The organism is Acinetobacter sp. YH12134 (genome assembly GCF_013418555.1).
Lineage (GTDB): Bacteria > Pseudomonadota > Gammaproteobacteria > Pseudomonadales > Moraxellaceae > Acinetobacter > Acinetobacter indicus.
Genome location: NZ_VPBT01000001.1, coordinates 114,526 through 172,196, shown reverse-complemented (window position 1 = coordinate 172,196; position 57,671 = coordinate 114,526). Strand labels below are relative to the sequence as shown.

Genomic DNA, 57,671 nt, shown 5'->3' with positions numbered 1-57,671 from the left:
CTCAGTTTTAGCTTCTAAGATAAATCGTTATATTCTGATACGGCCAGTATAAGAGCTTTATTAACAACAGGTAAACTTAAATAGCTGAATTAAAATACGCTTATATAAACTTTAAATATTAATCGCAACCTTTTGAGCATGAATCGAAATCCCTTTATTGAATAACATCAGGCAATTAACGCCAAAAGCAAATTGCAATATGAGCATTCTTGCCATTTTTACTCGACTTAAGTTATAGAAAAAACCGGCAGCATTCTAGCGCCCCGAATGTGTATCAACAGTATTTTGTTGCAGGTTATAGGTTTGAATCCGGTGACCATCGGCATAGCCTTTATGCTGATAGACCTGCGAAATCTGCCCCAGCTTGCCATAGGCGGCGACCACACCGGCCTGCATGGTGGCTTCGCGGCCCTGCACATCAAAAATATGTGCTTTTTCGCGTAAATCTGGCTGAATTACAATATCGGCATGTTTCAGATCTTCCTGAGCCAGATGCTTCTGCATGATATTAATATTCTGGTTAAACAGCCCCCAGACATGGCTGGTTTCGGTATACATCGGCTGGGCCAGAATATCGACCGCAATCACAATGTCCGCACCCAGTTCGCGGGCGACATCTACCGGCACCGGACTGACCAGTCCACCATCGACATATTCGGCATCGGCAATTCGGGTTGGAATAAACATGCTTGGAATTGACACCGACGCCCGTACCGCCTGTCCGGTATTGCCGGCATTAAACACCACTTTCTTGCCCTGTTTCAATTCGGTGGCCACCACATACATCGGAATTGGCAGCTGCTCTAATGGCAACTGGTTGACCTGCGTATTGACATAGTCCTCGACTTTTTTGCCATCGAAGAAGCCTTTCATATCCAGTTTGATGTCACGGACATCATTGGCTTTCATGTTCAGGGCAATCTGGCGCAGCTCATGCGCACTTTTACCACTGGCATAAATCGACCCGACTATACTGCCGGCACTGGTCCCGACGATAAAATCCGGGCGGATGCCATTTTGTTCCAGCACTTCAATCACGCCAATATGGGCGTAACCGCGCGCGCCGCCGCTGCCCAGCACCAAGGCAATGACCGGGTCCTGTCCGGTATATTGCGGCAATGTTTTAAAGTTCATGCGTGCGTTCTGCTGGCTGGCCTCAGCCATTGCCGGGGTCGCCAGTAATTGAGAGGACACCCCCTGATGCTGTTCTGGCAGATGCTGACAGGCGCCTAAGGTCAGCATGACTGCCCCCATCACACTGATAAAGCCAAGATTTTTATTCAACATGGATTCCTCGATCTGAACTCGACAGACCTGCTGTAGTCTAAGGAGATTTTCTGCAGTACATTGTTTAAATTCGTTAAACTGTCATCTGCTCAGTTTAAACTTAAGTCGGGTTTTTTAAAATTCTAGCCAATGTCTTCTTTATCTTATTCACAGATTTTTCTGATTTTCTTTAAGCTGGGATGCTTATCTTTTGGGGGCCCAGCCGCGCATCTGGTGTTTTTTCACCAGACTTTTGTGCAGCGTTTGCACTGGCTCAAAGATGAAGACTATGCCCAGGTCGTCGCTTTAGCGCAACTGTTACCCGGCCCGACCAGCAGTCAGGTCGGACTGGCCATTGGCTATTTAAAACGTGGCTATTTAGGTTCAGTGGTGGCCTGGCTGGGTTTTACCCTGCCCTCGGCCTTGCTGATGACCCTACTGGCCTTTATCGGTCAGCAGTTATTCCCGTGGATCAGTTCGGCGTATTTTCATGCCATTCAACTGATTGTACTGGCGGTGGTGTTCTGGGCCTTCTGGCAAATGCTGCAAAGCTTTTGCAAAAGCTGGTGGCAATACCTGCTAATGCTCGTGTCCGCACTCATGATCTGGTTCCTGCCACTGTCATATAACCAGATTCTGGTGATTGTGCTGGCTGGTCTGGCCGGCATGTGGATTGCCAAAGCACAACCTCAAACTGGTAGTAATACCGCATCGAGTTTTCAGCTGGAACAGCGCAGTTTCGGCTCAACTACACTCTGGCTAATCTTATTTATCTGTCCATTTCTGCTGCTCGGTGCGCTGAACTGGATCAATCCGCATCTGCTGGCTGAAGGCTTTTTAGGCTTTTATCAGTCTGCTGCACTGGTCTTTGGTGGTGGGCATATTATTTTACCGCTGCTGCATCAGGACTTTGTCAGTACCGGCATGATCTCAGCCCAGCAGTTTGATTTAGGCTATGCCTTTGCCCAGCTCATGCCGGGTCCTTTATTCAGCTTTGCCAGCTATGTCGGCTATTTTCTGGATTTAACTGCCTATCCTGTGCTGAACGCGATCATTGCCACCATCGCCATTTTCCTGCCCTCGTTCTTTCTGATTTTTGCTACCCTGCCGCATTGGTCCTGGCTGATGCATCAGGACAAAATCAAACATGCGGTGATTGGTATTAATGCCGCGGTGGTGGGTTTATTGCTCGCGCTCATTGTTGATATGGGACAGGATTATTTAACATCAGTGCTGGATCTGGCGTTTGTGATGTTTGTGATTGTTTTACTGAAAAGCAAACTGCCGGTGTGGGTCAGCCTGATTGGTAGCTTTGGCGTGTATATGGGTTTGCTGTCTTTGCTGAGCTAACGCATCTAAAAGAATATTCTCTTGATAAAACAACAGCCTCATGATGAGGCTGTTGTTGTTTGCATTACCAGATATCGGAATTAACCCGGTCTTTAAATTTAGGATGATTGTCCAGTTTAAATTCCGGCTCTTTCACGCCACGCTTCAGCTGTGCTTTGAAGTCTTTTAGCAACATCAGCACAAATGGCGTCAGCAGTAAAATGGCAAACAGGTTGATGGTGGCCATCACGCCCATAAACAGATCGGCCATCGACCAGATCAGTGGTACGGTGGCAATCGCGCCGAAATACACCATAAACAGCACCAGCAGACGGAAAATCAGCATGATCTTGCGGTTGTTGTTAATGAACTGCACGTTACCTTCGGCATAGGCGTAGTTCCCAATAATCGACGAATAAGCAAACATAAACAGGATAATGGCCAGGAAGTCATCGCCCCAATGGCCAATCTGGCTTTCCAGCGCCATCTGGGTCAGGGTCACCCCTTCAAAACCGGCATTCTGATATAAACCGGAAGACAAAATGATGATTGCGGTACATGAACAGACAATAAAGGTGTCCACGAATACGCCCAGCATCTGTACCAGCCCCTGATTCACTGGATGTTTTACATCCGACACAGCAGCCGCGTTTGGTGCAGAACCCATCCCCGCTTCATTGGAGAACAGACCACGCTTGATGCCCATCATCATCGCCATCGACACCATCGCCCCAAAGAAACCACCGGCAGCGGCATCAAATTCAAAAGCCTTGCTGAAAATCAGGCGGAAAATATCCGGAATAATCGGCAGATTAATCACGGCGATATACAATGCCACCACCAGATACAGCAGCGCCATAATCGGGACAAATTTCTCTGCCACTTTGGCAATACGTTTAATCCCGCCAAAAATAATCATGGCGGTCATGACGACCAGAACCAGACCCAACCAGGACAGTTCAAAACTGAATGCACCCATTGGAACAGTCAGATTGGCCTGATTCCAGCCCCAGGCATGTGATGTGGCACTGATAATCGAGTTGGCCTGCACCGCGTTAAACACGAAACCGTAAGTTAAAATCAGGGCAACCGCAAATACTACACCCAGCCATTTCTGTTTCAGGCCTTGGGTAATGTAATAGGCCGGACCACCACGGAACTGATGGTTGCTGGTATCACGCACCTTAAATAGCTGCGCCAGTGAAGATTCGACAAAGGCCGAACTCATGCCTAAAAATGCGGTAAACCACATCCAGAACACCGCACCCGGACCACCAATCGCAATCGCAATCGCAACACCGGCAACGTTACCGACCCCGACCCGACTGGCCAAACCGGTCACAAGGGCCTGAAATGGGGTAATCCCATAACTGTCTTCGCCTTTTTTACGGCTCGACCTCATGGCTTTAATACTGTGCCAGAACAGGCGAATTTGTACAGCGCCGGTGATCAGGGTATAAAATACCCCGACAAAGACCAGAAAGATCACCAGAAAATCCCACAGCGGGGTATTTAGAAGCGTCACCCAGGACATTAGGGTTTCATTTAATTGTTCATTCATTTTTTCGCACCCTTTGCTGATTGAGTCATCCTAAAAAGAAAAGCCTTTTAACAAGGCTTTTCCACTCAAATTACTTAAACAAAAAACTTAAGAATGACTTGAATGACAGTCGCATTAATCAAGTCGACAAAGAAAGCACCACACAGCGGTACAATCAGGAAGGCTTTATGAGAAGCACCGTACATATTGGTAATGGCCTGCATGTTGGCAACCGCAGTAGGTGTTGCACCCATACCAAAACCACAGTGACCCGCAGCCAGTACAGCAGCATCATAGTTTTTACCCATAACACGGAAGGTAATGAAGGCCGCATACAAGGCCATGGTGATGGTTTGCGCGCCTAGAATGACCATTAGCGGGCCCGCCAGATCTGCCAGTTGCCATAATTTCAATGACAGCAATGCCATCGCCAAATATAAAGACAATGAAGCGTTACCAAATACGTCAATCGCACGGTCAAAAATAGTGACTTTGAAAATACCTTCTAATACGTTACGCAGAATTACCCCACCAGCCAAAGCCCAGACAAAAGTTGGCAACTCAAACAGCGTACCTTTGGCATAACCAGTCATAAACTCGGCAAAGGCCAGACAGGCTGCAAATAAACCTAAAGTGGTAATGGCATTGTCTGCGGTAATTAAACGCACCTGATGCGGATATTCAAATGGCACAAACTCACCCGGTACCGGTTCAACTGGCGTATTGTCACGCTGTTCAATTTGTGCATCGGTACTTGGTGTAGCCAACTGATAACGGTTGATCAGCAGTTTGGCCAATGGCCCACCAATAATACCACCAATAATCAGACCGAAGGTCGCACTGGCCATCCCCAGGGCCAAAGCCCCCTGAATACCATGTTCAACCTCAAGGATTTCACCCCATGCACCCGCAGTCCCGTGACCACCGGTTAAGGTAATGGAACCAGCAATCATACCAATTAGCGGATCAATGCCCAATACTGTCGCCAGACTAATCCCGACAAAGTTTTGTACAATGATGAATAGTGAAATTGCGATCAGAAAGATCACCAGACCAATACCGCCTTCACGCAGTTTGGCAAAGTTGGCACTTAAACCGATGGAGGCAAAGAAAATCAGCATAAAACTGGTTTGTAGCGCACTACTGGTGGTAATGCTGTAGCCCCAGAAATTGTGCACGATTAAAGACACTACCGCAGCGACCAAACCGCCCGCGACAGGTTCCGGGATGTTGTAACGTCTTAGAAAATCAATATTGTTAACTAAAAAACGTCCTAAAAGGAGAACGATTACAGCCGCAATTAAGGTGTAAAACGCATTAAAAGTAAATTCCATGGCAATATCCATTTAATATGGTCAATGCTTATTGTTTTCCGGTTCTGATTATTTAAACCTGATGATATAAGCACCTTTTATGATAAGGCTGCTCTGTTTAATTTAAATAAACGGGAAAACTCTGCAATATGAATAATGTAAATCAGAAAAAGTTCTGAGTTGGCGAAGAAGCATCTGAGCTGGAGCGCAAGACTCAGCTTCGCTCCTCAAATTCATATCAACCGGCACTGCCTGAAAAAGAGGGAGTGAAAAATAAAATACAGACACTTCAGTGGCAGGGTAATGTCAGGCTGAAATCTCTGAATAGGCTTACTATAGAAAGATAATCTCATATAGGCTCCTAAACATAGAAAATGCATTGCTTCATGTAGCCAACAAATACATCTTAATTCATAGAAAAAGCTGAACAATACAGCTTAAAAAATCGCACATTATGCATCTTTTTCTCTAAAAATCTTTATTTTTTTAACGCTATTCGCTATTAGTCTAACTTATTGCTTTTAACTATAAATTTAAGCAACTGAATTTAAAATTGTTTTTTTTAAAAATCGGTAAATAAAAAAAAGAGGCGGCAAGCCACCTCTTTTTTGGTTCAGCACTTAGAAGTTATAACGTGCCATTACACCAAAACGGTTATCTTTAAACTTGTTACCTGCAAAGGTTTCACGCTCACCGTTGATATATTCAATACCCAAATCAACCGGTTTTACTGGCGAATAAATAAAGTTTAACCATGCTTGGTACACTTCTTCATTAGCACTTCTATTTAAGGCTGCGTAGTCTGTGCCATCATCTGCAAAAATAGCACCATAGCCCAGTGTTGAACGCAAGTTTGGCGCAAACTTATAAGTCGCACCGACCTGGAAAGCAGTAAATTCGTTTTGTTCAATGTCACCATTCTCTGGATTAACATAGAATGCAGAGTTACTACCGTATAAATAATTGCTGTTGCCTTGAACATAAGAAACATCAGCCGATACTTTTAGCGGTTCTGCAACCTGATAATTCACACCTGCTGCTACACCCCAACCTGTTTTGTCATCACCTGATTCAGCCTTATAGTGTTCAACTAATGCACGTGCTGATGCGGCCCCCTTACCTTCGGCAAAACCTTGAGTCAATTTAGCGGTTAATACAGGTAAACGGTAAGTCACATCTGAACCAGCAGTTGCTAATTCATCGTCATCATTTAATTTAAGTGCCTGAGCAGAGCTATTCCCTTCTTCAGCAGAAACCAACAATTGAGTCGCCGGTGCCAGTTTGTGGCTATAACGCACTTGTGGAATACGGGTAATACCGCCGCCGACGTTGGTACCAAAGTCAATCATTTCTGGTGCATGATTTGACAGGAAGTTAGAGGTGGTTTGACCCAATAACCAGTTGTCCAGCGTTAAGTATGCATGACGGATACGTAATGCATCGTTGCTCCCTGCGAAGTCAACTTCAACTTTACCGCCCACTTTACGGTCACCTACTGGTGAAGAGAAATCGAGACCTAAACGTGTAGTTTTTGGGGTTGCACGTAATTTGTCTTTAGCAGCACCTGTGCTGGTATGTACCGAGTTGAAGTCATTGTCTGCACCTTCAACAATATAGTTGGCATCACCACGTACAAAACCGTACAGATTGACTTCAGCACCGCCTTTCGACTTTAAGGAAAATGGTGAAGCCGATTTTGCTGCAGGTGCCGGTTGCGCCTGAACTTGCTGAATCTGGACTTGTTGCTGTTGCTGAACCTGTTGCTGCTGTTGAATTAAAGCTTTGAGTGCTTGTACTTCCTGGCGTAATTCTTGAATTTGTTGTTGTTCAGTGCTTGCCGCCTGTACCGTAGACGCCATTGCTGCTGTAATTGCGACCGCTAATGTTTTTGTGATAAGTGAAGTTTGGATTTTACGATCCATGGGTTTCTCCAGAGTAAAAAATAATACGCATCCGTGCTCTTTTAAGACATTTTAAATACTGACTCAGATGGCAAGCATCCCTAATTTAAATGTCATTTAATCATCACACTTTTGCTATTTATTAAATAATTAAAAGTCTTATCGATAAAGAATTACACAAAACTGTAATCGTTTTATGCTTTCAATCTAACAATTAATTTATTTTATTAAAATCACTTTTAACGTATAAGGATAAAGGACTGATCAATTTTTCTAATTCTCGTTTGTAAAAATATCGAATTATCATAGTTTTATCGAAAAGCAAAAGTTAGCCACCCGGTTAAATATTAGACTATTGTATATAGCAACAGTTGATTAGAACATAAACATTTTAAGGGATTTTTCATGGATAAAGGACTAGTACAACTGGTCGATCAGGCCATTAGCTCGCGTCATTCGGTGCGTGCCTTTTTAGATCGGCCGGTCGATCCACAAATGATTAAAGATATTCTAAGCGTGGCCAGCCACGCACCTTCTGGCACCAATATTCAGCCGTGGAAGGTGTATGTAGTGACCGGTGAAAAGCGTCAGGAACTCATTGATCGGGTCTGTCAGGCACAAACTGAACTGTATTTGCATCCTGAACGTGCGGCCGATTATCAGGCCACCTTTTCCTATTATCCGGAACAATGGTTCTCGCCTTTTATTGAGCGGCGCCGTGAAAATGGCTGGGGGCTGTATGGCCTGCTCAATATTGAAAAAGGCGAAAAACAGAAGATGGCTGCACAGCATCTACGTAATTTTCAGCTGTTTGATGCACCGGTAGGCCTGTTTTTTACCCTGCATCGCGACCTGGAAATTGGTTCAAAAATGGATCTTTCCATGATGATGCAAAACGTGATGATTGCCGCCAAGGCACGCGGACTGGACACCTGCCCACAAGCAGCCTGGAATAGCTTTCATCGCATTGTACTAGAGGTCTTAAATGCCCCGGCCGATGAAGAACTGGTCTGTGGTATGGCCCTGGGTTATGCCGATCCAGAGCATATTGTGAATAGCTTTATTACTCCACGGGTACCGGTCGAAGAATTTGCCGTGTTTGTAGAATAATTTTTTAGCTCTGGCCCTCACGCTGCAACAGCTTAAAGAGCGAAGAAGAAACCACCCGGGTTTCTTCTTTTTATTTGTAAAGATGAATCGGGTTTAGGCGGTTTTTAATTTCCGCTCCCGATGCATAATGTACATCGCACTCACCCCAATCAGAATAAACAGCAGCATCACACTGCCCATATTTAATAAAGCATCCCAGATCAGTACATTCAGCATTAAGCCGCCAATTAAACCGCAGCTAAATTGCATACTGCCCATAATCGCGCTGGCTGTACCAGCGCGTGCGCCCTGCTCAGACATCGCCAACGCCATGGCATTGGGGCCAGTAAAACCAATTCCGGCCACGGCTAAAAACAGCCCGGCAAAAACCACAGCAATCGGCGCATGGCTCATCAGCCCGGCGATGACCAGAATCAGTGCGCCAGTGCCCTGCACCGTACCGCCTATTTTTAAACGAGTCATTAAAGAGCTGCGGGTTGCCAAATGCTTGTTTAAGGTCGAGGCCAGCATAATACCGACCGCATTGGCACCAAAAGCAATCGAAAACTGCTGCTGGTTCAGGCCATAACCATCCATCAGAACAGCGGCAGAACTGCTGATATAACAGAACATCGCCCCGCCGGTAAAACAGCCAGCGATCATCGGTAAATAAAAACTGCGGTCCTTAAAAATGGCCAGATAGAGGGTCAGTACCTGATAGAAATTCAATTTCAGACGGCGCTCTGGCGGCAGGGTTTCCTGAAAGAAAAAATGAACACACAACCAGCAGACTAAACTCATCATGGCCAGACAGACAAAAATCGCCTGCCAGTCAAAAAAGCTCAGCACAATCGCCCCCAGACCCGGCGCAATAATGGGCGCAATGGCGGTCACAATCATCATGCTGGAAAAAGCCTGCGCGGAGGCCTGCATATCCAGCCGGTCACGAATTGCCGCACGGGCAATTACCACCCCAACACAGCCCCCTAAGGCCTGCAATACCCGCGCCGCAATCAGGCTCCATTCATCCTGGGCATAAATACAGAGCAGGCTGGCCAGAAAATACAGTCCCAAACCAAAATATAGTGGGGTTTTACGGCCAATCCGGTCACTCAAAGGGCCATAAATTAACTGTCCAATCGCCAGCCCCAGAAAATAAGCCGGCAGACTGTTGGCCACCATTTGCGTGCTGATGCCAAAATCTTCTGCCATTTGAGGCAAGGCCGGCAGATACATATCAATTGATAGCGGACCAAGCGAGGTCAGCAAAGCCAGCAGTAAAATCCAGGAAGAGGGATACTGCTGCTGCGGGCTTGCACTGGCATGGGAATCGGACATATTCATATTTTTTAAATGACTGATTTAAAGACAAGGTACACAGTCCATAGTATTATTTCAGGGTACTGAAAGTGAAGTTTCACATAATTGCTGCCCGCTGCATAGCATCTGGCTTCGTTTAAGGAACAGTCTTGAAATCCTGGCTCACACGTCTCAAACACATTGCCTACAACACGGCCTTTATCTATAACATCCGGATGATGATCGCCTTTGCCGGCACCGCCTTTGTTCCTTATCTGCTCGGCTATCAGCTGGCCACCATTCCGCTGACCTTGGGCGTGGTCGCAGCCGGTTTAAGTGATATTGATGACCGCTTCTCTTTAAGAATCCTGAACCAGACTTATACCTATATCGGCTTTTTTATTACCGCTGCCTCCATTCAGCTGCTGTTTCCACATCCGGTGCTGTTTGCCATTGGCCTGATTATCTCCTGTATTGGCCTGATTCTGCTCGGTTCTCTGGGCCGGCGTTATGCCACCATTGCCTATGGCTGTCTGGTAATTTCGGTTTATGCCATGCTCGGTGTGGACCTGTTTGAAGACTGGTACACCCAGCCGGCCTTGCTGGTGGCCGGTGCAGTCTGGTACGGCCTGATTTCCACCATCAGTTTTTTACTGTTCCCGGTACGGCAGCTACAAGACAAACTTTCGCAAAGCTATGCCTCGTTAGGCGATTTCCTGTTTGCCAAATCCAATCTGTTTGATGTCGATATGACCCCCGGCAGTTATCAGCAAAGCCTGATTGACCTGTCGATGGAAAACGGCAAGCTGATTGGCCTGTTTAATGAACTGAAAACCGCGCTACTGACCCGCTTAAAAGGTGACCGCGGCCAGAAAGACACCCGCCGCAGCCTGCAATATTATTTTATTGCCCAGGATATTCATGAACGTGCCGACTCTGCGCATATTGACTATCAGAAACTGGCCAAAATTTTTGAGCACAGCGACATCCTGTTCCGTTTCCAGCGCATTCTGGCGATTCAGGGCAAGGCCTGTAAAGATTTAAGCGAAAGTATCCTGAAGCGTGAACCCTATATTCACAGCAAACGTTTTAAACATGCCTTTGAAAACCTGAAACACTCGCTGCAAAAGCTGCGTAGCGAACAGCAGTATGATCAGGTCTGGGTCAATGCCCTGTTTGCCCTGTATCAGAACCTTAAATCCATTGACGCCCAGTTACGCAACCTGGAAACCGAGCGTTATATCAAGCTGGATAAAACCAAACATATTGAAAACCAGCTTAAAGATGATGACCTGAAAGGCTGGGATGATATGGTCATCCGCATCAAGCAGCATCTAACCCCAGAATCGGTGCTGTTCCGGCATGCCATTCGATTATCGGCGGTGCTGCTGATTGGCTATATTTTTGTCCAGGTTACCAATATTGAATACGGCTACTGGATTTTACTGACCGCGCTGTTTGTGACCCAACCCAACTTTAACGCCACCAAACGCCGCTTACGCCTGCGGATTGTCGGTACGCTGGTCGGGATTCTGGTCGGTTATAGCATCTTATATTTTATTCCATCGGTCGAAGGTCAGCTGTTGCTGCTGGTAGTCAGCGGAATTCTGTTCTTTGAATTACGCAGTAAGCAGTATGCCCAAGCCACCGCCTTTATTACCATTCTGGCGCTGATTAACTTTAACCTCGATGGCATGGGCTTTGCCGCCGCCCTGCCGCGTATGATTGATACTTTAATTGGCTGTGCACTGGCCTGGTTTGGCGTCAGCTTTATTTTCCCGGACTGGAAATTCCGCCGTTTACCGCGCACCATTCGCCGTGCCTTAAATGCGCAGTGTGATTATCTGACCGAAGTGATCGAGCAATACAAAACCGGGCGCAATAACGGCCTGACCTATCGCGTGGTACGCCGTGCAGCGCATAATACCGATGCCGAACTGGCCTCGCTCATTTCTACCCTGGCCACTGAACCGGATTTTGATGCCTCGCAAAAAGCCCAGGCTTTTGAACTGCTGTGCCTGAATCATACCTTTATTAGCTATATTGCCGCGCTGGGCGCACACCGGGAAAAAATTGAAGATCCGGAGATCTTAACCCTACTGGACAAAGCGCTGGAAGATATTCGCGGTGCCTTGCTGAACGATGAAGTACCGGATCTGTCTTCGCAAAATATGCTGCATACCATCCGGCAGCGTTTAAGCCAAAATCATCAGGAAGATCAACAGGGACTTATTATTTTACAGCAGTTATCGCTGATGCTGACCATCCTGCATCAACTGAGTCAGCTGAAACAGAGTTTAAGCCATGACCGTGATCAGGATGCCACCGAACTGGCCTCGTTATAATTCGGATGATTTTGCAACAATAGACTCCTGAAATGCTGTAATTAATGCTAAACTTTTCTGAGTTTGAAATTTGTTAGTTCCACTATGACCGCGAAAAATTTATACGCTTATACTTTACAGCCTGTGAACTACGACATTAGCGAAGCCGAGCAGCGTCATGCCCAGCTTTTAATTTGGCGTAGCACCAACAAAATTGGCACCAAAGCCTGGGCGATCATGGGCATTATTACGGCCCTGTCTATTCTGGGGATTATCCTGATCAAGAACTATTCCACTATTTTCTGCTGGGTGGCTTTGGTCTGTGTGGTGCTGTACTTCCTGATCCGTAAATTCGGTCTGGAATGGTATGCCAAACGTAAAATGAATGAATTTCCGGTACAGGAAATTAAAGGCATCCGTCTAGGCGTACAACCGCACGGCATCATCATGCGTCAGCAAATGGGTCTACAAGAAGGCATGGGCGCGATTAGCTGGAAAGACATTTATGAATGGTATTCTACCCCGGATTTCATTCTGGTGAACTTTACCGTCAAAGGTCAGCAAGGCGCTTATATCTTGCCAAAACGTCTGGATTCTAAAAACTTTTCCTTTAAAACCATTCGTAAGCACCTGCTTGAATCTGTAGGTGAGCCAAAACAGCTTTAAGCCTGTACGTTCAAAAAAACCTCCACCCTGCTGGAGGTTTTTTTATCCGGTTTGCACCAACCTAAATGATAATGAGAATAAATATTATATTCAAACTCTATTCCATCTCGCTATTCTTCAGTTATAATTTCGCCCATTGTTCTCTTCACACTGCTGCTGTATTGCTATGCTTAAAAAAATATTTTTCCAGCTGCACTGGTTCCTTGGAATTAGTGCAGGCCTGATTCTCGCACTGATGGGTGTTACCGGTGCGATTTATTCCTATGAACAACATATTCTAAAATGGATGAATCCGGACAGTTATACCGTGCAGGTCGAAAACCGGGCCAAGCTCACCCCGGCGGAAATCTATCAGCATTTTCAGCTGACTCAACCTGAAACCAAAATTAATAGCATTACTATCGCCTCCGATCCGGCAGCATCTTCGAGTGTCAATATTGCCAAAGAAGGCGCACGTCGCGGCCAGAATGTGCTGATTAACCCCTACAGCGCAGAAGTGTTACCCGAGATTAAAGGCCGTGAATTTTTCCAGTTTATCCAGCAGTTACACCGTAACCTGACCGTTGGCCCGGTCGGCAAGCAGATTACCGGCGCCTGTGCCTTGATGCTGATTTTCTTTGTCTTGAGTGGTCTGTATCTACGCTGGCCGAAAAAGCATTCGGTAAAACAGTGGTTCTTTGTGAAGCCGAAACTTAAAGGCCGGAACTTCATCTGGGATTTACACGCCGTTGTCGGCACCTGGGTGGTGATTTTCTACCTGATTCTGGCCTGTACCGGTCTGTACTGGTCCTATGACTGGTGGCGTAATGGCATGTTCAAGGTGCTGGGCGTAGAGCGTCCACAACCGCAAATGCAGGCCAATGCCGCGCCGCAAGGCCGTGAACGTGGCGAAGGTGCTGCGCGTGAAGGTCGTGGTGAGCGTGCAGAAGGACTGGATTCGCTGCAAATGCAGGCGGTATTGAACCAGACCTGGACTGGCGTACAGGCACAACTGGGACGCGACTACTCAACCATGACCCTGAATCTGCCCAAACAGGCCAATGGTGAAGTCAGCCTGAACTTTGTCGATGCAGTACCGCAGCATGAACGTGCCCGTAATAGTGCAACCTATAACTATCAGACGGCCAGCCTCACCGACATCAGCCTGTATGAAGATAAAAAGCTCAATGAAAAAATCATGAGCAGCATGTTACCGGTTCACCGTGGCAGCTTCTTTGATCCGGTGTACCAGTTCTTTGCCATGGTCGCTTCCCTGCTGATGCCGCTGTTCTTTGTGACCGGCTGGATGCTGTATCTGAAACGTCGCAAGCAGAAGAAACTGACCCAGGCAGCACGGAATAGCGCAAGCGCCGTCACGGTTGATCCAAATGCCAAACCGTGGCTGATTGCCTACGCCACCCAAACCGGCGTGGCTGAACAGCTGGCCTGGCGTACTGCGACCAGTTTGCAGGAAGCACATCAGCCGGTGACCGTGAAACCGGTCCGGCAATTGAGTCTGGAAGATCTGCAATCGGTAGAACAGGTGCTGTTTGTAGCCAGTACCTATGGTACCGGTGAAGCACCTGATTTAGCCTCCAGCTTTGACAAGAAAATCCTGAGCAGCTCGGCCAATTTACAGCATCTGCGTTATGCGGTACTGGCGCTGGGCTCCAGGGAATATCTGGACAGCTACTGCAGCTTTGGTCATAAAATTGATCAGTGGTTACAACGCAATCAGGCACAGCCTCTGTTTGCCACCATTGAAGTGGACAATGCCAGCAATGAAGATATCCAGCGCTGGAACGCGGCACTGGCTCAAGCCACCCAGCTTGAATTGCAAGGTATGGACATTCACAAGACCTTTGACAGCTGGATTCTGAAACAGCGTGATCTGCTCAATCCGGACAGTCTGGGTGCACCAGCCTATAATATCGAGCTGGCACCGCAACACGAAGCACACTGGGAAGCCGGTGATATTGCCGAAATCCAGCCAGGGAACAGTCCTGAGCGTCTGGCAGCCTTTATGCAACAGCATCAGATTCAGCCGGGTACCCTGCTAGATTCGACCGGTGAACCGATTGAACAGGCACTCTGGGACAAAGACCTGACCATTGAAGTCGAGCCGTTTGCCAATCTGGAACAGTTACTGGAACAGTTACCGACCCTGCCTGCACGTGAATATTCGATTGCCAGCATTCCATCGCAGCAGATTTTGCGTCTGGTGGTCCGCCAGCAATCCGATGCCCAAGGTCAACTGGGTCTTGGTTCGGGCTGGCTCACCCAACATGCGCCGCTACAGAGCAGTATTGCCCTGCGCATTCGCACCAATGAATCGTTCCACCTGATTGATGACAACCGTCCAATCATCTGTATTGGTAACGGCACCGGTATTGCCGGACTGATGAGTCTGTTACAGGCACGTATCCGTCATGACTATACCCAGAACTGGCTGATTTTCGGTGAACGTCAGCGCGCACATGACTTTTTCTATGAAAATATTGTGTCTGCATGGCAAAGCACCGGCATGTTGCAGCGTCTGGACGTGGCCTTCTCGCGTGATCAGGAACAGAAAGTTTATGTACACCATAAATTGCGTGAACAGGCCGAAGAACTGCAACGCTGGATTGAGCAAGGTGCCGTGATTTATGTCTGCGGCAGTATTGATGGCATGGCCAGCGATGTTGACCAGACCCTGATTGAACTGCTCGGTGAAGCGACGGTGGATCAATTACGCAGCGAAGGCCGTTACCGCCGTGATGTCTACTAAGTTTTGCTAACTTGCTGAAAACTAAAATTGAAAAAACCGGACTTGATGTCCGGTTTTTTCATCTTGATCTTTTATAATCTGCAGATACATCACGCTATTTATGATCATTCCGCCATGCAGAGTCACAGCCACGCCCCACTGAAACGTCTTCTGAGCCTGATGGCTGCAATTCTACTACTGGCCAATGGTCTGTGGTTGCTCAGTCTGAACAGCTTTCATTTTGGTACCCTGCTGCCGATGCTGTTCGGTGCAGCACTGTTCATTTATGCCTTGGCTTATGTTCTGCTACAGCGCTGGATTCGACAGCGCCCGATCTATCAACAAGGCTGGCGTTTAGTATGCGGTGCTTTCTGGGTCTGGCTATTCAGTGTGGCGTTGTTCTTTGGCTACTTACACTGGCAAAGCCTGCATAGCCAACCCAATCCAAATACGCAGGCGATTCTGATTTTAGGCGGGGGAATCCAGCACAACCAGCCGACGCCGACCTTGGCCAAACGCCTGGATGCCGGGGCCGCGTTGGCCAAGCAGCTGCCACAAATTCCCATTATCGTCAGTGGTGGCGCCGCTTTTGGGAATCAGTGGACCGAAGCCAAAGTGATGGCGCACTATTTAACAGAGCAACATCATCTTCCGAAAACACGAATTCTGTTGGAAGCACGCAGCACCAGTACCGCTCTGAATTTCCACAATTCCAAGGCCTTGCTGGCACAGCACGACATTCAGCTCAGTGATCCGATTGCCGTGGTCACCAGTGATTTTCATTTACCGCGTGCGCTGGCCATTGCCCGCAAACAGGGCTATCAGCAGCCCTTGCCCTATAGCGCTCCTACACCACTCTATATTCGCTATAACTCCTGGTTACGCGAATATTTTGCTTATGTAAGTGGTTGGCTACTCAATGAATATTAATACCCAATAAAGATTAATTAAGGCGAATGGAACGTGGCGAAGGCAGTTGCAGGTTTTTATAGACCTCAGGTTTTTGCAGATAAATCTGGTAAAGATAGTTTTTAATATCCAGCAGCAGCTTTTCCGGTGCCACCAGTACATTCTGCCCTTCGGGACTAAGATTCATTGACACCAGTGTGTTTTCCTGTCTTAAAAATGGCAGGACTTTTTCAATAAAATCTTTAAAGCTGACTTCCTGAATATCGTAATTTTCCCAGTTGTCTTTGACCAGCAGTTTGGCCAGACTTTTATTTTGCCAGACCGCAAAAGCACGCTGTCCGGTGGGTGTGGCACATAAGGCCCAGCCATCATGATACAGCGCAAACACTTGTCCCTGGCTGACCATGATTTCAATAAACTGTTTGTAAATATCTTGAACGTTATAGCTTGAAGTTTGAGATTTAGACGCGGCCTTGCGTTGATATGGATTGCGCATAGATCATCCAGTCCATTTTATTGTTTTATAATGCTGGGATTCTATGAAATATTTAAGATTTAGGCAAGAAAGATATGGTGGGCGCTGACGGGATCGAACCGCCGACATTCTGCTTGTAAGGCAGACGCTCTACCAACTGAGCTAAGCGCCCTGAAGAGTAAAAAATAATATATTATTTTTTACGACGTAAGACCAACGAAGTGTGTAGTCTTGGTAATTGATCACATTTTTCACATCAGGGCATGAAAAATGGCGCAGCGGACGGGGCTCGAACCCGCGACCCCCGGCGTGACAGGCCGGTATTCTAACCAACTGAACTACCGCTGCAACGGTAATTGCGTAAGCAATTAAGGTCTTTTAAGCTTTACAGCTTGAATATGGTGGGCGCTGACGGGATCGAACCGCCGACATTCTGCTTGTAAGGCAGACGCTCTACCAACTGAGCTAAGCGCCCTGATTAAGATTGTCAATCTTGATTCCACTATAAGCTCAGGAAACTTATAGGGCTATTCTTTGAGATGGCGCAGCGGACGGGGCTCGAACCCGCGACCCCCGGCGTGACAGGCCGGTATTCTAACCAACTGAACTACCGCTGCATCGCAAAAGAATCATGGTGGGCGCTGACGGGATCGAACCGCCGACATTCTGCTTGTAAGGCAGACGCTCTACCAACTGAGCTAAGCGCCCTCAAAAGCGTTTTATGTAAATGGCGCAGCGGACGGGGCTCGAACCCGCGACCCCCGGCGTGACAGGCCGGTATTCTAACCAACTGAACTACCGCTGCACTTACACAAAGTCACTATTGTGGTTCAAACGAATATTAAAGAAGCTTAAGTGGCGCAGCGGACGGGGCTCGAACCCGCGACCCCCGGCGTGACAGGCCGGTATTCTAACCAACTGAACTACCGCTGCACGTAAGAATCTTTAACGTAAAGGCTTGGTGGGCGCTGACGGGATCGAACCGCCGACATTCTGCTTGTAAGGCAGACGCTCTACCAACTGAGCTAAGCGCCCTTAACGTCTTCATCGTTTGTGAGGTGCATTATAGAGAATCTTTACCGCCTGTCAAACGCTTTTCTGCCAGTTTTCACTTTTTTATGACTGAGTGATTAAAAAATAAGTGATTCACTAGAAAAACAAACAAATTCTGTATGTTATTTGACTTTATTCAAAAAATTTTATTTTTAGCCCACTTGAGAATAGAAGAAATTTCTTGCAATTCCCCCCCTGCTCGCCTGCACATTTTTATTTTTTATCTGTAAAAAATGCCAGTAAAATTCAGGCTTAAGTCTTATGGCTGTGGTTCAATGGCCAAGGGACTAAAATCCAGCCGCTCTTCAGACAGATACACCAATGCCTGTTCTGGAATCAGCTCGAACAGCTCGATAATGTCGCGATTGCGCATCCGGATACAGCCATGTGACTTGGGAATGCCCATCGGTTCGGTATCTGGCGTGCCATGCAAATAAATATAACGTTTAAAGGTGTCACAGCCAGCGCCCTGGTTAAAACCATCCTCCAGCCCTGATAGCCATAAAATACGGGACAAAATCCAGTCACGTTCAGGAAACTGTTCGGCCAGCTCATCATCATAAATTTCACCCGTTGGCTGACGGGCAATAAACACGGTATTTTCCGGCGCATCTGCACCAAACTTGAGGGCCACCTGATGCCAGCCACGTGGGGTTTTGCCACTATTTTCTGCTTCACCAATGCCCTTTTCACCGGTAGACACCACATACAGTTTATTGTGTTTTGGTAGATATAAGGTCTGCTCAGATAAATCAACCAGAATATCCGCAGCTTGTAGAGGGTAGATCATTCTTGCTTTACCTTTGGTGGAGTGACAACAACAGGTTCAGGACGTAGCCATAACCAGATTGCCACCACAAACATGGTCAGGTTGGTAAAAATTTTGACGGCCAGCGGAGCCGTGGTAAATAACATGATGCAGGCACTGATCAGCATCATGATGGTGGCAAACCATTTGGCTTTACGCGGTACGGTGCCATTGACACGCCAGTCTCTTAAGGTCTGGCCATATTTGGGATGGTTCAGCAACCAGGCATCCATTTGCGGCCAGCCTTTGGACGCGGCCCAGGCCGCTAAAATCAGAAAGACTGTTGTTGGCATACCGGGCAACACTGCACCAATGAAGCCGAGGATGACAAAAATCACCACCAAACTTCGCCAAAACAATACTCTCATACCGCAACCCTACCCGTCGAATTGCGCTAGTATAAAGCGTTTTTAAACTTTTCTTCGTTGTAATTCTGCTGTTTAACCATGGATTTACTGATGTCGCCTAACACCTTTACTGATATTTCTGCTGAACCCTGGTTAAATTTCCGCAATCCGCTGGTGCGGCAACTGGCCTTTAGCGTGGCCAGTCCCAACATTTTACAGCAGCTGCCACCAGCACTGGAGCAGCGTTATGGCTTTGATTTTCATCCTACAGATTGCTGGTTGCAGCACTTTGATCATTATCAAAGCCGGCTGAAGCATTTAGACCAGCATCCGGCTGCACTGGAAGATTTTTTAAGCCAGCTCAAAAGTACCCGGCTAGGGCTGCGGTTTGAAATGCTGCTCTGGTTCTGGCTGACCGAGCGTGACTATCATCCTTATGAATTACTCGGACATAGCATTCAGATAATTGATGGACCACGCACCACGGGCGAACTCGATTTTCTGCTGCTAAACCATGACCACCAGCAAGTTGAACATTGGGAAGTGGCGCTCAAATATTATCTGGCTGAACGTGATTTGAGTCTGCCCTACTGGTATGGGCTGAACCGCAGCGACACCTTATTACGCAAGTTAACCCACTTTACCCAAAAGCAGTTTCAGTTTCAGCAGGCCCAAGGTCATACCATTCAACAGCGCTTTGCCGTGTTAAAAGGCCAGCTGTATCTGCCTGAACATGCTACTGCACAGGCTCTTCCTGACTGGGTCAATCCCGAGCGCAGAATTGGCACCTGGGGCCAGCATTTGCCGAAAAATCATCAGGATTTTTACCGACTGCAACGGCATGAATGGATTTGCCCACATGCCAGTCCAAGCAGTTCAGCCAACGCATTCTGGAGCAATGGCTTATATCTGAATCAGGATCAGTCAGCATTTTATATGTATCGTAACCCGGTGCTGATGGATGCCTGTTATCAGCACTATTGGACTAAAAGCCTATCTTTGAACAACATTTAATTACTCAACCACAATCAAAGCACTATATTTTTTTGGCTGTATATTTCTTACTCTAATTTTCACATCAGAATAATTTATGCTTAATGATACGGAGATGATGATGAAAAAAATTCTAGCGACTTCATTACTAATGATGTTTGTTCTGACTGGTTGTAATACAGTAAAAGGTCTAGGTGAAGATGTCTCTTCAGCAGGTAATGCGGTAAGTAATACGGCTGAAAAAACTCAGGATGAAATCCGTCAATAATCAAATTTCAATGCAAATTCCCGGCAAAAACCTTATCTCCTGATAAGGTTTTTTTATATTAAAAACTCCCCTTCTCGGCATGATTCCCCTATTATAGGGGCAAATTTTTTGCATGATTCCAAAGCCATGAACCACTCAGATACGCTCGAGCTCAGCTTACAGTTATTACGTCAACCTTCCGTAACACCTGTTGATCATAACTGCCAAGACATCATGGCGGAACGCTTAAAAAAGATTGGCTTTAATATTGAATCAATGCGTTTTGAAGATGTCGATAATCTTTGGGCGCGTAAAGGCACAGAAGGCCCGGTGTTCTGTTTTGCCGGTCATACCGATGTGGTTCCTACTGGTAGTTTAGATGCCTGGCATTCTGACCCGTTTGCTCCAGAAATTCGTGATGGCAAGCTCTATGGCCGCGGCAGTGCCGATATGAAAACAGCATTGGCAGCCATGGTGGTGGCTTCAGAACGCTTTGTGGCCAAACATCCAGATCATAAAGGCTCAATTGCGTTCTTAATTACCTCAGATGAAGAAGGCCCATCCATTAACGGTACCGTGAAAGTGGTTGAAACCCTGGAAGCACGTAATGAAAAAATGGACTGGTGTCTGGTCGGTGAACCATCAAGCACCCATCGTCTGGGTGATATTGTCAAAAATGGCCGTCGCGGTTCATTAAATGCGGTATTAACCGTGAAAGGCAAACAGGGCCATGTGGCTTATCCACATCTGGCAATTAACCCGATTCATACTGCCTCTAAAGCGCTGGCTGAACTGTGCGAAACTGTTTGGGACAATGGCAACGAATACTTCCCGGCCACCTCTTTCCAGGTGTCGAATATTCAGGCCGGTACCGGTGCAACCAACGTGGTACCGGGCACCATGACCGTGACCTTTAACTTCCGTTACTCGACTGAAGTGACTGCTGAGCAGCTCAAAGCCCGGGTACTGGAAATTCTGGACCGTCATCAACTGAACTATGACATTCAATGGACACTGTCCGGTTTACCATTCCTGACCCCAGTCGGTGAACTGGTCAATGCCGCCAAAAATGCGATTCGCAATGTGACTGGTGTTGAGACTGAACTGTCTACTTCGGGCGGAACATCAGATGGCCGCTTTATCGCGCCAACCGGTGCACAAGTGCTGGAACTCGGTGTGCTGAACGCGACCATTCACCAGATCAATGAACACGTGAATATTGATGATTTAGAACCACTGGCTGAAATTTATGAGCAGATTCTTGAAGGCCTGCTGACTTAATTTTTTGCTGTTGCATAAAAAAGGAACTCCGCGGAGTTCCTTTTTTTGTGTCTGTTGCCAACTGTTAAATTAGCTATTCAAACCCAGACTGGCCTGAATATGTGCCAGATTCGGGACATGGAATACCTGCTCACCCATACGCACATACTGGAATACCGCCGGATGTTGGCCTTCACGCTCATCATCAACCACTTCCGAAATACGCAAACGGATGGTTTTTGGCATGGCATTGCACATCAGGGCAAAGCGCTGGTCAATTTCATCGCCTTCAATCACCAAGGCAACGCCCTGATTTTGCTCTGGATGGGTAACACGATATACCGGCAGTTTTAGATCATGCCACTCGACATGATCGACTGCGGTAGAACTGTCCAGCGCCGACAGGACAATATTCTGCGGAATCAGCATATCTTCCTGATCATGACATTCCACAATATAGGCATCAATAAAACCGGTCGAAACGGTAATCAGATGTTGCAGTTCCTGCTGGCTAATCTGGTCGATTTTGCTGGTGCTGTTGCTTTGACTCATGCTTTAGCCTCACTGCTATGCAAAATGTTTTCAATATTGGCAAGCAATTCTGCTTCCTGGAACGGTTTACCCATATAGTGCGTTACCCCCAAGCTAAAGGCACGTTCGCGGTGTTTTTCACCGGTACGCGAGGTAATCATGATAATTGGCAAGTCACGATGGATGTCATGGTGGCGTACCAGGTTGGTCACCTCAAAGCCATCCATACGCGGCATTTCAATATCCAGCAGCATCAGATCCGGTTTAACATTTTCCAGCTGCTCAATCGCATCGACACCATCTTTGGCTGTGACCACATCAAAGCCCTGACGTTCGAGCAGACGTGACGTGACCTTACGTACGGTCACCGAGTCATCCACAATCATCACCAGACGACGGGTATCACGACGCTGTACTTCACGCGGCTCCATCACATGCTTGATGCGCTGGGTGGCCTGAATCTGACGGGCAATATTCTGACCATCCAGAATCAGACAGACCTGACCATCACCGAGAATGGTCGCGCCGGCAATCGAGCCCACGCTGGAGAACTGCTGCCCAATCGGTTTCATCACAATCTGGCCACGCGAACCAATCAGCTGATCGACCAGTAAGGCAATGGTCTGACCGGTATTGCCTTTAATCAGCAGCACCGGCAATGAATGCGCGATATTGCTTAAACGCGGCAATGGCTGGTTGGCAACAAACTCGGACAGATAGCGCAACTTATAGTTTTGCTGATCAATCTTGAAGTAGTCATCTTTGCTGCTGAAGTAACTTTCCAGCGCAGAAGGTGAAATTCGTACAATACGGTCAATTTGCGCCAATGGAATTGCGAACTGCTGATCGCCAACTTTTACCATCAAGGCATCGGATACCGCCACTGTGGTCGGTACGCGAATACTGAAAGTAGTGCCTTTACCGAGTTCAGAATCGACCTCGACATGGCCACCTAGCGCTTTAATTTCGCTTTGCACCACGTCCAGACCGACGCCACGACCCGAAATTTGGGTCACGGCTTGTGCGGTACTAAAGCCCGGATGGAAAATCAGCTGCAGGATTTCTTTCTTGTCCAGCTGCTGCTCTGGCTGAATCAGGCCAAGGCTCAGGGCTTTGGCGTGAATTTTGGTTTCATCAATCCCCTTACCATCATCGGTAAAGCTAATCAGTACATCAGTGCCCTGACGGCCAATGTTCAGCTCAATCTGGCCCACTTCCGGCTTCGCTGCCTGTTTACGTACAGCGGCATCTTCCAGACCATGGTCCACCGCATTACGCAGCATGTGTTCAAATGGTGAAATCAGGCGTTCCAGAATAGTCCGGTCCAGCTCGCCTTCGGTATTGTTTACCACCAGCTCGGCAGGACGGTTTAAGGTCGATGAAGTCTGACGCACAATCCGCTGTAAACGTGGCAACATGCGCGAGAACGGTACCAGACGGGTGCGCATCAGGCTTTCCTGAATTTCTGCCTGAATCCGCGACTGTTGCAGTAACAGACCTTCAGCATCACGAATCTTGTCCGCCAGCGTGGTCTTAAAGTCCACCAAGTCCGACGCCGATTCCGCCAACGATTTCGACAGCTGGTTCAAGGATGAATACTGGTCCATCTCCAGCGGGTCGAAGTCGGTATAGCGTGAATGTTCATCACCATGTTTGGCAATAATCTGGCTTTCCAGCTCGCCTTCCATTCGGCGTAACTGATCGGCCAGACGTTTAATCGCCAGTTCCATTTCATTCAGGGTACCGCCCAGCTGACCCAGCTCCATCTCGATTCGCGAGCGGTTAATCGCGTTTTCACCCGACAGGTCAATCATCTTCTCAACCAGATCAGCCGAAATACGGATCATCTCATTGCTGTTATCCAGCTGTGCGGTTTCGCTCCATTCGCCCTGCATGGATGGCGGCTCGGCACCATCACCCTGCACAAATTCGAAGGTTTTGCTTGGCGCCAGCAGATCGGTGGTATTAAAGCGTTCTGGCAGCTGTGCCGTCGCATTGACGTATTCAATCGACTCCAGGCTAGCTTTCAGGCTGTCAAAATTGCTGTAATCACGCTGGAAGATGGCTTCTTTTAACCAGACCACAGTGGTGTTGAGCAAGGCATCATAAGCATTGGAATTAAACTGATGCACCGCAAACTGTTCAAAGGTATTTTCCAGCTGATAAGCAATCACGGCCACCGGCTCGATTTCAGCCATACGCGCGCCGCCTTTCAGACTATGCGCAGCACGTTGTAACTGCAGCAAAATACTTCGGTCACTACGATGGTCAAACCACTGCTTTAACAGGCTTTCTGTGGTGTCGAGCAGTTCCTCGGCTTCTTCCAGGAAGGTTTCTTCCACAATCGAATGCAGATTGTCTTCACCGTCATTTTCAGTAGTAGATACCGCATCTGTAGGGATGGTTTGCTCAGCCAGGGTCGGTGCATCTTCCAGTACCGGTTCGCTGCTGGTGTCTGGCTGCTCATCTTCAGGCGCAGTATAGGCTGTTTCTGCAGGTGCTGGCTGTTCCAGTTCAAACTCAAGTGCAGATGCATCAGACTGTTGTACATCTGCGCTAGAGGTTGCTTCAGCCGCCACTGCCAGCGATTCAGCTTCAACCAGTTGACCTTGGGCCAGTTCGCTAATATTTTCCAGAATCGCCAGTGATTCTTGCGCCGGATAATCGACCTGCTGTTCACGGATGGTCTGGATACGGTCCGCAATATTGTCCTGAACCAGACGGATAATCTGAATCAATGCGGTCGATGCGCTCATCTGACGGTTAATGATGCGCTCATAAATGGTTTCTAAATGGTGCGCAATCAGACCGATATGGCTGGCTGCAATCATGTTGGCACCACCTTTTAAGGTGTGCAAATGGCGCATCAGATTGTTCAGCGCAGCAGTATTGCTCGGGTCTTGGCTCCAGCTGTTAACATCCTGGTCAATACCCGTAAGTAACTCTTCGGCCTCTTCCAGGAAAATGTCCAGCAGGTCTGAGTCAAAGTCCTTATTGGCTTCAGCGCTATCCATGTATTGACGGTCAGCTTCCAGACGCTGTGACAATACGGCCAGATTCAGCCCGGCACCGGCTTCAACCGTTTCGGTTACAGCTTCTGTGGTATCAGTTTCTGGGCTTAGTGCTTCAATATCCTGCTGTACAAAGGCACTCAGGTTATTGATGATCTGCTGAGCATCTTCGCTTAAGCTGACGCGTTGCCCGGCAGCCAGGGTATCAAACAGATGGATAAATTCCTGATGCGCCTGTCCAAATAATTCAAAGGCATAATCGCTATGCAGCAGGCTTGGCTTGTCCAGCAAGGCCGCATAGGCCAGTTGTAATTCCTGGGTAAAATCATGAATACCCTGAGAGGCGCGGTTATCGGTACGCTCTACCAGCAGCTTCGCCTGATGGCTCAGGGTCTGGATATATTCCGGATATTCAGCCTGCGCACGCTGGTCAAATTCGAACTCAGCATCGAGCAACTGATCAATATTCAGTTCAATCAGCTTGGATACCAGACCTTGCGGATTCACTGATTCATCAACATCTTCCAGGCTAAAGCCATAGTTCTGCCATGCAGTATTGAAAGTCTGATAAATCCGGTCCATGCCGGCACTGTCATTCTGCGGCAACAGATGCAGATAATCCCGCACAAATTCAGCATATTGCAATAACAGTGCGGTTTCTTTAGAGGTCGATTCAATTTCATCCTGCAACAGGGTCTTGAACAGGTTTTCGACCTTGGAGCTGGCATCAAAAATCTGCTCGATGTGTGCCATGGATGAACTGCCGCGCAAGGTATGCAGGGCACGAATCAGGCCATTGTAATCTTGAGTTTTCAGCTCATCATGTGCCAGGAAGCGATCCACTGTTAACAGGTGTTCTTCCGCTTCTTCAATAAAGATGGCCAGTGTTTCAGCCGCTAACGGATCTTCTTCAATACTATCAGCCACAGCCAGCTCGGTGTCTGCAGCAACCTGCTCATCAGTGCTTGCTGTATCAAACTCCAGACCAGTAATACTGTCGCTGGATGTTAGGCTGCTTGCCAGTTGTAACAGCTCTTCTAAAGCCGGTTCAGGACTTAAATTTTGTTGTAGTTGTTGTCCTAATAGCACCAATGGACGCAGGTCCAGTGCCATCGGCTGGGCATGTTTAAAGCTTGGATAAAGTTTGTATTCAAAGACGTTCGCCACCGCGGTTGCAAACTGCTGCACCTGCGCTGACAGGGTCAGGCTACCGGAAATGACCCGGTTTAAGGTATCTTCAACCGTCCAGGCCAGCTCCCCTGCCGACTTGGCCCCAACCATACGTCCCGAACCTTTTAAGGTATGAAAATGACGGCGAATGGTGGTTAGCGTTTCCTGATCGTTAGGCTGCGTGGCCCATTGAGCCAACAGGTCTTTTAGCTCAACGAAGATTTCTTCAATTTCTTCAACAAAAATTTCTAGAATTTCTGCATCTTGATCAAGATAACTATCTTCAGGAAGCGCAGTCGTTTCAACTAAATTTTTTAATATTTCTTTCATAGCTAAGGCTTCTTATGTTTTCAGCGCCCAGCGGCACTCAAACTTAATTGTAACCATCACGTGTAACCTAACCCTGAAGTTAAGCTGATCTTGTCGATGCTTGGCTTGATCTGTGTAAAACAGAGAGCTTCCCGAAAGAAGCTCTCTGTGGCTTCCTTAGTCCGGAAGTTTAAAGTCGGTTACAGATTCACGTAATGATTCCGCCATGCTGGCCAGTTCAGAAACCGAACGTGCCGTATCGAAGGTTGCTGTCGTGGTTTGCGACGTAATTTCCTGTACAACGTTCATCGTGGTCGCAATATGACCCGCCGAAGCCGACTGCAGTTTCGCAGCGTCAGAAATGTTGGCAATCAGTTTCGCCAGGTTATTCGATACCGTCTGAATTTCATCCAGTGCCACACCGGCATCCTTGGTCAAGTTCGCACCACGAACAACCTCAGAGGTGGTTTGTTCCATCGAAATTACCGCTTCGTTGGTATCGGTCTGAATGGTTTTAACCAGGGTTTCAATCTGCTTGGTTGCAGATGCTGAACGTTCCGCAAGACGTTGTACTTCGTCGGCTACGACCGCGAAACCACGACCTGCTTCACCAGCCATCGATGCCTGAATTGCTGCGTTTAAGGCCAGAATGTTGGTCTGGTCGGCAATATCGTTAATCAGGGCAACGATGTTACCAATTTCCTGCGAAGATTCACCCAGACGTTTAATACGTTTCGAGGTTTCCTGAATCTGCTCACGAATGATATCCATACCCTGAATTGAACGGTTTACAACTTCCGCACCATTCGATGCAATTTGTACTGAACGTTCCGCAACCGCTGCAGATTCTTCGGCGTTGGCAGATACCTGGTCAATCGACATCGCCATTTCGTTAATCGCGGCAGATGCACCGGCAATTTCCTGCGCCTGGTGTTCAGATGCTTCGGCTAGCTGGTTGGTAATTTCCTGAGTATTGGCGGTATAACGCGCTACTTCGTGAGAAGTTTCATGAATACGCGATACCAGGTCACGTAACTGGTCAATTGCGAAGTTAATCGAGTCGGCAATCGCACCGGTAAAGTCTTCCGATACGGTCGCGTATGAACGTAAGTCACCATCCGCCAGGTCGGCAATTTCATCCAGTAAACGTAAAATCGCGTTCTGGTTACGGTCATATTCGTCTTGCAGACGGGTTACACGTTGTTTATCGGATTGACTACGTAAAGTCAGTAATTTGAATACCAGTACCAGGAAGACCAATAAGCTGGCAATTAACAGTACGGCCGGAATAATGACTGCCGGGCCTGCACCGCTGGATAATTTGTTTAACTGGTTTAACAGCTCATCTGACTGACTGAAAATGTCCGATGCAGCCTGACGTACACGTACAATCTGCGCCGAGTTATTTAATACCGTTGCCGATGCAGATTTTAAAACGTCATCATATTCAAACTGGATGCCTTCTAAAGCTTCACGTAGGCCTGGGTCAGCAATACGCTGTACACCGAGCTCTGCACTACCGTTCAGCTGGGCATTTAAGTAAGCACCGAATGTTTCGGTATCGGCACTGAAGTCATCGGCAGATTCACGCGAGTTTTCTGAACCGGTTAATACCGAGCTGATTGAACGCAGGATACGTTCTGCAATGAACACCTGGTTCTTGGCAATAACCACCTGGCTACTTGGCATGTCCTGTCGTGCCATCTGGTCAACCATCAGGTTATATTCAGCCTGAATCCCCGGAATGGTTTCACTGATCGCGATGTTGGTGTCATACAGTTTGCTAATAATGGCCTGTTGCGAGCTGATCGTATCAATATTCTGAGAAACTTTGGCCCAGTCGGCTTCGACTTTTTCCAGCTCGGCCGAGTTACTGCTAATATCTTTTACCGTTTCCAGGTTGTCTTTAAAGCTTTGTTGTGACTGGGTCAGCTTCTGGATCGATTCTTTGGTGCCTGAAGCAGTGGCTTCAGTGGCCTGACGTGAAATGGTCTGCGATAACAAACGCAATTCACCCAGACTCTGGGTTAACTGGTTGGTACGCGGTACGCTATAGAATAAAGACAAAAGACTGATAATCGAGACCAACAGCGCAACTGCGGCAATGAAAATAAGTGGCTTTGATTTATTGGTATCACCGAATACACCCGCAAACTGGTCAATTTGCGTCTGTAATTTTGCGACTGATGCCGAACCGCTTTTGCGGTTGGTTCCATCGCCTGAGTTTTTCTTTTTAAGTTTAAAGCCCATGCAGCTTCTCCCCGATTTTCGCCTTTATATATGCGTACGCGATAGTTAATTTATAAATTTTATAGATGCGTTCATAAATTTTGGGTTTTGCAATAAACGACTAAATAAGAAAATATGCCATTGCTGGTTATGCTGGTGGAAATACCCCTGACAATATTCTTGTAAATTACTATCTAAATCATTGTGTTTAGAAAAGAAACTTTTCTTATTAAAGTGTTGGATCCCCAAAACTTGATCTACAACCAAACCGACATAATGGTCTTGATGACTAATACACATTACTTTTTGAGTCGGTGAATAAGCACTGCTATGTCCAGAAACATAATGTGCCAAGTCTGAAACTGAGAGTAATCGGCCCCGGATATTGGCCAGCCCCATGACCCAGTTCTGGGTGTTGGGTACCGGCGTATATTTTGGTGGATAGATAACCTCAGTGACTTCCCCCAACGGGGCAACGAAATATTGCCCCATCATCTCAAACGCAATGCCAGACCATCGGTTTACTTCATTTTCAGTTGTAACGTAGTTTTTATTTCCCCGTTTAGACAACCGAAGTAATTCGATAAATCCATTTGCGGCCATAAGTTATCCTGCATTCAGGTGTTGATTAATAACATCTATTAATTGTTGTTCATCTACAGGTTTAGTCAGATAATCGCTGGCACCCTGACGTTTCCCCCAAACGCGGTCAGTGGCTTGGTCTTTGGTACTCACGATCACAATTGGAATATGCTTGGTGGTATCCCCACGGGCAATTTGACGGGTCGCCTGGAAACCGTTTACACCCGGCATCACCACATCCATCAGCACCAAGTCAGGAAGCTCGGCCTGTGCCATGGTCACCCCGTCTGCACCATTGGCTGCTTCAAGCACTTCAAAACCATGCTTGGTCAGAATTTCTTTGAAGCGGAATGTTTCTGTTGGAGAATCATCTACAATTAAAATACGTGCCATCTTTATATTCCCCGAGTTATGCGCTTACGTGATTACGAATCGCGTTTAAAAGCTCATCTTTACTAAAAGGTTTGGTTAAATATTCATCTGAACCCACCACGCGGCCTTTGGCCTGATCGAACAGACCATCTTTACTGGACAGCATGATGACTGGAATATTCTGGTAGTTTTGCGAGTTTTTAATTAATGCGCAGGTTTGATAGCCATCTAGACGTGGCATCATGATGTCAACAAAAACGATATCCGGATTTGCATCGGCAATTTTAGACAATGCTTCAAAACCGTCGACGGCAGTGACCACTTCATAGCCTTCACGCTGTAATAAAGTTTCAGCTGTACGACGAATGGTTTTTGAATCATCAATCACCATGACTTTTAGATTTTGGAGTTTATCGTCCATTTAATGACCCTTCCCATTTTGTTTGTACAAGCAATTCGGTGTAGTAGAATTTTATTTACATAATTATGGTTATTTTTAACATATCTTTACTTTAGGTTTCAATGAACAGTTTTTGCCCAAACCTACACTTTATAGAAACTTTGTATAACTGCTTCACACTTTTCCATGACCATTGATTTTTTTTTGTCTATTGTATTTTTTAAATTTCTGATTCTGGTCTAATATAACAGTTTAAAGACTTAAAAATAAGTAAATTAGTCAACTTTATCTCGGGGAAGCTTGTGCGTACTTTTTTTCAAAAAGCTCTCACAAAAAGGGCGCATACATCATTGTTCAGTAAATCGTTGCTGGGCCTGCTGCTGGCTTTACAGATAGGACAGCTGTCTGCCAATACCGACAACAAGCCGGCGTGGTATCGCTACTACGATAAAAACGGCGTGGCCAATATCAGCAGCAATGTTACGCCAAACCATATCCGCTATGGCTATGAAGCACTGGACCGCAACATGCAGGTGATTCAGCGTGCGCGTCCCTATAATAGCGAAACCGATGCCCGTCAGGCGCCACAACGTGCCGCGCAGGCCCGTCAGCGCGAGCAGGATTTAAAACTAAAACAGGCCTATACCAACAGTCATATTGCTACCCAGCAACGTGACAATGCGCTGGCACATATTAAAAAGCAGATTGCCTTTCAGCAGGAACAGTTAAAACAATTACAGAATGACCGGATTGTGTTTAAACGTCAGGAAATGGAATATCTGCGCAAAGTCAAACCGGTCCCGGAACAGCTGAAAAACAATTTAAATAACAACCTGACCAACTTAAATCAGAAAAGACAGCAGATTCAATCGTTACAAACGAGCTATCGAAAAACACAGGCAGAATACGACAGAATTATTACTCGCTTGAAAGCACTTGAATAAAGTGAAGTTTTTAATTGAATTGTCATGTGACAAGAAAAATAAGGATAAATATGCATGCGACCAGCACCGCGTATATCACATACTTCTACCCGTTTTCGTACGCCCCTACTCGGCCTCAGTACACTTTGCCTGTGCCTGCTGCTGACCGCCTGCCAGAACTCAGAACCGGAACAGGCCCGTAGCAAACCAGAAACCATTGAACTGATTCAGGATGATGTGGTGGCCGTGCAAACCGGCGACTCGGTGTCCAAATCTGCCTTTACCGGCACTATTCGTGCCGTACAACACAGTAGCATTCAGGCACAGGTCACTGCCACCGCCAGTGCAGTCAATGCGCAAGTGGGTCAGCGGGTTAGCAAAGGTCAGGTGCTGGTCCGTTTAAACAATCAGGATAATGCCGCACGTCTGGCGCAAGCACGCGCCAACCTTGCCTCCACGCAGGCACAAGCCAATCAGGCCCGGGTGATGATGGAGCGTAAACGTCGCCTGCTGAATCAGGGCTTTATTTCCAAAGTTGAATATGAACAAAGTCAGGTCGATTATCGTGCCCAGCTGGAAAATGTCCGTGCCCAGCAGGCCAACGTCGATATTGCCGAAAAAGCCGACCGTGATGGCACCATTCTCAGCCCGATTAGCGGGGTGATTACCCAGCGTCAGGTCGAACCTGGCCAGACGGTTTCTGCCGGCCAGACCCTGTTTGAAATTGTTAATCCGGACCGGCTGGAAATTCAGGCCAAACTGCCAAGTGACCAGCAGTCTGCGCTCAAGGTCGGCCAAAAGATTGAATATAAAATTCAGGGCAATCCGGCCCAACTGACCGCCACCTTAAGCCGGGTCTCCCCGATTGCCGATCTGGCCAGCCGTCAGATCGAGTTTTTTGCCACACCCAATGAATCCATCAACTCGCTCAGCATCGGCGCCTTTGTTGAAGGCAATATTATTTCGTCCAACTCGATTTCTGGTCAGCTGATTCCTTTAGACACCATTCAGGATATACAAAACAAACCTTATGTCTGGGTCATTCGCCAGAACAAGATTGTCCGGGTCGATATTCACGTGCTCGAGCAGCGCTATAGTGACAATACCGCTATTGTAAGCGGATTGCAGGCCAGCGATTTAGTGAGTCGGGTCAAATTTAGTCCGCAGAATGAACAGCAACCGGTCAGCATCAGCCAGACCGCCGAAAACGCCTCAGGATAGAAAACTATGTGGTTTACCCGAATTAGTGTCAAATATCCCGTTTTTACAGTCATGATGATGCTGTGTCTGATGGTGCTGGGCCTGGCTTCCTGGCAGCGTATGGGCGTTGAAGAATTTCCGGATGTCGACTTTCCGTTTGTGGTGGTCTATACCAACTATCCGGGCGCCTCGCCGGAAACGGTTGAATCTGAAATTACCAAGAAAATGGAAGATCAGATCAACACCATTTCCGGTCTCAAACAGGTGATTTCCCAGTCCAGTGAGGGCCTTTCCACCATTATTGCCGAGTTCAATCTGGATGTATCTTCTGCCGTAGCAGCGCAGGATGTACGCGATAAAATTGCCAGTGTCACTGCCGAATTCCGCGATGAAATCCAGGACCCGGTGGTGGAGCGCTACGACCCGACGGCCAACGCGATTATGTCGATTGTGTTTGAATCCGAGCAGATGTCACTGCGTGATTTAAGTGCTTATCTGGACCAGCGCATTGTACCGCAACTGCGCACCGTACCAGGAGTGGGAACAGTCAATTTACTCGGTGATGCACAGCGCCAGATCCGGATTGAAGTACAACCAGAAAAACTGCAAAGTTTCGGGATTGGCGTAGATCAGGTCATCAACACCCTAAAAGCAGAAAATGTTGAAGTGCCGGGCGGCACCCTGAAACAGGCCAACAGCGAGCTGGTGGTTGAAATTAACTCCAAGGTTATCCATCCGCTGGCCTTTGGGGACCTAATTATTGCCAATAAAAATGGTGCACCGATTTATCTGAAACAGGTCGCTGACATTCAGGATAGCCAGGCCGAGCTAGAGTCCAGTGCCTTTTTAGATGGCAAAACTGCGGTTGCGGTGGATATTCTGCGCAGTTCAGATTCTAATGTCATTGAGGTGGTCGATAACACCTATAAAGTGCTGGATGACCTTCAGCAACAATTGCCTGAGGGCACCACAGCCAAAGTGGTGGTCGACAGTTCCAAAGGCATTCGCGGCAGTATCCGTGATGTGGCCCGCACCATTATTGAAGGTGCAGCACTGGCAGTACTGATCGTCCTGCTGTTTTTAGGCTCGTTCCGCTCCACCGCCATTACCGGCCTGACCCTGCCAATTGCCCTGCTCGGCACATTGACCTTTATCTGGGCCTTTGGTTTTACCATCAACATGATGACCTTGCTGGCCCTGTCTTTAAGTATTGGTCTGCTGATTGATGACGCGATTGTGGTGCGGGAAAATATTGTCCGTCATGCCGACATGGGCAAAGATCATGTTAGCGCAGCGCTGGATGGTACCAAAGAAATTGGTCTGGCAGTTCTGGCCACCACCCTGACCATTGTCGCGGTATTCCTGCCGGTGGCCTTTATGGGCGGGATTATTGGCCGTTTCTTCTATCAGTTTGGGGTCACGGTCAGTACCGCAGTTTTAATTTCCATGTTTGTCAGCTTTACCCTGGACCCGATGCTGTCGGCACACTGGGCCGAGCGTAAGAACCCCAACAAACAGCCAGGCCGGGTGAAACGTTTTCTGAACTGGATTTCCACCAAACTGGACAATCTCAGTCATGTCTATGAAAAGCTGCTGAAACTGGCCTTACGCTTCCGCCTGATTACCCTGCTGATTGCCGTAGCCTCGTTATTTGGCGCACTCGGTTTATCCAAACTGATTGGTACCGAATTTGTACCGGTACCGGACAAAGGTGAAATCCGCATTAAATTTGAAACTCCGGTGGATGCCTCGCTGGAATATTCACAGGCCAAACTGAAACAGGTCGATCAGATTATTCGCCAGCATCCACAGGTTATTTCTACCTATGGTTCGGTTAACAGTCTGACTGACCGCGGTAAAAACCATGTCAATTTACGCGTGAGGGTTACACCGCGCAATGAGCGTAAACAGACCCTAACCGAGCTGAACAATGAATTCCGTGAACGGCTGCAAACCGTGGCTGGCATTCGCGTCACCTCGGTGGCCTCGGCAGATGAAACCGTATCGGGCGGGCAAAAACCGGTGATGATTTCGATTAAAGGGCCGGATTTAAACCAGCTACAACAGATTTCTGACCGCTTTATGCTGGAAATTGCCAAGGTAGACGGTATTGTCGATCTGGAAAGCTCCTTGAAAGAACCGAAACCGACACTGGAAGTGCAAATCAACCGGGTACTGGCCAGTGATTTAGGCCTGTCTGTGAACCAGATTGCCAACGTGATTCGTCCGCTGATTGCCGGCGATGATGTCACCACCTGGCAAGATGAAAACGGCGAAACCTATGATGTAAATGTCCGTCTGACTGAAGACCGCCGCAGCCTGCCGGGTGATGTCCAGCAAATGTCGCTGACCTCACAAAAAACCGATGCCAATGGTCAAGCCATTCTGGTGCCGTTGGCCAGTGTGGCCAGCTTTGAAGAAAACCTCGGCGCTTCACAGATTAACCGTCGTGATCTGGCCCGTGAGGTTCTGGTCGAAGCCAATACCGCAGGTCGCCCAGCTGGTGATATTGGCCGGGACATTGAAGCCATTCAAAATAACTTTGAATTGCCGCCGGGTTACAGCTTCGATACCCAAGGTTCCAATGCCGATATGGCTGAGTCCGCAGGTTATGCACTGACCGCCATCACCCTGTCGATTGTGTTTATTTATATTGTGCTGGGCTCGCAATTTAACAGCTTTATTCACCCAGCTGCGATTATGGCCTCGTTGCCACTGTCGCTGATTGGGGTGTTTTTGGCGCTGTTCCTGCTGAACTCCACCATGAACCTGTTCTCGATTATCGGGATTATCATGCTGATGGGACTGGTCACCAAGAACGCCATCCTGCTGATCGACTTTATTAAAAAGGCCATGGACAGAGGTGAGCCGCGTTATGAGGCGATTATTCAGGCCGGTAAAACCCGTTTACGCCCGATTCTAATGACCACGTCTGCCATGGTAATGGGCATGGTCCCGCTGGCACTCGGTCTGGGTGAAGGCGGCGAACAGAGTGCGCCCATGGCCCATGCGGTAATTGGCGGGGTGATTACCTCGACCCTGCTCACGCTGGTGGTGGTGCCCGTCATCTTCACCTATCTGGATGATTTCAAGAATTTCATGCTGCGCCAAAGCCGCAAACTGATGTCTTGAGCCAGAAGAAAACACAATGAGGTGACATTCCGAATGTTCACCTCATTTTTTTATCGTATAATCTCTGCTTTCATGATTAATTATCAGGACAGTTTCCATGCGCGCGAGTCGCTTTTTGTTTGCTACGTTAAGAGAAACCCCAAATGATGCTGAAGTGATTTCACATCAGCTCATGTTACGTGCGGGGATGATCCGTAAATTGGCTTCAGGTCTGTATACCTGGTTGCCGATGGGGGTACGCGTATTAAATAAAGTCGAAGCGATTGTCCGTGAAGAAATGAACCGCGCCGGCGCTTTAGAAACCTTTATGCCGGTGACCCAGCCTGCATCGTTATGGGAAGAATCAGGCCGTTATGTGCAATATGGTCCGGAATTACTGCGTTTTACCGACCGTCACAACAACCCGTTTGTGCTGGGCCCAACCCATGAAGAAGTGATTACCGATCTGGCACGCACTGAGCTGAAAAGTTACAAACAGCTGCCAATGAACTTCTATCAGATTCAGACCAAATTCCGTGACGAAATCCGTCCACGTTTCGGGGTGATGCGTTCACGTGAATTCATCATGAAAGATGCCTATTCTTTCCACGTTGATCAGGCTTCTTTGCAAGAAACCTATGATGTCATGTATGACACCTACTGCCGTATCTTTAGCCGTCTTGGTCTGGATTTCCGTCCGGTACAGGCCGATACCGGCTCAATTGGTGGTTCAGGTTCCCATGAATTCCACGTTCTGGCAGACAGCGGTGAAGATGATATCGCCTTCTCGACTGAATCGGATTACGCAGCCAATATTGAAATGGCGGAAGCGATTCTGGTCGGTGAGCGCGCAGCGCCAAGCCAAGCCTTAACTGTTGTAGATACTCCAAATCAAAAGACCATCGCGGATGTATCAAGCTTCCTCGGTACTGATCCTGCGCATTCTGTTAAAGCTTTACTGGTACAAGGCATTGCCGATGAAAATGGCACTGTTCCGGTGATTGCCCTGTTCCTGCGCGGCGACCATGAACTGAATGAAATTAAAGCTGAAAAGCATCCTTTAATTGCAGCGCCATTAACCTTCGCCACTGAAGAGCAAATTGCTGCACTGGGTCTGACCGCTGGTTTTGTGGGTCCACAAGGTCTAGTTGAAAAAGGCATGACTGTGATTGTCGATCGTGCTGCTTCTGTCTTGTCTGACTTTGTTGCAGGTGCTAACGTCGCAGATCAACACACAACAGGTGTGAACTGGGAACGTGATGCACAGTTTACTGAAGTCTATGACCTACGTAATGTAGTGGAAGGCGATCCATCTCCAGATGGTAAAGGTGTACTTCAAATTAAACGCGGAATTGAAGTGGGCCATATTTTCCAGCTGGGTCAAAAATATTCTGAAGCACTGAACTGTAAAGTGTTAGGCGAAGATGGCAAACCATTTGTAGTAACCATGGGCTGTTATGGTATTGGTGTGACCCGTGTCGTGGCTTCTGCAATTGAACAGAATTATGATGAGAAAGGGATTATCTGGCCAGCTGCCATTGCTCCGTTTGAAGTCGCAATTGTACCAATGAATGCACATAAGTCACCGCGTACATTAGAAGCTGCGGAAGCCTTATATGCAGAATTAAGTGCTGCCGGTTATGATGTACTACTGGATGACCGTAATGAACGCCCAGGAGTGAAATTCTCTGATCTGGAGTTAACCGGTATTCCACACCGTATTGTGATTGGTGAAAAAGGCTTAGATGCGGGTACTTTTGAATATAAAGGTCGCCGTGATGCTGAATCAACCAACTTAAGCAAAGATGAGTTATTGGCGAAGCTCGCAAAATAATAAGTCTTTGTATATAAAAAATCCCGCTTCAGCGGGATTTTTTAGTTTTAAGGCTTAGCAGAATTTCATACTACCATAGCAATTACGGTATGGTTGCTCAAGCATTGTAATATTCCCTTGAGCAGCCAAACCGGTTTGTACAATATTGGACATTAAGGTAGTTAAAGGCTGATTAATATTAATCGTAAAAGCATCTTCTAAATACATTGACCATCCCTTGGTTGCTTTTGCATCCTCAGCAAAACCAGGGAAACGAATACCATTCCCTAAAGAAGTTAAGGCAATACCAAACAAGTTAGAGTCAACATCAATTTGATGTACATTGCCTAAATTATAAGGCAAGACATAGGCATTTAATAAATTGGTGAGTTTAGTACTATAAGCACCATCCAGCTCCAAAGTACCTTGCTCAGGAACAGGAAGATTTAAACCTTTTAATGTTTCCTGTTTCATATAAATTTGAATTCCTGTACGTAATAAAGGCAATAACGTATTTCCAATCGTTTCTGTACCAATAGCACTACACTTGCCAGGATCATGACCGGTACACATTTGGTTAATTGTCAGATTTTGTACAACTTCATCGACCAAGCTTCCTAATTGCAAACCATGGATTTGTACTTGGGTCATACGATTTCCGTTTGCGACAATACCTAAGTTTTCCCGTTGAGCTGCTGCTGTATTAATCGTCTGGTCACGATATTCCACAGTTACAGAACCAAAAAGAAGATTAAGGATTTCAGCATTTTTAACCCCTAAATATGCACTTGCTTCATATTGTTGCTTTTTCCCACCAGCAAGAGGACCATAATCACCAACGAAATCTTGAGAATACTTTGAAGCATCTGCATCGGAACAGTTTGCTGTTCCCTGCTTACAGGTAACCGCCACATTGGTTTGTGCCTGAATATATAAATTATTGATTCCAGTTAAATAACCACTAAAATTATTCATAGCACCAATGCTCATCGGGCCTTGGGCTTTATCCGCACCCACTCTTACCCCGACCACTTCACGAGTTGCAGCTTGGTCGCCTCCTTTGATCGCAAATTGGAAAAAGGGATTCGTTAAGACAAAATCTCTTAACTCTTTTTGATTACTTAAACTGTTATCAAAATCTTGGCCTTTGGGCTGTCCTGCAATATTGGTAGGTAAGGTAATACAATTTCCACTCGCGCCCACCACACAGCCCAATGACAGTGCAGAGATATCAATATCACAAGCACCCGCACCATTTTCACCGCCACAGCCAAGTTGCAAGGATTTAATATTGGCATTTAGTGATAACTCAGCATCAATTCCCAGTTTAAAAAAATCTAAACCTTGACTAGCATCTGTCTCTTTCACGACAGAAAATAGAGCCTGTCCTGTCACATCCGATAATTCAGCATCTTCAAGCACAGATAAGGCATGACTTGTGTTCGTCATGGATAAAGCTGAACCTATAAGAGCCCACATTATTGTTTTTTTCATACTCAAATCCTTAAGCCAATTTCATCTACTTAGCGTGGTGTGATCCCTAAAGTGCTACGCATATTGCCACCAGGAATGGCAAAATCAGCAATTTTTTGCATCGTTCCAGATGGAGACATCGCCATTTCTGCTTTAAAAGCTTGTCCCAATCCAGGCTGCATTGTCGCTTTATAATTAAAGTTCACCTGATTATCTAAGACCACCGTATCTTGTTTCACTAGAACACGGGCATCTAAACCGACATGACCTTGCAATTTGTTTAAATTTACACTAGAGGTTTTAGTCCCGACGCCATTCCAGTCTTCATTAATCAGGCTGATATAACTGCCCAAAACACTTGGATTATCTTTATCTGTCTCTGCAATCGGATTAAATTCAAAATTTGCTTTTAAAGATAAAAAATTAGTATCGGGTGTGGCGTTCGTGGACTCAAGACCAGGAATAATCATAAGTTCACCTTTACCATCAAGCTTGAAGGCTAAAGAAGCCAAGATGTCATCTTTTCTGGCAAAGTTATCGATAGGAACTACTCGGTTCTGACACTCCACTTCAGCACAGTTATATAAAGAGCCAGGCAACTGACCAATTGCAATTTCAGCTTTTGCAGCCAGCAGCAAGTTATCTGCCTTGACATAAATGCCATCTTCTTCAAAACCAATCACCCCATCCGATTTCAGGTACGCATCTATATTTCTTAGGCCCGCATAATAGTTGACTTCTTCACCACTGTATTTACCGGTCGCACCATCAATAATCAGAATAGAGGTTGTACTTGGTGCGCCTGTTTTCTGGTCAATACCATAGCCTTCCGTCGAAAGTGCCAGGTTATAGCCTAAACCAGAACGGTCAACACCATTACGACTATAATTTTTTGCATACAAAGCCAGGTTGGTATTTAAGTTAAAGATTGGAATACCAATCCCCCACTCGCCAGAAGTTGCGGTAATGGCATCAATCGAGTTATCTGAAATGAATCTGGCCTTACGCGCGATGGCCTGAAAGTCCATGCCTCGCACCGCAATAAGCGCTAAATTCTGTGCATTCTGATCAGGGCTAATGTTATAAATCAATTCTAGAGTATTACTGCCCAGCACCTTTTGCATATTCTCATTGATAATAAAGTTTAAAGATTTGGCCTGAACGGTATTAATAAAAATATCACCAAAATCAATATAGGCGTTGCGTTTAGTCAAGTCATCAACATTATTACTATCACGTACTGCAAGTGGCGATAAGTTAGAAAATTCAATTGCATAGCTGCCTGTACCTGTATGCCCAATCTCGAGTGTAGTCGGAGCCCTGCCATTGAGTAGCGGGTTGCCTTCTCGGGTAAATTCGGCAGACATACCCAGATGTAAACCACCCGGACCGGCTATATCATAACCACCGGCTTGCCGTGTTGTTTCAGTCAAATCGCCTGAATTACGACTAACCGTATTAAACTTCCCAATTCCAGCCTGGTTGGCATTAATAAAGAGCTTACCATTGGTCACTGCTCCAGAAGCTCCCATACGAATCAGGTTATTCTGGCTTCCCTCTGGACCATAACGTAAATCGATATTCACCCCTGGATTGGTTGCTCCTGACCGGTTATCGGATACATTGGTCAGATCTTCTACCCGTCCTAAATTTACAATATGGTCTTGGCCAGTAGGACTGTTTTTAGTTGCCAGCACAATCCCTTCATCCTGATCCAAATACATATACCCATCTGCAGACAAGTTAAAGTTAAAATCTTTTAAGGTCAGGTTCTGGCCATTTAGACCATAAGAAATACTGGCATTTTTAAGCTCAAAATCTAAATGAGCCAGATCATTTCGGTTAAATAATCCATTACTGGTAATTAAGTTAAAACGTAGTGGTGAAATAGTATGAAAGCTTAAAGACCCCAGGTTCTGATCCGTTTGGTTATCACCACAGTTCGGCTCACAAATGAGCATGATGTTCTGAACCGTAGATTTAAATGGTGAAATACTCGCCTGGATATGCATGCCGACACCATTGGCTGTGGTACCAACGTCAACATCAAGGGTACTTTTAATATTCTGCCCCCCCGAGCTGAGCACTTCAATATCATGCATCCCCAGTTTCATACTTCCGGTATTGTGATAGTCCACCCAGTTCAATTGATCAATTGTCACCTTCGAAACTTCATGGGTAATAGAAATACCATCCTGCCCTGTCACCTGACTGAGACTACGATCAGAAATAGGCTGTAGTGCATATGCCTGCTGAGCTAAACAGATAGATAAGGCAAGTACATTTAATTTTATTGTTTTATTCATTTCAATGTCCTTTTGAAATCCCAACGCTTAACAGCGGCTGGTTGCAGCTCCTGAGCAGTTATAACTGAAAATTTTGATATCTCCTGACAGATGCAAGTTGCCATGAACATTCAGTCCCATAAATCCCTGTTCCTGTCCCTGATCAAATGAAGGAACCTGAGAACCATTGTTATAGGTGGTATATCGGGTATTGTTTAAATAACCTTCATTACCTGACTCAACCGCCAGACTCGCAAAACCTAGATTCCTGATTTTCAGAGGATGCTGATCATAAAATTTAAGCAGCATCGCTGTTTGTGGATTTTTATCCTTATTAATAATGGTGGTGCCTTCCAAGGAGAATTTATCAATCTGAATCGTGCCTTGAATCTGTTTAAACACCAGCCACTTCTGACCATTTTCATCACGATGATTATTGGGAGAAAAAGCAAAACGGCATAACACATCATTGCTACATTCATACTGATAATTTGCCGTAGTGACCTCACCATTACTGAGTTCGGAAATATTCTTGAGACTCATGTCATTGGCATATTTATGGTTTAAAGAAAGCGTCCAGCTTAAATCGGCACCGCCCTGCCCGACCGTATTTAACAGTTCATCTTGATTTAAACTGACCAGTTGAGCAGAACTGAATGTGCTGACACAAAGAGCCAGTGGAAAGCAGATTTTTTTCAGCATCTCAAATTCCCTCTTATAGTCCCGTGGTCTTAAACTTCAAGTGCTGGATCAGCACACCATCAATTGCCACCGAGCCCAAGTTTACAGGTGCTGTAGTTGCATGCGGACTTCTAAATACCACACCGGTAGAATTACTCGCAGTGTTGGCTTTTAACAGATTCGTGGTCGGATCACGTGTCACACTACCAATTGAAATACTGCTATGTGTTGCATTGGTTCCCTGATAGTTGGTGGTTCCTGCCCCTGAAAGTACTTGGGAAATATTAGAGCCACAATAAGCAACATTACAGGTTGAGCCTTTATAGTCAGCAGGGTTGATCTCGGTGTTATCACCATCAATATCGGCATAATAGGTATAAATCTGTTTATAAATTTCAGGGACATTCGGAATGCGGGTCACTTCTAAAATAATATTCTGGCCTTCCGAGCCCAAAATAAACGGTTGGTGCATATTGCCGAGCACTAAATTGATGTTAGGGCTATACAAATACAAACCCTCTTCAGCATGGAAAATTGGGGCTAAAGAACGGTCGAGTGCAGGCGTAACCGCGGTACCATCATTGAGGGTTGCTGTACTTATACGCAAACCTCTGGCATTGAGCAGTTCTTTATTGGCCTGGGTATTTTCATAAATTAGAACTTCAGGATTATCATTGGTATTCAGACGGATAAGACTGGCCATACCTAAAGTCTGACTTTCTACCGCATTGGTAGAAGGCATGGTTTGAAACAGTCGAACCTGTGAACCACTTAGGCTTAGACCATTGGCCACCAATTGCAAACGAATTCGCTGATTTTTTAATAAGTCAGGATCATTGACCGCATCGGTCGTGACAGGTGCCCCCGTAATTGGGTCCACCTTGTTACTTGAGTTCCAGCTGCGTGAAAAAGCATCTAACCAAAGCCCAAGTTTAATATTATTGTCCTGATCATCAGCATCCACTTTGGCCAAAGGAGCTTCTAAAGAAATATAACTGATATCGGCCGCTGCATTCGTACTGTCAAATTGACGGATATTTTCGGCTGTACCAGCGCGAAATAACCAGGGATTCGCAGCACTGCCCCAATCAAACCCCTGATTACTATAGCGCTGGTTCATATTGTTATTGGTTTCAGAGAGCGCCAGACCATAAATAAAAATATCCGCTTTGGTTCTCTGATTGGCAGCATCAGTCTGACTGAGGGTTAAATTATCGTAATTTTCACCTACCGGAATGATGCGAATAAAACCGGTGTCATATTGTTCCGGATTATCAAGATTACGGGTATAACTTGATGCCGCAGACACATCATTCGGGCGCTGAAATACCATTTTGAAATTTTCAGGAAGCAAGGCAATCCCTTCACCTGTGGTATTTGCCAGATGTTCATCGGATAGATTCTGTAAAGCATATGCAGGAGAACCTAGCAACATCCCGACCAAGGCAGCTAAGCAACTTTTTCTAAAATTTAGGCCAATTCCATATTCAGTCATCTCGACCATCCTATTCCCAGATGCTCCGCATCATTCTTTTATTTATCCAGAACTTGGCTATTTATTTATGTGTTTTTATCCTTAAAAACATGCGATTACCAAGTCATAATTGTTGTTCATTATGCGTAATAATTTATCAATTGCAAAAAAATACGGGCCAAAAAGCCCGTTTTTCCGATGAATGAATTGGAGAAAAAACAAGCGAGCACAACGGCTCGCTTGTTTTTATTTTAAGTTTCCACTATCAGGCTTTCGGTAAGGTTACCCCTGTTTGGCCCTGATATTTACCACCACGATCTTTATAGGAGGTTTCACACACTTCATCTGATTCAAAGAACAGCATCTGTGCAACGCCTTCACCCGCGTAAATACGTGCAGGCAGGTTGGTGGTATTAGAGAATTCCAAGGTCACATGCCCTTCCCACTCTGGTTCGAGCGGCGTGACATTGACAATAATACCGCAGCGCGCATAGGTCGATTTGCCCAGACACACGGTTAAAACATTACGTGGAATACGGAAGTATTCAACTGTACGCGCCAAGGCAAACGAGTTTGGTGGAATAATGCAGACATCCGATTCAATATCAATAAAGCTTTTTTCATCAAAGTTTTTTGGATCAACAATGGCAGAATGGACATTGGTGAATACTTTAAATTCACGTGCACAACGGACGTCATAACCATAACTTGAAACGCCATAGGAAATCAGTTTGTTGCCATTTTCATCAAATCGAACCTGATTATGTGCATACGGTTCAATCATGCCGTGTTTTTCGCTCATTTCGCGAATCCAACGATCAGACTTAATTGCCATTTATTTCTATCCAAAAGCGAATGTTTTACTGCGCTGTACTTTAACTGAAATCGGCACCAATGGAAATAAGCAGGCATGAAGTCAACTTTTTTGCCCGCTGTAGATGAGGCGTTTAAGGCCTTAAAAGCGCTGAATAACTTAATGGAATTGAAAAACTGAACAGCAGCAAGGATGCTGTTTTTTGCAGATTGGCCGGATTAAGCCAGCGGATTTTATTGCTGGCCAAAAAGGAACCAATCAGGGTCCAGAAAAATGCAATGGGAATAATCAGGATCAGGAACATCAGAATATGTGCCACATAATGTGCGGCGCTGGTCCAGGCGATGGCCGGAAAAATTGCAGAAGCAAACAGCAAGGCCTTCGGATTTAGTAAAGTGGCCACAAACAGTTCACGCGCGCGAATGGTCGGCTGCTGAAACTGCTGTTCGACATTGGCAGTACGCCACAACTTGATGGCCAGATAAATGATATAAACCGCACTAAACAGTTTTAGTACAGTAGGCAATAACGGTAACTGGCTCGACACCTGCCCGATTAGCATGCCCCACAGGGTAATGGAAATCAGATAACCAAAGGCTTCGGCGGGAATTAAATGAAAAGATTTACGGATGCCGACCTGAATTCCAGAAGAAGCCAGCAAGGTGTTGGTCGGGCCAGGTGTCAACAAGATGGTGATCACCAAACCAATAAAAAACCATGAAATCATAGCCAACCTCATGCGCGAATGCTGCAAATGTAATGGAGTTGCAAGGCATAGGCAAAAAATAAATTGTAACTGGCCTCATTGTGCAGCAAAACAGAGAAATTCCTCAACTAAAAACACAGTCGATTACAATATATTTATTATTAATTATCATAAATTTAAAACATATTAAAGAATATACAACAGTCATCAAAACTGGGCCGTTCATCTTCAATGAATCAAGGGTTTTAAGTCCATTTTTACCCTCCCCCAATTGTATAAATGCGTAAAAGAACTGTTCAAGTCCAAATTATTCGGTTAATTTTAACTCAATAAACAGCCTTAATCAGAATAACCAGAACCAGCTTTAAGTTTGAAATCTTTCAATATTTCAACAATGGATGACGATAATAATCACAGGAGAAGTCAATGAGAAAATGGACGCAACTGACCTTACTGACGCTGGCCTTAGCTGGTGTAAGTGCTTGTTCCAATGATCCGGGCCAGAACAATACCCAGGCCGATCCACAAAGCAGTGCCGCTGCTGCTGACAAACTGCAAACCCGTTTTGTCAGTATTGCCACGGGTGGTGCCTCCGGTCCCTATAACGTGATCGGGACCAGTCTGGCCGAACTGTATAACAAAACCTACGGCGTTAACTCCAAAACCCAGACCACCGGCGCTTCGGTTGAAAACCTGAACCTGCTAAAACAGAATAAAGTCGAAATGGCTTTTGTGATGAGTGATAGTCTGACCGAAGCGATTCAGGGCACAGGTAACTTTAAAGATAAAATTGGCAATGTGCAGCAAATTGCGGCTTTATATCCTAACTATGTGCAGATTGTGGCTTCAAAAAAATCCGGGATTCGCTCTATTGAAGATTTAAAAGGCAAACGTATTGCCGTGGGTGCACAAAACTCCGGGGTGGAAGTTAATGCGCGTACCCTGCTAAACGGTTTTGGGATTAGCTATGACAATGTCAAAGTCGATTACCTAGGTTATGCCGAGGCCGCCGATGCCTTAAAAGGTGGCAAACTTGATGCGGCCTTCCTGACCAGTGGTATTCCAAATTCATCATTGATGGAACTACAACAGAGTTTTGATCTGCAACTGGTAAGTATTAATGCAGATAAAGTCAAACAGATTGCCCAGAACCAGTCGTACTTCCTGCCAATGGTGATTCCAAAAGGCACGTATGGCAATGCAGAAGATGTGCAGACCGCGGCTATTATGAATGCCTTAGTGGTACGTTCCGACCTGTCTGAAGATGATGTGTATAAACTGACCAAAACCTTTTTTGAAAATTTAGGCAATTTGGCCAATGCCCATCAGGCTGCTACCGATATTAGCCTGGAAAAAGCCCAGCAAGGTCTGGTTGCACCGCTGCATCCGGGGGCGAAACGTTATTATGATGAGGTGGCAGCACCTTAATGTTCAGCTATAAAAGTGCAGTTTGGGCTGCACTTTTTCTGTTGATGCTGATCATCCTGCTCGGCCTGTGGTTTCCGCAAGGTTATACCTTGGTCAAGATTGAAGAGAGTCACAAAGGTCCTAACACCAGCTGTGTGATTCGCCCGCAACAGTTTCAGTTGCAGTGGCAACATTCGGTAGAAAAAACCCGCTGGCAGGAACATTATCAGCGTGAAGATCAGCTTTTTATTTTAACGCATACCGACCTGGTGTCCTTTGGTGCCGGTACACCGGATCATTATCCTGTGCTGCGCCAAGCCAATGGCCAGGTACGTATGCAGGTCAATCATCATTTAAAAGAATTACATTGGACCATTTCACGCCGTATGCAAGGACAGCTCCAGATCAATCAGAAACGCTGGCCCATTGCCGAAGATTTTCCTGATTACACGGTGGTGCATTTTTCGGTACAGCAACGACCGTTCTGGAAATGGTGGGGTCAAGGAGACTGCGTATGACACGACAAGAAAAAGTAACCATTGAACAGCTGGATGAAAAAGAACAGCAGGCCCTGCTGGAAAAATTTGACCGGGAATCGGTCACGCGTCGGCCTCGCAGCAAATCGGTCAGCTGGTTTATTGCTGCGATTGCCATCAGCTATTCGCTGTTTCATCTGTTTATTACCTTTAACCCGCTTCCAGAGCTGCTGCAACGCTCGGCGCACGTGGCCATTGGTCTGGTACTGGTGTTTTTACTTTATCCGGCACGACAGTCCAGTTCCCGCCAGCATGTGGTCTGGTTCGACTGGATTCTGGCCCTCGCCTCTCTCGCTTCATTTTTATATTTATGGAAAGAATATCAGGCCATTATGACCACCCGCGGCGGGATTCCCAATGTACTGGATATTGTGTTTTCAATTATGACCGTGGTGCTGGTAGTGGAAGCAGCACGACGGGTCATGGGCTGGATGCTGCCGATTCTCGGGCTGATTTTCCTAGCTTATCCTTTTATCAGTCATTTTAACTGGATGCCAGAACGGTTGCTGACCCGGCCTTATACCGTGAGTGATATTTTCGGGCAGATGTATCTGAAAACCGAAGGCCTGTATTCATCGGCGATTGGCGCATCGGTGACTTTCATTTTCCTGTTTATTTTATTTGGCGCCTTTCTGGCTAAATCGGGGATGGGCAAATTATTTAATGATCTGGCCATGGCCCTGGCCGGGCATAAACAGGGTGGCCCGGCCAAGGTGGCGGTTATTTCCAGTGGCTTTATGGGCAGTATTAATGGTACAGCAGTGGCCAATGTGGTCGGTACCGGTTCCTTTACCATCCCGCTAATGAAAAAGATTGGTTATCACAAAAATTTTGCCGGCGCGGTGGAAGCCAGTGCTTCGGTCGGCGGACAGATTTTACCGCCAGTGATGGGCGCCAGTGCCTTTATTATGGCGGAAACTACCGGCGTCAGTTATGGCACCATTGCCTTAGCCGCGACCCTGCCGGCGCTGTTGTACTTTTTAGGCGTGATGGCCCAAGTCCATTTTCGTGCCGGGAAAGACAACCTAAAAGGGGTACCCAAAGCAGATTTGCCCCGGGTTAAAGAAGTGCTGAAAGAGCGCGGACATTTGTTGATTCCGATTGTGGCGCTGGTGTTTTTCCTGTTCCAGTCAATTCCGGTCAGTTATGCCGCAGTGTATACCATTGTGCTTACGGTTATTGTGGCAGCCTTTAGAAAATCCACCCGCATGGGAATTCGGGAGATTCTGGATGCCCTGGCCGATGGTGCCCGGCAGTCCTTATCGGTGATGACAGCCTGTGCGGTGGTCGGAATTATTATTGGGGTGGTCAGCCTGACCAGTTTCGGTACCGTCATGACCTCATCTATTATGAGTATTGGTGCGGGCAGCCTGTTCCTGACCCTGTTCTTTACCATGCTGGCTTCCATGATTCTGGGCATGGGCCTGCCTTCGATTCCGGCCTATATCATTACCGCGACCATGGCTGCACCAGCCTTGGCCCATTTTGATATTCCGACCCTGGTGGCGCACATGTTTGTGTTCTATTTTGGTCTGTTTGCCAATATCACCCCGCCAGTGGCGCTGGCCGCCTTTGCCGGTGCCGGGATTGCTGGCGGCGACCCGATGCGGACCGGTTTTCAGGCACTGAAACTGTCACTGGCCGGTTTTATTGTGCCGTTCCTGTTTGTATATAACCCGGCCATGCTGATGATTGATACCACCAATGTGGCCGTTAATGCGCGTGAATTTGCCTTCCCGGCCTGGACCACCATTGTCAGCATTACCGTGACTTCGGTTATTGGGATTCTAGCCTTGGGCGCGGCGGTCGAGGGCTATTTCAAAACCGGTTTAAACTGGTTCTGGCGAATTTTCATGGGGGTGGGTGCCTTAATGATGATTATTCCGGAAACCTATACCGATATTGCCGGTACCATCATGGTGGTGATTGCAGTGGCTGTTAATGTGCTGCAAGCCAGAAAGCAAAAATCGACGCCATCCGGTTTATCATCTGCCTAAAACAAAAGCCCAATCTGAAGATTGGGCTTTTTTCCATTCACTACATTACAGAATTAAAAAATCCGGTTCTGGTCTTTGTCTGCTTTTGGCAGTTTATCCATGATTTTCTGGGCAATTTCCCGATAGCTGTCGGCTGCATCATCTTCGGCAATCACAGACGGTTTACCGGCATCGGCATTTTCACGAATCTGTACATTCAGCGGCAAACGGCCCAGTAATGGAATATCGTATTGCTCGGCCAGTTGATCGCCACCACCGGTCCCAAAAATTTGCTCTTCAAAACCACAGTTAGAACAGATGTGCGTCGACATATTTTCAATCACACCTATCACCGGAATCTGTACACGGTTAAACAGCTCAATGCCTTTGGTCGCATCCATTAAGGCTACGTTTTGCGGTGTAGTGACAATTACGGCACCCGTGACCGGAATACGCTGCGCCAGGGTTAACTGGATATCACCGGTTCCTGGTGGCATATCAATCACCAGCACATCTAAATCTGGCCACAAGGTCTGATTGAATAACTGCATCAGGGCACCCGTAGCTTTTGGTCCACGCCAAGCCACCGGGGTATTATGATCACCAGTTAAATGACCAATCGACAGCACCGCCATCTCATAAGCATCTAAAGGCACAAAATGCTCGGCTTCAATCATCGGGGTTTGGCCGGCATTGCCGAGCATGGTTGGAATACTCGGGCCATAAATATCGGCATCCAGCACGCCCACTTTTAGACCCAGCTGTTGCATCGCCAAGGCCAGATTGACCGTGGTGGTTGATTTTCCAACCCCGCCTTTACCGGACGACACCAGAATTACGTTTTGAATACGTGGATGTTTTGGCACATCACGCTGCTGCGGTGCGGCTTTTTGAATTGGCGCTTCTTCTTGCTGGGGTTGATAGTTGGCATTGGCTTGCTTGAGCGCATCTGAACTTGCCGAAGCATCCACCACAGGTGGCAGACTGGATTTTGCTGCAACTTGTGGCTTGCTGGAACAGCTTTCACCTTCGGCATGATTATGACCACAGCCGCCCTCTTTTTTCGCCCCGGTTTTTTGCTGCACCACATGCAGATTCAGTTCCTTGATGCCGCATTGCTCGAGTGCATCGGCTAGTTCATCATGAATCTGCTGCAAATACTGTTTTTCTTCCGGATAAGTATTGATAGTTAATTGCAGGATTTGTCCCTGTACATTGACCTGAGAGATACGCTCTTTGAGTGCGTTTTGGGAAGCAGGAAGTACATAGTTTTGCAGTACCTTCTGGATTTCTTCCTCTTTCACCTCCTGTGCAGGAGCAAAGACCGATTTTAGTGAAGAAAGCCACGACATAAAGTTACTCCAAATCTGGATATACAACCGAATGCCCTAGTTTAACGGGTATTGAAACGAAGGTTAAGCCAGTGCAGCCACAGGAATTATAAATCTTAGTCAAAGACTTGGTTTTTTCTGTTTTTTCGGCACAGAAATGCAGATTTTATCCGGTCCTGAAAAGAATTCACCGATTCCCTTGTGCAAGCCTGCATCATCTAAGGTAAAATCGCGGACATTGCATAATGAATACGAATGAGAGAGTTAATCCGTGCGTAAAATTTTAGTCACCAACGCCCTTCCATACGCCAATGGTCCAATCCATATGGGCCACTTACTCGGTTATATCCAGGCAGATATCTGGGTTCGTGCCATGCGTGCAATGGGCCATGAAGTGACTTATGTCTGTGCGGATGATGCTCACGGTACCGCAATCATGCTACGTGCTGAAGCCAACGGTATTTCACCAGAACAGCAGATTGCCAATGTTCAGGCCGAACATATGCGTGACTTTGCCGGCTTTAAGGTCGATTTTGATCATTATGATTCCACCCATAGCGACACCAATAAGGCGCGCGCGCAAGAAATTTATATCAAGAACCGTGATGCCGGCAATATTGCCGTTCGTCCTGTAACACAACTGTTCGACCCGGAAAAAGGCATGTTCCTGTCGGACCGTTTCATTAAAGGCACCTGCCCGAAATGTAAAGCCGAAGATCAGTACGGCGACTCATGTGAAGTCTGCGGAACCACGTATAACGCCACTGAACTGTTAAATCCGAAATCGACGTTAAGCGGTGCTACACCAGTTGAGAAATCATCGGATCACTACTTCTTTAAACTGCCAAACTTTGGTGAATACCTGCAAAAATGGACCCGTGATGAAGGCCGTTTGCCGGTATCAATCGCCAACAAGTTAGATGAATGGTTTGACAATGGCCTGAACGATTGGGACATCTCCCGTGATGCACCTTACTTCGGCTTTGAAATTCCAGATGCGCCAAATAAATATTTCTACGTTTGGGTCGATGCACCTATTGGCTATATGTCGAGCTTTGAAAACTACGTCAAAACCAAACGTCCAGACCTGAATTTTGATGATTACTGGAAAAAAGATTCTGACAATGAGGTCTATCACTTCATTGGTAAAGATATTGTCTATTTCCACGCGCTGTTCTGGCCAGCAATGTTGGAAGGTGCTAATTACCGCACCCCAACCGGTTTATTTGTAAACGGTTTCTTGACTGTAAACGGCCAGAAAATGTCGAAATCTCGCGGTACCTTCATTAAAGCAGAAACCTATTTACAGCACTTGAATCCGGAATATCTGCGTTATTACTTCGCGTCTAAACTATCTGATAAAGTTGAAGATTCTGACCTGAATCTGGATGATTTCGTGCAGAAAGTAAACTCTGACCTGGTGGGTAAAGTGGTCAATATTGCCAGTCGTTGTGCCAAATTTATTAACACCAAGTTTGATAACACATTAAGTGCAACCTGTGCCGAGCCTGAACTGGTGCAAAGCTTTATTGACGCTGGTGATTCAATCACCAAAGCATATGAAGACCGTGAATTCTCAGCTGCAATTCGTGAAATCATGGCGCTTGCTGATAAAGCCAATCAATACATTGATGAGAAAAAGCCTTGGGCGCTTGCGAAAATTGAAGGCGAAGAACAACAAGTACATGACGTATGTTCTGTAGGTATTAACTTGTTCCGTCAATTGGCAATTTACCTTGCGCCTGTATTACCAACATTGGCTGAACAAGTTCAAGCCTTCTTACAACTCGACAGCTTTGACTTTGCATCGCGTCAGCAAATTTTGCTTGCACATGAAATCGCACAGTTCCAACCATTGATGCAACGTGTAGATCCAAAAGCTGTTGCTGCAATGGTCGATGCATCTAAAGATTCTTTAGCTGCGCCTGCTGAAGCATCAAAAGCTGAGAAGAAAAAAGAGAAAGCTAAAGAGAAGAAAGCTGAGCCGAAAGTGGGTGAAGCTGAAATCATCGGTATTGAAGACTTTATGAAAGTTGACCTACGTGTGGCTGAAGTTTTAGAAGCGGCTCACGTTGAAGGTTCTGACAAACTTCTTCAATTGACTTTAAATATTGGTGAAGCTGAGCCACGTAACGTATTTAGCGGTATTCGTGAGTTCTACCAACCTGAAGACCTTAAAGGTAAATTGGTGGTGATGGTTGCAAACCTTGCACCACGTAAGATGCGTTTTGGTATTTCTAACGGTATGGTTTTGGCTGCGGGTAATGGCGATGGTGTTTGGGTGATTTCACCTGAATCTGGTGCTAAACCGGGTGATAAAGTGTCTTAATTCTAGAATCAACATTAAGCCCTGATAACTTCAGGGCTTATTCATTTAATCAAAAAAGCTATGACGACTTTCAACGAATTTTTAAAAAATTTAAACTTAGAAAATAATCCATTTGCATTTTTTACTACTGAAAATGAGTTAAAACAATCTAGTGATATTTTCACGCCTATAAATGATTATGAAAGTATCTTATCTAATTTCTCATCAGATAATTCTTTGATAATTCTAGGTGATCGCGGTGCAGGAAAAACTGCACTCATTAAAAATTTGAATTCAAAAATTGATAAAAATAAGATGATTCCTATTGAAATTAAAGATTATTCTGATTTGCCCTTAAATTTTGAATCAAAAGATTTTTATCATTTTTTAATCTCAAAAATTTCGATAGAACTATTTTCATCACTAGCCAAAGAAAAAAAACGCATAAACAAATTGGATCAAGAAGAGAAGATATTACTTAGTTATTTACTCCAAAACTTTGTGCCCCAAGTATCTAAAGCTCATATAAGAGATCAAATTAAAGCTATTCAAATTCCATGGTATAAATTAACTTATAAAAAATTTGAAAAATTTTTCAGAGATATTTTCAATTACGGTGCCACTGCTGCCAATACTCTTGTTGATGATTTTTTATCTAAACATTTCTCAGGGCTTCCACCAATTACAGAAAATGTTAAGATTAAAGAATACTTTCCTGAACTAGATATTAATTTTGAGGAACAATTTTTAGATCAAGATGTTTCTTATTTTTTAATCGAAAGGATTTTGAACATAGTCGAGAAATTACATTTTACTAAGGTAGTCGTTCTAATTGATCGTATTGATGAAGATCAACGCTTTGAAAATGATGCTGAATTAATTGCAAATTATACTAAATTGATTCTAACTGATGAAAAACTACTGTTAACACCTAAATTACAGATAATTTTTACGAGTTGGACAACACCGTTTAATTTTATAAAGCAATATGTTCGGACTCAAAAACATAGCTGCAATATTATTCATTGGTCAAATTCAGACTTAGAAAGTGTTTTAAATAATCGATTAAAAGTCTTTTCTAAAAACAAGTTAGCTAATTACAAAGATCTTTTCGCTAATGATGTAAATCAAGATGATATTAATGCGATTCTAAAACTAGCAAACTCTACTCCTCGTGATCTTTGGCATATTTTTTCTAATTTATTAAGAATACAATATGATAAAGATTCTCTTAGTACAAAAATTGAAAAATCATCAATAGGCTTTGCTTTAAGTAGATTTGTAAAAAATTTTAATTATTTTGAGTACTATCCAAGAAAAGCAAATGCTCGCTCTAATTCTATGGATATTTTTTCATATATTGAATTATTGCTAAAATTAGATACAAATACTTTTAATGCCAAACAACTAAAAGAGAAAAATCAACTTCAGCACTCAACTGCTCAAAGTTATATATCCAATATGGAGAAAATGGGATTAATTACTCTAAGTAATCCTGATAGCGGTTCAGCTCAATATACGATTAAAGATCCTAAAATTACATATGCTCGTGAAAAAGGAATCAAAATTTATCGTACATAATGATGATCTGCGACATGGATGTCGCCCGTTCGTTAGAGGCACACGGACGTGCCCTCTAACGAACAAAGGGGTTTTATTACTTTTGCCCCGACAAAAGTAAGGCGAAAAGCTATAACCCTCATCCCAACCTTCTCCCTGAGTCATCTATGGCGCAAGAGAAGAAGCTTTCAACTAGTTGTAAATTTCACCAATAAATATGATAAAAAGATGTATCACTTTAAAACTTATAAGAACTCTATGAAAACTTTAAAACCAATCCTTCTCGCTCTAACCCTAAGCACTACAACTTTCACCACAGTCCAAGCGGCTGAACCGACCATCCCCCAACAAAAACAGGTCGCGGGCTATTATCAGCATCAGTTTGGGCCTTATCAGATTACCGCCCTGCTCGATGGCACCAACTATCTCAACCGCTCACAATTTAAAGGTGCGGCAGATCAGGAAGTCAGCGAGATTCTGAAAAAATACTATGCCGATCAAACCAAAGGCATCCAGACCTCCGTCAATGCCTTTTTGGTCAATACCGGCAGTCAGCTTTATCTGGTTGATAGCGGTGCAGCCAGCTGTTTTGGCGATCACTTAGGTTCAATCTATAACAATTTAAAAGCCTCAGGCCATCAGCCTGAACAAGTGAATGGCGTTTTCCTGACACATTTACACCCTGACCATGTCTGTGGCATCTCAAATAATGGTGTAGCCAATTATCCCAATGCAACCTTGCATATTGCCAAAACTGAATATGATTTCTGGCTCAATCCCAATACCGTAAAAAAACTACCGAAAGACAAACAGGCTGGCTTTTTGGGTACGGTGGAAAAAATCAAAGCGGCTTTAGCTCCATATGAAAAAGCCAAAAAAGTGAAGGTATTCTCGGACAAATCATTGGCATTGGGTGGAATCGAATTTAAGCCATCCTTTGGACATACTCCGGGGCATTACAGCTTTAAACTCAAAGCTGATGGTCAGGAAGTCGTGTTTATTGGCGACATCGTACATTCACACACTTTGCAGTTTGACCGCCCTGAAACCGCGATTGAGTTTGATACTGATCCCAAAGCAGCGGTACAGACACGTTTAAAACACTTTGCCGAATACGCCAAAGACGGTCAGACTATTGCGGCCGCGCATTTACCGTTCCCGGGCATCGGCCATATTTATTCAAAAGATGGCAAAAGCTATCAATGGATTCCAGTACATTTTACTGATTAATTCAGTTCTCTTGAGCTAAGTCAGTTTTATAAACAGAACCCCGCTGATGGGGTTCTGCTGTTTTACATCCAGTATTCCTTGCTATTCTTTCGCACTTTTTCTGTTCCTACACGCAACCACATTAGCCCTCGCAGCAATTTTTGACTTAACTTTTAAAATTTTCTAAACAGTCCAGCCTGTTTCAAAATGCACCGTAAACATACAAGTTACTGCACACCTTTGTATCAATCAATTTAAATCCTTCAAAAATAGCCAAAAATATTGAATTTTACAGCGATCAAAAAAGATTTGATTTAGTGCAAAAAATCGCATTGTGCTTTATATCGAGGCTTATTCATTTCACGAAATTTTTCATCAAAATTTCCGCAGTCTGCCCCTCTTTTACAATCTATTCGCCTCGATATACTGAGTTTCTTTTCCTGATCCCGTGCACTCAATTGGAACGCACAATGCTAAATATCGACTTATTATTTCTCCTTCTTGGTGCAGTGCTGGTGCTGGCCATGCATGCCGGATTTGCATTTTTAGAGCTCGGCACCGTTCGGCATAAAAATCAGGTCAATGCCTTAAGCAAGATTCTCACAGACTTTGCCATTTCTGCGGTGGCCTATTTTCTGGTGGGCTATTACATTGCCTATGGCCAGCATTTTTTCCATAGCTCGACCACTCTGGCGGCCGATCATGGCTACAACCTGATGCGCTGTTTTTTCCTGCTGACCTTTGCAGCGGCGATTCCGGCCATTATTTCTGGTGGGATTGCCGAACGTGCCAAAATGCGTTCGCAGGCCTTGGCGACCTTATTTCTGGTGGCGCTGATTTATCCATTTTTTGAAGGGATGATCTGGAATGGCAACTTTGGTCTGCAACGCTGGCTAGCACACAGCTTTGGTGCCAGTTTCCATGATTTTGCCGGTTCGGTGGTGGTACATGCCATGGGGGGCTGGATTGCACTGGCCGCGGTGATTCTGCTGGGCGCGCGTTATGGGCGCTATAAAAAAGATGGTCGTATCAGTGCGCATCCGCCCTCGTCTATTCCTTTTCTGGCTTTGGGTTCCTGGATTTTAATTGTCGGCTGGTTTGGCTTTAATGTGATGAGTGCCCAGCGTCTGGATGCCATTTCCGGACTGGTGGCAATCAATTCTTTAATGGCGATGGTCGGGGGCACAATAGCCGCTAAAATTGCAGGCAAAGATGACCCGGGCTTTTTACATAATGGTCCACTTGCCGGTCTGGTGGCCATCTGCGCCGGCTCCGATGTGGTACATCCACTCGGTGCCTTTGTGATTGGCGGCATCGCCGGGATTATGTTTGTCAAACTCTTCACCTATACCCAGAATAAACTCAAGATTGATGATGTGCTTGGTGTCTGGCCATTGCATGGCGTATGTGGTGCTTTTGGTGGGCTGGCAGTCGGTATCTTTGGGCAGCAATGGCTCGGTGGTATGGGGGGCGTATCCCTGATCTCCCAGCTGTTCGGCACAGCGCTGGCAATTCTGATTGCGCTGGCCGGGGGGTTCCTGGTTTACGGCGTACTGAAACTGCTGATGGGCATCCGTTTAAGTCAGGAAGAAGAATTTAATGGCGCAGATTTATCTATCCACCGGATTTCCGCCAATTCTGAAGAAAATATGTTCTAAGATAAAAAAGCCTCCGACAAAACGGAGGCTTTTTTGAGATATGTTGATCAACGATCAACACAATTTAAGCCATCTATTTCATACCAAAAATCAGCTTTAGACCCAGCACCGTCATCACCACACCGGCCGCACGATCAAACACTTTTTTAAACTTTAAATAGACTGCGCGCGGTTTTTCCGCCGATAGTGCCACCGCCAGCAAGGAACACCAGCCGGCATCAATAAAGAAACACAGAATAGGCAGGACAAAATAAAAATACAGCGGAATCTCTTTGGGTAATAGCGCGGTAAAAATACTGGCCAGCACAATGGCAATTTTAGGATTCGACAATTGGGTAATCAGACCGGTCATAAAAGCACGGCGTAAGGAGATTTGCGTGCCGGCAGCATGATCGGCCTGAATCGGGTCTTTGGCATGTTTAATAATTTTAAATGCCAGCCACAGCAGGTATAAACCGCCACAAATTTTTAAGGCCAGATAAGCCGATGGCACAGCCAGTAAAAAGGCCTGTAAGCCCAGCACCGCAAGCAAACCAAAGATGGCTGCGCCCAAACCGGTGCCCAGCGCGGTAAACAGACCATGCTGACGTGAAATCGCAATCGAGTTTTTCGCCACATAAATTGATGTTGGCCCCGGACTCATGGCCCCCAACATCAATGCCAGCGCAATTGATCCCAAAATAAAAACGGATTCCACAGTCCTATCCAATACAATGATCTGCCGGCATTTTACAAGCAAGTGCTTTGAATATTTTCCTATTTTTTACCAGTTGTTTTGATTTTCACGATATTTTTCACTATAGATCTTTATACTGACCTTATAAAATTCACTCCGTATTTTAATCAATCTGCTGAAATTTGCTTGCCATAAAAAAGCGCCCAGATACCAGCATGGCCTGAGCGCTTTTCAAGATCATCAATTAAATACAATATTAATAAATCTGTGATGGATCGGTCTGCTCTGGCCTCACACTCGCTTCTTGCTTGGGCAGCAGATAATCCTGATCATGCACCGGCACACCGCCAATAATCATGCTGCGTGTTTCTTCCGTTTTCGG

43 protein-coding genes and 8 tRNA genes (1 of these 51 running past the window's edge) are annotated in these 57,671 nt (G+C 45.9%); 20 read left to right on the top strand and 31 right to left on the bottom strand.

Annotated elements, in window-relative coordinates; genetic code table 11:
• Positions 1–255: 255 nt before the first annotated feature.
• Positions 256–1,287 (bottom strand): patatin-like phospholipase family protein, encoded by a 1,032-nt coding sequence (locus FTU69_RS00810; RefSeq protein ID WP_180103344.1) that lies wholly within the window; start codon positions 1,285–1,287, stop codon positions 256–258.
• A 129-nt stretch (positions 1,288–1,416) separates the two neighbouring features.
• On the opposite strand from FTU69_RS00810, the gene chrA reads away from it, so the two are divergent.
• Complete coding sequence (gene chrA / locus FTU69_RS00805; RefSeq protein WP_168370090.1) at positions 1,417–2,616, top strand: chromate efflux transporter; 1,200 nt, start codon at positions 1,417–1,419, stop codon at positions 2,614–2,616.
• Positions 2,617–2,680: 64 nt separating this feature from the next.
• On the opposite strand, the gene FTU69_RS00800 is transcribed toward chrA, so the two are convergent.
• From FTU69_RS00800 to FTU69_RS00790, 3 genes are all read right to left on the bottom strand, one after another.
• Entirely contained in the window at positions 2,681–4,156 is a 1,476-nt protein-coding gene (locus FTU69_RS00800; RefSeq protein WP_180103343.1) for a sodium:alanine symporter family protein, read from the bottom strand.
• A 74-nt stretch (positions 4,157–4,230) separates the two neighbouring features.
• Complete coding sequence (gene gltS, locus FTU69_RS00795; RefSeq protein WP_016659325.1) at positions 4,231–5,469, bottom strand: sodium/glutamate symporter; 1,239 nt, start codon at positions 5,467–5,469, stop codon at positions 4,231–4,233.
• Between the two features lie 599 nt (positions 5,470–6,068).
• Positions 6,069–7,370, bottom strand: coding sequence for a DcaP family trimeric outer membrane transporter (locus FTU69_RS00790; RefSeq protein WP_180103342.1), 1,302 nt, complete (start codon positions 7,368–7,370; stop codon positions 6,069–6,071).
• Positions 7,371–7,754: 384 nt separating this feature from the next.
• Here FTU69_RS00790 and FTU69_RS00785 point away from each other — a divergent pair, with 384 nt between their 5' ends.
• Positions 7,755–8,459, top strand: a complete 705-nt coding sequence (locus FTU69_RS00785) for a nitroreductase (RefSeq protein WP_180103341.1) — start codon at positions 7,755–7,757, stop codon at positions 8,457–8,459.
• A gap of 93 nt (positions 8,460–8,552) precedes the next feature.
• Here FTU69_RS00785 and FTU69_RS00780 read toward each other — a convergent pair whose 3' ends face one another.
• Complete coding sequence (locus tag FTU69_RS00780; protein ID WP_180103340.1) at positions 8,553–9,776, bottom strand: multidrug effflux MFS transporter; 1,224 nt, start codon at positions 9,774–9,776, stop codon at positions 8,553–8,555.
• A gap of 131 nt (positions 9,777–9,907) precedes the next feature.
• Between FTU69_RS00780 and yccS the strand changes: the two genes are divergently transcribed.
• The 4 genes from yccS to FTU69_RS00760 all read left to right on the top strand — a co-directional run bounded on the left by yccS (position 9,908) and on the right by FTU69_RS00760 (position 16,382).
• Positions 9,908–12,082: a YccS family putative transporter gene (gene yccS / locus FTU69_RS00775; protein WP_168370088.1), complete on the top strand. Its 2,175-nt coding sequence runs from the start codon at positions 9,908–9,910 to the stop codon at positions 12,080–12,082.
• Positions 12,083–12,166: 84 nt separating this feature from the next.
• Entirely contained in the window at positions 12,167–12,727 is a 561-nt protein-coding gene (locus tag FTU69_RS00770; RefSeq protein WP_005179510.1) for a YcxB family protein, read from the top strand.
• Between the two features lie 166 nt (positions 12,728–12,893).
• Complete coding sequence (locus FTU69_RS00765; protein ID WP_180103339.1) at positions 12,894–15,473, top strand: sulfite reductase flavoprotein subunit alpha; 2,580 nt, start codon at positions 12,894–12,896, stop codon at positions 15,471–15,473.
• A 114-nt stretch (positions 15,474–15,587) separates the two neighbouring features.
• On the top strand, positions 15,588–16,382 hold the full coding sequence (locus tag FTU69_RS00760) for a YdcF family protein (protein WP_163145556.1): 795 nt from the start codon (positions 15,588–15,590) through the stop codon (positions 16,380–16,382).
• A gap of 13 nt (positions 16,383–16,395) precedes the next feature.
• Here FTU69_RS00760 and FTU69_RS00755 read toward each other — a convergent pair whose 3' ends face one another.
• The 11 genes from FTU69_RS00755 to FTU69_RS00705 form a co-directional block, all read right to left on the bottom strand.
• Positions 16,396–16,857: a DUF2750 domain-containing protein gene (locus FTU69_RS00755; RefSeq protein ID WP_163141446.1), complete on the bottom strand. Its 462-nt coding sequence runs from the start codon at positions 16,855–16,857 to the stop codon at positions 16,396–16,398.
• Positions 16,858–16,932: 75 nt separating this feature from the next.
• Positions 16,933–17,008, bottom strand: a tRNA-Val gene (locus FTU69_RS00750).
• 99 nt (positions 17,009–17,107) lie between these two features.
• A tRNA-Asp gene (locus FTU69_RS00745) sits at positions 17,108–17,184 on the bottom strand.
• 51 nt (positions 17,185–17,235) lie between these two features.
• Positions 17,236–17,311 (bottom strand) — tRNA-Val (locus FTU69_RS00740).
• Positions 17,312–17,376: 65 nt separating this feature from the next.
• Positions 17,377–17,453: transfer RNA gene (locus FTU69_RS00735), tRNA-Asp, on the bottom strand.
• Positions 17,454–17,468: 15 nt separating this feature from the next.
• Positions 17,469–17,544, bottom strand: a tRNA-Val gene (locus FTU69_RS00730).
• 20 nt (positions 17,545–17,564) lie between these two features.
• Positions 17,565–17,641, bottom strand: a tRNA-Asp gene (locus FTU69_RS00725).
• A 51-nt stretch (positions 17,642–17,692) separates the two neighbouring features.
• Positions 17,693–17,769 (bottom strand) — tRNA-Asp (locus tag FTU69_RS00720).
• A 26-nt stretch (positions 17,770–17,795) separates the two neighbouring features.
• Positions 17,796–17,871 (bottom strand) — tRNA-Val (locus tag FTU69_RS00715).
• Positions 17,872–18,148: 277 nt separating this feature from the next.
• Positions 18,149–18,679 carry a cell wall-recycling L,D-carboxypeptidase ElsL gene (elsL, locus tag FTU69_RS00710; RefSeq protein ID WP_163145555.1) on the bottom strand — a complete coding sequence of 177 codons (531 nt, stop codon included), beginning with the start codon at positions 18,677–18,679 and terminating at the stop codon, positions 18,149–18,151.
• Complete coding sequence (locus FTU69_RS00705; RefSeq protein WP_163145554.1) at positions 18,676–19,065, bottom strand: YbaN family protein; 390 nt, start codon at positions 19,063–19,065, stop codon at positions 18,676–18,678. Before FTU69_RS00705 ends, elsL begins: the two co-directional genes overlap by 4 nt.
• 90 nt (positions 19,066–19,155) lie before the next feature.
• Between FTU69_RS00705 and FTU69_RS00700 the strand changes: the two genes are divergently transcribed.
• The 3 genes from FTU69_RS00700 to dapE all read left to right on the top strand — a co-directional run bounded on the left by FTU69_RS00700 (position 19,156) and on the right by dapE (position 21,565).
• Positions 19,156–20,058, top strand: coding sequence for a DUF1853 family protein (locus FTU69_RS00700; protein ID WP_016659332.1), 903 nt, complete (start codon positions 19,156–19,158; stop codon positions 20,056–20,058).
• A gap of 100 nt (positions 20,059–20,158) precedes the next feature.
• Positions 20,159–20,305, top strand: coding sequence for an entericidin A/B family lipoprotein (locus FTU69_RS00695; protein WP_005179532.1), 147 nt, complete (start codon positions 20,159–20,161; stop codon positions 20,303–20,305).
• Positions 20,306–20,431: 126 nt separating this feature from the next.
• The gene (dapE, locus tag FTU69_RS00690) at positions 20,432–21,565 is read left to right on the top strand and encodes a succinyl-diaminopimelate desuccinylase (protein ID WP_005179534.1); all 1,134 of its coding nucleotides are present in this window, start codon (positions 20,432–20,434) and stop codon (positions 21,563–21,565) included.
• Between the two features lie 69 nt (positions 21,566–21,634).
• On the opposite strand, the gene FTU69_RS00685 is transcribed toward dapE, so the two are convergent.
• The 6 genes from FTU69_RS00685 to pilG form a co-directional block, all read right to left on the bottom strand.
• The gene (locus FTU69_RS00685; protein WP_075167114.1) at positions 21,635–22,096 is read right to left on the bottom strand and encodes a hypothetical protein; all 462 of its coding nucleotides are present in this window, start codon (positions 22,094–22,096) and stop codon (positions 21,635–21,637) included.
• Positions 22,093–26,586, bottom strand: coding sequence for an Hpt domain-containing protein (locus FTU69_RS00680; protein WP_180103338.1), 4,494 nt, complete (start codon positions 26,584–26,586; stop codon positions 22,093–22,095). The genes FTU69_RS00685 and FTU69_RS00680 overlap by 4 nt, the downstream gene beginning before the upstream one ends.
• Positions 26,587–26,742: 156 nt before the next feature.
• Entirely contained in the window at positions 26,743–28,815 is a 2,073-nt protein-coding gene (locus FTU69_RS00675; protein WP_180103337.1) for a methyl-accepting chemotaxis protein, read from the bottom strand.
• 45 nt (positions 28,816–28,860) lie between these two features.
• On the bottom strand, positions 28,861–29,397 hold the full coding sequence (locus FTU69_RS00670) for a chemotaxis protein CheW (protein ID WP_005179538.1): 537 nt from the start codon (positions 29,395–29,397) through the stop codon (positions 28,861–28,863).
• Between the two features lie 3 nt (positions 29,398–29,400).
• Positions 29,401–29,769: a PleD family two-component system response regulator gene (locus FTU69_RS00665; protein ID WP_005179539.1), complete on the bottom strand. Its 369-nt coding sequence runs from the start codon at positions 29,767–29,769 to the stop codon at positions 29,401–29,403.
• 16 nt (positions 29,770–29,785) lie between these two features.
• Entirely contained in the window at positions 29,786–30,169 is a 384-nt protein-coding gene (gene pilG, locus FTU69_RS00660; RefSeq protein ID WP_005179541.1) for a twitching motility response regulator PilG, read from the bottom strand.
• A gap of 329 nt (positions 30,170–30,498) precedes the next feature.
• Here pilG and FTU69_RS00655 point away from each other — a divergent pair, with 329 nt between their 5' ends.
• The 4 genes from FTU69_RS00655 (at position 30,499) to FTU69_RS00640 (ending at position 37,216) form a co-directional block, all read left to right on the top strand.
• Complete coding sequence (locus FTU69_RS00655) at positions 30,499–31,092, top strand: hypothetical protein (RefSeq protein ID WP_171525083.1); 594 nt, start codon at positions 30,499–30,501, stop codon at positions 31,090–31,092.
• Between the two features lie 54 nt (positions 31,093–31,146).
• Complete coding sequence (locus FTU69_RS00650; protein WP_180103336.1) at positions 31,147–32,292, top strand: efflux RND transporter periplasmic adaptor subunit; 1,146 nt, start codon at positions 31,147–31,149, stop codon at positions 32,290–32,292.
• 6 nt (positions 32,293–32,298) lie between these two features.
• Positions 32,299–35,403, top strand: a complete 3,105-nt coding sequence (locus tag FTU69_RS00645; RefSeq protein ID WP_180103335.1) for an efflux RND transporter permease subunit — start codon at positions 32,299–32,301, stop codon at positions 35,401–35,403.
• 97 nt (positions 35,404–35,500) lie between these two features.
• Complete coding sequence (locus FTU69_RS00640) at positions 35,501–37,216, top strand: proline--tRNA ligase (protein ID WP_104488691.1); 1,716 nt, start codon at positions 35,501–35,503, stop codon at positions 37,214–37,216.
• 54 nt (positions 37,217–37,270) lie between these two features.
• On the opposite strand, the gene FTU69_RS00635 is transcribed toward FTU69_RS00640, so the two are convergent.
• The 6 genes from FTU69_RS00635 to FTU69_RS00610 all read right to left on the bottom strand — a co-directional run bounded on the left by FTU69_RS00635 (position 37,271) and on the right by FTU69_RS00610 (position 44,649).
• A complete protein-coding gene (locus FTU69_RS00635; RefSeq protein WP_104487472.1) occupies positions 37,271–38,689 on the bottom strand; it encodes a hypothetical protein in 1,419 nt (472 codons plus the stop codon).
• Between the two features lie 29 nt (positions 38,690–38,718).
• Positions 38,719–40,974 (bottom strand): DUF6160 family protein, encoded by a 2,256-nt coding sequence (locus FTU69_RS00630; protein ID WP_180103334.1) that lies wholly within the window; start codon positions 40,972–40,974, stop codon positions 38,719–38,721.
• A 27-nt stretch (positions 40,975–41,001) separates the two neighbouring features.
• Complete coding sequence (locus FTU69_RS00625) at positions 41,002–41,655, bottom strand: hypothetical protein (RefSeq protein WP_005179550.1); 654 nt, start codon at positions 41,653–41,655, stop codon at positions 41,002–41,004.
• A gap of 13 nt (positions 41,656–41,668) precedes the next feature.
• The gene (locus tag FTU69_RS00620) at positions 41,669–43,129 is read right to left on the bottom strand and encodes a hypothetical protein (protein ID WP_180103333.1); all 1,461 of its coding nucleotides are present in this window, start codon (positions 43,127–43,129) and stop codon (positions 41,669–41,671) included.
• A gap of 244 nt (positions 43,130–43,373) precedes the next feature.
• Complete coding sequence (gene dcd / locus FTU69_RS00615; protein ID WP_005179553.1) at positions 43,374–43,943, bottom strand: dCTP deaminase; 570 nt, start codon at positions 43,941–43,943, stop codon at positions 43,374–43,376.
• 112 nt (positions 43,944–44,055) lie between these two features.
• Positions 44,056–44,649, bottom strand: a complete 594-nt coding sequence (locus tag FTU69_RS00610) for a LysE family translocator (RefSeq protein ID WP_104487476.1) — start codon at positions 44,647–44,649, stop codon at positions 44,056–44,058.
• Between the two features lie 405 nt (positions 44,650–45,054).
• Between FTU69_RS00610 and FTU69_RS00605 the strand changes: the two genes are divergently transcribed.
• Genes FTU69_RS00605 through FTU69_RS00595 form a run of 3 tightly spaced genes read left to right on the top strand, consistent with a single transcriptional unit; the run spans position 45,055 to position 48,568 of the window.
• Positions 45,055–46,056 carry a TAXI family TRAP transporter solute-binding subunit gene (locus FTU69_RS00605; protein ID WP_180103332.1) on the top strand — a complete coding sequence of 334 codons (1,002 nt, stop codon included), beginning with the start codon at positions 45,055–45,057 and terminating at the stop codon, positions 46,054–46,056.
• Positions 46,056–46,553 carry a DUF1850 domain-containing protein gene (locus FTU69_RS00600; protein WP_180103331.1) on the top strand — a complete coding sequence of 166 codons (498 nt, stop codon included), beginning with the start codon at positions 46,056–46,058 and terminating at the stop codon, positions 46,551–46,553. Before FTU69_RS00605 ends, FTU69_RS00600 begins: the two co-directional genes overlap by 1 nt.
• On the top strand, positions 46,550–48,568 hold the full coding sequence (locus tag FTU69_RS00595; protein WP_180103330.1) for a TRAP transporter permease: 2,019 nt from the start codon (positions 46,550–46,552) through the stop codon (positions 48,566–48,568). The genes FTU69_RS00600 and FTU69_RS00595 overlap by 4 nt, the downstream gene beginning before the upstream one ends.
• 53 nt (positions 48,569–48,621) lie before the next feature.
• On the opposite strand, the gene apbC is transcribed toward FTU69_RS00595, so the two are convergent.
• Entirely contained in the window at positions 48,622–49,899 is a 1,278-nt protein-coding gene (gene apbC, locus FTU69_RS00590; protein WP_180103329.1) for an iron-sulfur cluster carrier protein ApbC, read from the bottom strand.
• 250 nt (positions 49,900–50,149) lie between these two features.
• On the opposite strand from apbC, the gene metG reads away from it, so the two are divergent.
• From metG to FTU69_RS00570, 4 genes are all read left to right on the top strand, one after another.
• Entirely contained in the window at positions 50,150–52,207 is a 2,058-nt protein-coding gene (metG, locus tag FTU69_RS00585; protein WP_180103328.1) for a methionine--tRNA ligase, read from the top strand.
• Positions 52,208–52,267: 60 nt separating this feature from the next.
• Positions 52,268–53,767, top strand: coding sequence for a P-loop ATPase, Sll1717 family (locus FTU69_RS00580; protein WP_180103327.1), 1,500 nt, complete (start codon positions 52,268–52,270; stop codon positions 53,765–53,767).
• A gap of 237 nt (positions 53,768–54,004) precedes the next feature.
• The gene (locus FTU69_RS00575; protein ID WP_180103326.1) at positions 54,005–54,976 is read left to right on the top strand and encodes an MBL fold metallo-hydrolase; all 972 of its coding nucleotides are present in this window, start codon (positions 54,005–54,007) and stop codon (positions 54,974–54,976) included.
• Between the two features lie 449 nt (positions 54,977–55,425).
• Entirely contained in the window at positions 55,426–56,613 is a 1,188-nt protein-coding gene (locus tag FTU69_RS00570; RefSeq protein WP_180103325.1) for an ammonium transporter, read from the top strand.
• Positions 56,614–56,686: 73 nt separating this feature from the next.
• Here FTU69_RS00570 and FTU69_RS00565 read toward each other — a convergent pair whose 3' ends face one another.
• Together FTU69_RS00565 and FTU69_RS00560 are read right to left on the bottom strand one after the other, a co-directional pair.
• Positions 56,687–57,310, bottom strand: coding sequence for a LysE family translocator (locus FTU69_RS00565; protein WP_180103324.1), 624 nt, complete (start codon positions 57,308–57,310; stop codon positions 56,687–56,689).
• A 235-nt stretch (positions 57,311–57,545) separates the two neighbouring features.
• Positions 57,546–57,671, bottom strand: partial view of an NF038215 family lipoprotein gene (locus FTU69_RS00560; RefSeq protein WP_075167144.1) — the 3' portion only. The gene runs 81 nt beyond the window's last position; 126 of the gene's 207 nt are visible here — the last part of the coding sequence; its start codon lies off the right edge, out of view; its stop codon occupies positions 57,546–57,548.

What these genes read in the sequence shown, in the direction of transcription:
- FTU69_RS00810 (WP_180103344.1), bottom strand. Translation starts at nt 1,287, where the DNA reads ATGTTGAATAAAAATCTTGGCTTTATCAGTGTGATGGGGGCAGTCATG.
- chrA (WP_168370090.1), top strand. Translation starts at nt 1,417, where the DNA reads ATGTCTTCTTTATCTTATTCACAGATTTTTCTGATTTTCTTTAAGCTG.
- FTU69_RS00800 (WP_180103343.1), bottom strand. Translation starts at nt 4,156, where the DNA reads ATGAATGAACAATTAAATGAAACCCTAATGTCCTGGGTGACGCTTCTA.
- gltS (WP_016659325.1), bottom strand. Translation starts at nt 5,469, where the DNA reads ATGGAATTTACTTTTAATGCGTTTTACACCTTAATTGCGGCTGTAATC.
- FTU69_RS00790 (WP_180103342.1), bottom strand. Translation starts at nt 7,370, where the DNA reads ATGGATCGTAAAATCCAAACTTCACTTATCACAAAAACATTAGCGGTC.
- FTU69_RS00785 (WP_180103341.1), top strand. Translation starts at nt 7,755, where the DNA reads ATGGATAAAGGACTAGTACAACTGGTCGATCAGGCCATTAGCTCGCGT.
- FTU69_RS00780 (WP_180103340.1), bottom strand. Translation starts at nt 9,776, where the DNA reads ATGTCCGATTCCCATGCCAGTGCAAGCCCGCAGCAGCAGTATCCCTCT.
- FTU69_RS00770 (WP_005179510.1), top strand. Translation starts at nt 12,167, where the DNA reads ATGACCGCGAAAAATTTATACGCTTATACTTTACAGCCTGTGAACTAC.
- FTU69_RS00765 (WP_180103339.1), top strand. Translation starts at nt 12,894, where the DNA reads ATGCTTAAAAAAATATTTTTCCAGCTGCACTGGTTCCTTGGAATTAGT.
- FTU69_RS00760 (WP_163145556.1), top strand. Translation starts at nt 15,588, where the DNA reads ATGCAGAGTCACAGCCACGCCCCACTGAAACGTCTTCTGAGCCTGATG.
- FTU69_RS00755 (WP_163141446.1), bottom strand. Translation starts at nt 16,857, where the DNA reads ATGCGCAATCCATATCAACGCAAGGCCGCGTCTAAATCTCAAACTTCA.
- elsL (WP_163145555.1), bottom strand. Translation starts at nt 18,679, where the DNA reads ATGATCTACCCTCTACAAGCTGCGGATATTCTGGTTGATTTATCTGAG.
- FTU69_RS00705 (WP_163145554.1), bottom strand. Translation starts at nt 19,065, where the DNA reads ATGAGAGTATTGTTTTGGCGAAGTTTGGTGGTGATTTTTGTCATCCTC.
- FTU69_RS00700 (WP_016659332.1), top strand. Translation starts at nt 19,156, where the DNA reads ATGTCGCCTAACACCTTTACTGATATTTCTGCTGAACCCTGGTTAAAT.
- FTU69_RS00695 (WP_005179532.1), top strand. Translation starts at nt 20,159, where the DNA reads ATGAAAAAAATTCTAGCGACTTCATTACTAATGATGTTTGTTCTGACT.
- dapE (WP_005179534.1), top strand. Translation starts at nt 20,432, where the DNA reads ATGAACCACTCAGATACGCTCGAGCTCAGCTTACAGTTATTACGTCAA.
- FTU69_RS00685 (WP_075167114.1), bottom strand. Translation starts at nt 22,096, where the DNA reads ATGAGTCAAAGCAACAGCACCAGCAAAATCGACCAGATTAGCCAGCAG.
- FTU69_RS00680 (WP_180103338.1), bottom strand. Translation starts at nt 26,586, where the DNA reads ATGAAAGAAATATTAAAAAATTTAGTTGAAACGACTGCGCTTCCTGAA.
- FTU69_RS00675 (WP_180103337.1), bottom strand. Translation starts at nt 28,815, where the DNA reads ATGGGCTTTAAACTTAAAAAGAAAAACTCAGGCGATGGAACCAACCGC.
- FTU69_RS00670 (WP_005179538.1), bottom strand. Translation starts at nt 29,397, where the DNA reads ATGGCCGCAAATGGATTTATCGAATTACTTCGGTTGTCTAAACGGGGA.
- FTU69_RS00665 (WP_005179539.1), bottom strand. Translation starts at nt 29,769, where the DNA reads ATGGCACGTATTTTAATTGTAGATGATTCTCCAACAGAAACATTCCGC.
- pilG (WP_005179541.1), bottom strand. Translation starts at nt 30,169, where the DNA reads ATGGACGATAAACTCCAAAATCTAAAAGTCATGGTGATTGATGATTCA.
- FTU69_RS00650 (WP_180103336.1), top strand. Translation starts at nt 31,147, where the DNA reads ATGCGACCAGCACCGCGTATATCACATACTTCTACCCGTTTTCGTACG.
- FTU69_RS00645 (WP_180103335.1), top strand. Translation starts at nt 32,299, where the DNA reads ATGTGGTTTACCCGAATTAGTGTCAAATATCCCGTTTTTACAGTCATG.
- FTU69_RS00640 (WP_104488691.1), top strand. Translation starts at nt 35,501, where the DNA reads ATGCGCGCGAGTCGCTTTTTGTTTGCTACGTTAAGAGAAACCCCAAAT.
- FTU69_RS00635 (WP_104487472.1), bottom strand. Translation starts at nt 38,689, where the DNA reads ATGAAAAAAACAATAATGTGGGCTCTTATAGGTTCAGCTTTATCCATG.
- FTU69_RS00630 (WP_180103334.1), bottom strand. Translation starts at nt 40,974, where the DNA reads ATGAATAAAACAATAAAATTAAATGTACTTGCCTTATCTATCTGTTTA.
- FTU69_RS00625 (WP_005179550.1), bottom strand. Translation starts at nt 41,655, where the DNA reads ATGCTGAAAAAAATCTGCTTTCCACTGGCTCTTTGTGTCAGCACATTC.
- FTU69_RS00620 (WP_180103333.1), bottom strand. Translation starts at nt 43,129, where the DNA reads ATGACTGAATATGGAATTGGCCTAAATTTTAGAAAAAGTTGCTTAGCT.
- dcd (WP_005179553.1), bottom strand. Translation starts at nt 43,943, where the DNA reads ATGGCAATTAAGTCTGATCGTTGGATTCGCGAAATGAGCGAAAAACAC.
- FTU69_RS00610 (WP_104487476.1), bottom strand. Translation starts at nt 44,649, where the DNA reads ATGATTTCATGGTTTTTTATTGGTTTGGTGATCACCATCTTGTTGACA.
- FTU69_RS00605 (WP_180103332.1), top strand. Translation starts at nt 45,055, where the DNA reads ATGAGAAAATGGACGCAACTGACCTTACTGACGCTGGCCTTAGCTGGT.
- FTU69_RS00600 (WP_180103331.1), top strand. Translation starts at nt 46,056, where the DNA reads ATGTTCAGCTATAAAAGTGCAGTTTGGGCTGCACTTTTTCTGTTGATG.
- FTU69_RS00595 (WP_180103330.1), top strand. Translation starts at nt 46,550, where the DNA reads ATGACACGACAAGAAAAAGTAACCATTGAACAGCTGGATGAAAAAGAA.
- apbC (WP_180103329.1), bottom strand. Translation starts at nt 49,899, where the DNA reads ATGTCGTGGCTTTCTTCACTAAAATCGGTCTTTGCTCCTGCACAGGAG.
- FTU69_RS00580 (WP_180103327.1), top strand. Translation starts at nt 52,268, where the DNA reads ATGACGACTTTCAACGAATTTTTAAAAAATTTAAACTTAGAAAATAAT.
- FTU69_RS00575 (WP_180103326.1), top strand. Translation starts at nt 54,005, where the DNA reads ATGAAAACTTTAAAACCAATCCTTCTCGCTCTAACCCTAAGCACTACA.
- FTU69_RS00570 (WP_180103325.1), top strand. Translation starts at nt 55,426, where the DNA reads ATGCTAAATATCGACTTATTATTTCTCCTTCTTGGTGCAGTGCTGGTG.